The following is a 56,046-nucleotide window of genomic DNA, read 5'->3' on the forward strand; positions in this document are numbered from 1 at the left end:
CCAACGTTCGGAAGGCTTCCAATGGCTGGTGTCGTTTTTCGTGGTGTTTTTCTCGGAGACTGCAGGGAAGCATGCCAATGCGATCCTTCTCCTTGACGAGCCAGGAATGAGTTTGCACGCGCTTAAACAGCGCGATTTCCGCGAGACAATTTCAAAGTTGGCGGAGGCGAACCAGACTGTTTACACCACTCACTCGCCGTTTCTCGTCGGCCCAGATGAGCTTGATCTGGTTCGGGTCATTGAAATGAAAGATCGTCGAACCGGAACCAAGGCCCACACGACGATTACCGCCGCCGACCCCGCTGCACTCCTGCCTCTGCAGGAAGCCTTGGGCTACGATCTCGCACAGAGTCTCTTTGCCCAGCAACGTAACCTCATACTCGAAGGCCTCACCGACTTCTGGTACATTGAGGCGACGGCTGAGATGCTACGGCAGGACAGCATTGCCGATCTGAACTCCAAGATCGCACTCGTACCGGCTAATACGGCCAGTAAAGTGGTTTACTTCGCAACTATCTTGGTCGCCCATAATCTAAAAGTCGCGGCGCTCCTCGACTCTGATAATGCTGGTGATCAAGCCGCTAAACAGGATGTCCTCGTTCATAGATTGGGCGCGAAACGTATCTTGCGCACTACGGACTTCACAGCTCCTCCTGTTCCCAAGGCCGAAATCGAGGACTTGCTCCGCGATACCCTTGTCAAAGTGGCAGCGTCAGACCTCGGGATCGATATTTCGGCGGAGGCTACCGCATCGCCGACCACTCCGGTTGTTGACCTATTAACGAGGAAAGGAGGGGCCAATTTTTCGAAGTATAAACTGGCCAAAGCCTACGTAAAATGGACCAGAGATCACTCATCGACTGATCTAAGCGAAGCCGAGCGGAATGGCTGGTCGAAGCTGATAAACGCGATAAATGCGGCTTTGAAATAGCTTTATCGTTACTAGACCCCGCAAAATCAGCGAAAAGAAAATCCTGTTAAAGGGGTTTGCTCCGCTGCCTCCACCAATCCCGCGTCTTCGCGTTCTGCCGCTCCGTGGCCTCCTTTACCATGCGGTCGAAGACCTCGAGCATGCCCTTTATGGCGGCGACGTAGTCCTCGGTATTGAGATCGAACCAGAACTTGTGCCGCTCGCCGCGGGCGCTCAGGTTGATATGGATTTCCCCGAGGCCCGGATCGAACTGGAAATGCGCCGACAGGCCCCTGTTGGAATTCCAGACGCGCTGGCCCGACGGCGGCAGCTTCGGAGGGAAGATCAGATACGGGCAGGTCTTCGCGGCCTCGGGAACGATGATTTCCCAGAACCGGTCCACCCTGGGGTCTTCCAGAACGGTAGGGTCTGCTTCCAGGCCGTACACCCGCATGACGTCAGCCCGTTTGAAGACTGTATCGACGTGCTTGCCCCCTTTTACGAACTTCACGACGGGTTCGACACCCTCCCGCTTCATCTTCCAGCTAACGGCATGTCCAGAGATGCCCATGCCATGGCCGAAATCCGAAGCCTTGGCGTGACCGGCCGCGAAAGCCTCGACAGCTTTTCTGGAAATCAGCACCTGCCGTGGACTGGCTTCGACCTCGCCGAGGTGGCCATGCTTCACCAGAATCTGGGTCGTCTCGTAGGTCATGTTCAGGAGCGCCTGGGCCTCGCCCATGGTCATCGTATCTTCTGACCTAGTGAACGACTGGCGCTTCCGCTTGGCATCGGTCTGGACCATCAGACGCTTGAAGCCCGGAACGTTGTCCCGCTTCTCGCAGATGACAATCTCGCCCTTGAGGCAGGCAACGGCGACAGTACCGGGCAGCAGATTGTTGCGAACGCGATAAGTGTGCAGCGTCAGTCCGTATGCGGGTGAGCCGGTCACGGGCAATTCGTCGATCAGACGGAGAACGGCATCGATCTGATCCGGCGAGTACCGTCCCCCGTTCCGTCGTCCAGGTTTTAGGTCCGTGAAGACCTTGAGATAGCCGGCATGCACGAGATGACGGATGGCGTCCTGATGGATACCGAGCCGCCGGGCTGCCTCCGAAATCGGGATCAGGGTATCCTTGTACTGGGCAATTGTTTGCACGGCATCCGCAGCTACCGTGCGGCGCGCTCTGTTCCTTTGAAGGATGCCGATCTCGCTTGCGAGCTGCACTACTGCGCGCGGCCCGATGCCGAGATTTTTGGCGATTTCCAGACGCGGCACGAATTCGACGTCGAAGTCCTCATCGCGGACACGGCGATCGTACTCCCCCGTCTCGAAGGCCAAAGCCTCATGAAAAGCTCGGCGAACGGTTGCCCTCAAGCTATCGGGGAGAAAGTTCAGCTTGGGATATCCCCACGAGAAATGGCGCGCTACTCCACGCGCCGTGTGGCCGCGCCTGTGTTTGCGGTGCCATGCCCGAAAAGCCTCGGCGAGATCGCCCCGATCGCCGCGTAGCGCCTCGAAACCAACATCGGCCGACTGCTGTCCGATGGCGGGATGCTTGCGCATGGGCTTGTTTTCAAGGAATCGGCCGACGAACTCGCAATAGTCGATGACATCGGGAATGGGAATGGCATCAAGAAGCGGAGCCGTCGTTGGTTCCAGCCAGCCGAACCGGCCGAGAAGATACCGCGCGAACGGCGCGCCGTCGCTTCGATGTGGCAGCGGGCGGCCGAGGGCGAATCCATCACGCGAGTATCCGAAGCCAAGCCAGGTCCATGGGACGTGCATACCGCCTTCGTCGCGGGTCTCGAGTTCGACGCAATGGATCGGGCAGTGGCGGATGGATTCCACCTCCCACCATCCGCGATGATGAGCTGACTCATGGATGCAGCCTGGACACCAGCGTCGCGGCTCGAACCGGATATGGTGATAGGGCAAGCTATGTCCACGGAGGACATAGCCATCGCCATCGCGGAGCGGAGTGTTGAACCGGAGGCGCTCAAACCACTCGGAGGGCATGGGATGGCGCTCAAGCGTTTCCATGAGCTGGTTTGTGGCGACCCGGTTAACCTCCAGGTCGTTCCAGTTCGCAAAGGTTGTCATGGTAACCGAACCTTCCAGCTCGGCCAACCGCATGAAAAATCCATGGGCGGGTTCGTCAAGCGCCGGAGTGGCATCCCACCTGGAGAATACGAGCGTCTGGATGAACACCATTTCAGGCAGCCTTCTCGAATGGGTAGGTTAGGTCGCCCGTCCGCTTGCGCAGGAAACATGCTTCGCGAAGATGACGCCCCTGGATGCAGGGCGACCCGTCGAAGATTGCCTGCCGTGCCGCATCGATCACGATGTTCATGGTCAGGCCGACGGAACCGTTCGCTGCGAGCCTCCACTCGGTCTGCCATTCCTCGCGGTCGAGGACTGAATCCTCGGCAAACGGAAGCCTGTTGGAAACCCCGATCAAGAATCCGAGATAGTCGTCGATCTCGTCGGCAATCGACATGTTGTGCTCGAGAAGATGGACTGTGGGAAATGATCCGCGGTTGAGATGCTGGGCCTCATTAAGCATCGAGGCCTCAACCGTATACAGACCCGACAGCCAGACCGAGCACGAACCGCTGTCTGCCAACGCCTTGATCAGCGAGAGAATGGAACGCCGTTTCGCAGGCGGGGCTGAGAAAATATAGTGGGAGTCATCGAACACGACGAGTGGCGTTCCATGCGTCGCCACTCGTCGTACGCATTTTGCCTCGAGAGACTTGCCACCGATATACGGGACCGAAGACGCTCCGGTCGCCAGGAAAAGAGCCGAAGCGACATCCGGCGCTCCCCAGCGCTCCATCACCGGGATGTATGCCATCGGGAAGACATAGCCGGAGCTATCGTCAAGCCGATAGGGCTTGTTCTCCCGCAGCAGCGTCTTGAGCATGAAGCTTTTGCCTGCACGGGAGTTACCGAGGAACCCAGCGATCTGACCTACAATCGGAGCCCCCTGCGGACCGGGCCGATGAAGCTTTTGGAGGCGGGCGAAAGTCTGGTTGAAGCGTGGATAGCGGTACAGGAGATTTTCGACCATCCGCTGGCGCGCCGCCGGAGGAAGCGTAAGCATCTCACGGCGGGCCTCGTTATCGTTGGCAAAGGAAATCTCGTGGAAGTCAGGGAGGATGATCATTCATCAAATCCTTTTTTGGCAAGGCGCTCGCGCAGTGCGGCGCGTCTCTCCGCCTCGGTGGTAAGGGGGGCTTCTACAAGGGCTTCTACGGGGGCGATGGCATCGAAAACCGGGCCGGAAGGTTCGGTGCGCGGAGTGCCGCGCCGCTTGTGTTCGGCTACTGCATCCTCAAGGGGATCGCGCTCCACGATCTCGCCATCATCGGTCTGAGAAACCAGGGCCGTAGGCGTCCCGTTGCGGCCCCTGCCCGGGCGGTTGGGAGACTTCGAGCGAGCGGGTGCAGGGCTGAACGGGGCCGCGAAATCCAGATGGTCGGCACTCGCCGCCTCGCTCTCTACCACGTTTACGATGGCCGAACGCTTGAGCTTCCGGGTGACCTGGCTATGGAACTTCGCGAGCGCCTGCGCCGTACGCTGGAGTTTCCTCTTGTCGAGGAGCTTCGAAAGCTCGTCGGGGTAAGTTCCCTTCGCGCGCTCCAAAGACTCGATTGTGATCGGCTGACGCTTAAACATCTTGTTGTGATGCTCGACGACCTTGCGGTGTACGAAAAGCCGAAGTCCGTCCATGTAGCGCGCGCACCGACCGTTCGGCCTCAGCCTGATGGAGCGGTTCCGCCGGTATGGATTGGTGATGAACGCGGTCGAAAGGTCGGCCGTATCCATCGTCAGCTCGTACTTCTTGCCGGGACGGTGTTCAGGGTGGGCGGTGATTTCGAGAAGGTCCTCGGAGTACCAGGTGAGGTGTTGGTGGGTGACGCCGTCGTTCTGGATCGTCACCCATGCCCGGTGGCCGCCAAGGGAAACAAAGATGTTGGGGTCGATGGGGTCACGCGGCGGCATGTTCTTGATGTCGGCGTCCCAGACCTCCTGCGGGATGGCCTTCATGCGAGGCGTGAGACCAATGCCGCGCCGTGGCGTGTTGTGGTACTTCACGATCCACAGAGTGATGAAGTCCTCTAACTGCTGGAGGCTGATAAGCGGAAGACCTAACCCCTTCGACTCATCAAACATCTTCCGGCGCTGGACGTTCGACATCGTCGTCCCAGGAAGGACGTGAAATACCTGTTCGCTCAAGGTGCGGAACATCCGCTCGACCAAACCTTTTCCCGTCGGCTCGCCGGGGATGGTCTCGATGATTTCGAAACCGATTTCCTCGGAGGCACGGGTAATGTCTTCGCCCCTGAGGAATGATGCGTTGTCGGAAGGAATCGCCATCACGTCGCCGTACTGGTTCCATTCGGCTCCTGGGAACCGCGACATGTCCTTGGGGTACAAAGCCATGCGCATCCCGTAGAGGAACGCCTCGTAGCTCTGGTTGTCGAAGTGGACGGCGAAACCGAGAATGCAGCCGCTTTTCTTCGAGACGAAGAAAAGGACGCTGGGGCGGCCGAACAGGCACAGATACTCGGCGTCGTAAACGCAGATATCCGCTTCCGTGTAGTCAACCTCGACGATGCTTAGGCTATGATCGGGCAACTGCCTGTGCGTGAAAAAGCTATGTCGGCTGCGAGCGGCGTCGGGACCAAAACGCCAAAGGTCCTTTGAATAGTCATCCGGAGCCGCCATACGGCGCTCGAGCGTGCGAAACTTCGGCAGATTGTAAGTACCGTCTGGGAGCTTGTTCTGCTCCAGAAGCTTGCGGTGTTCCTTCTTCGCCAGTTCCAGCTTGAACTGCTCTTCCACGTTCAGTGCGCTTCCCTTCGGAAGGGTCCATGCCCACTGCACGCATTCGTCGAGGATTTCCTCAATGCGAGGATCGAACTTCTCGACGGTGTTCCCGGCGGAAGTGTCGGTCACCAGCGCCATGATGCGGTTGAACGGGTTCGCCTCGTATTTCCCGAGCCAATCTCTCAGAGAGTTGTAACAGGGCACCCTCGGATCACCCTTTTCCGCAGCGTGTCGGGCGGCAACCTCCAGCATCAGCTTCTTGGTCAGTTTGACCTTGCCGCCCTGACGTGCCTCGACGAGTTTGCGAGCGTACCACCAGCGGCGGATCGCAGCCGCCCTGTCTTTCTTAGAGATCGAAAGGTAGTTCTTGATCTTGGGCGTCTCAGGTTGCTCGGCCCCTCGCGTCGCGGCGGAATTGAGAGGAACGAATTGGCCTTCGCGCAAAAGAATGCTGATCTGCCAGTCGGAGAGAAACTCCGTCTCGCTCGTATCGGCGTTCTGGATCATGAACCTTTCACCCATCAGCCCGTACTTGCCGCGCGAGAGAATGGCGCAGTATGCGACCTTGGAACGAGCGATGTTGAAGAGTGCGAACTGCGCTCCCTTCGTAAGATTGAAGGCCTGAGCCTTGTGGTTGGCCGCACCGACGGGATGGGGAGGAATCTCAAGTTCCGATAAGCTGGAGGCGGGAACTAGCGATCCGCGCTTCAGAAACTCGCTCTTGTTGTGCATGAACATCAGGCGGCCCTCCCCTGGGAACCCGAGACACCCATGGTTTTCGTCACTGTCGACGAGAGAGCGATCGGTGTGGAGATATCCACCTTCACCTCACCTTGGACGGCAAGCCACATGACCGCGGAGAACGCCCGCTTCACTTCGTGCAGTACCCGCCGCTGCGCGACGCTGCCGTCCTCCTCGTAGAAGACGTGAGCGCGTTCAGACAGCGCGGCGGCGTCGGTGATGGTTTGGATGGTGGTGGTTTCGGGAAGCATTGTCAGCGCCCGCCGAACCTCCGTAACGGCTTCTACGTCGTGACGGTAGGCGTGGTAGCGAATGGTCGCGAGGTTTACCATTCTTGGCTGGATGTGAAGCTCTCGCTCGTCGAGCACGGCATATGTCGCGCGGTATTCTTCCCAGAACACACGCTTCAGCGTGGCCGTCCTACTGGCGATCCATCCCCTTTCTTCCTGGATCGACAGTGGGATGACGTCAAAGAACGACGCTTGCTTCTGCTTACTCCAGACCCCGATCATGGGAATGTGACTGACGGAGGCGATCACGCCGTGCCAGTTCGTAATCTCGTATTCAAGTTTGATCGGGTACGCGCTGATCCTGACGACGTCAGGGTTGGTCTCGAAGTGGATCAGCGCGTCGCGCATGAGCGTAGAGCGCGCCCTGATCGACTTCTGCGCGGCCTTGCGCGTCGGGAAGCTGACCGGGATTTCTTGCCGTTTCTGGCTTTTGGCTACCTTCACCAAAGGAACGTGGTCGTCGCCGAAGCCGAAAAACTTCATGAGCTGTTGTTCGTTCATTTCTTGTCTCCAGACATGGCTCCGCCGACGCCGATCCTCGCAACCGGCGGAGTCGGTTACAGATTGGGCAAAAAGCTCAGCAGTCGGTCGAAGGATCGTCTTCGTACAGATGTCCCTGCCACTCGCGCATCAGCTCGGCGATCGAGTTGCATTCGCCACCGAGTGAATCGAGTTCGGCGGCACGAATGGGACGCGACGTGGAAATGGTAAGTTCGGTAATGAACATGGCGCACTTCTCCTCTCCCGCCGACGCGCAGTCGTGCGGGCTACGATGAACTATGGGGAGAGACACGCACCTCGGAGCGCGTGCCTTTGCGGTCAAAGTTCGGAGAGGTCAATGGGACCGCCGAACTGCGGGCAAACGACTACAAACTGCCAATGGCAGTCATATTCGCTTGTCTATGTGCAGTCCGAAGGCGGTCATGGGATCATCCCGTGTGTGAGGAAACGGCATGGCTCATCGTTTCCGTTCTCGGTTTGTACCGGACGAATTCGGTAAGTCAACCGGGCCCCTGCCCGTCGGACTGCAGATTGTTAGATTAGACGTTTGCCAGAATGGAAAAATCCGTTGACAGGGCAGACCCAGCCGGCAACACTTGCCCGGCTTACTCTTTGCAAGGGGTGGCATACATACCAACGGGCCGACCTGTTCAGAGGTTGGCCCGTTTTTATTTTCTCTGTCATGGGCATCTTCTCCGTTCCCATGGATCACAAGTACGATTGCATTGGGATTGTGCGACGTGGAACTTGCAAGAATTTTCTTGTTCACATCGTTTTGCGGATTTTCGTTTAAAAAATTAAATTTCAGTGCCAACGTCAGCGCATGAAGAAAGATCGAATTGCTGGCGTTTCTTCAGAGGGCATCCTCCGATCCAGAAAAATCCCGGAAGTCTATAATTTCATCGTTCGCACTATTTCCCAATTTCACCGTCGTTTCCGTTTTCACTGAGAAATACCGGCTTGTCGAAAAAAATAGACCTGGGCCCCTAGACATCCCTTATTTTTGTTCTATTTTCGTTCTCCATGAAAACCGACATCCACACACATTCGCGAATACGATGACGTCTTGTCAGCCATGAGGGCTGGCGGTCATCGGCGATATTGTGGAGTCTGTTACATGCGTGTTTCCCGTAAGACCGAAATCCTGGACGTCGCAAAGGCGGTGCAGACGCGGTCCTCCTTCTTCCCGCGAGCCACGATCAAGAGCGAAGGGCCGGTCACGTTCCGGTCCCAGGTCGCGCGGGACATCGCATGCCTGTTCGACGTGGATGCGGAAGTGGAAACTTGGACCTGTGATCCGCCATTCCTCTCCGTTGGCCTGGAATACCATGTCTGTGATTTTCTTGTCTGCCACGTCTCAGGACAACGCATTCTCGTCGATGGTTTCGATCGCACAGAGACAGCCGATACTGCCCTGTTAGAGGCGGCTGCCGCCGAGGCGGGATTCCAGTACAAGCGTCCCCCCAAGATCGAGGTCTATGGCGGCGCAAGGCTCCGCAACGCGAAAGACCTGCTGCGATATGGAAATTACCAGGCCACGCTCGGAGATCGGGTCAGGCTTCTGGCGGCTCTGGAAGAGCATGGGTCGTTGAGCGTCGCCGAATGCCTGACCGCGTTCTCCGAAACCAGGCCTGTAGCCGGTCTGGCATCGATGGTTCTGAATGGCTTCGTGGAAATCGAACTTGACGACGAACTGATCGGTCCCTCGACGGCGGTGAGACGCATAGCGAGCTGACGTCAGCCGTTTCCGCCATCGTTTTCGAGGAATATCACATGCGTAAAATGCCCGACGTCGACGTAACCGACTTCTCGCTTCCCAGACGACGCACGCGCGAGCTGTCGCTTTCGACCCAATTGGCTGCCATCTCCCTGCTGCGGGTGCTTCGGCCGTTAATCCACAGGTCGCGTCGCTTCGTGGCCACGATCGTCGTGCCGGAGGATGCGAACGTCTACGACTATTCTGTCGCCGCCCACTGGATCATGGAAAACCCGCGCGCCGGTGGCATCCCAATGACGGTCCACTACGACATCTTCGCGGTGAACGATAAAGATGACTTCAGGAACTCCGTTAAGCTATCTAGGACCAACGAAGTCCGCAGGGCGATCGTCCTGATGCAGAGTACGGCGACGCTGGATGCAGACGCGCACCTAGCATCCGATTTGGTGGCGGTTCTGCCGAGGACATCTGGTGAAGACATCAAGATCGCCGCCATCCGAATGGGCTTCGGCCGGATCAGCGACAAAGACGCCAAATTCCTCAGCGGCCACAGTTTGGCTAGCCTCACCATGGCCATGCGAGCGGGCAGGCCGATTGGCAACGCGATCGCACGCTTGAAAGCGCACCCCGCCAAAGAGGAAGAGGAGCAGCCGGTATCGGTCGTTCTACCCTTCCCGGATAAGCCGACCTTGCAGGACCTCCCTGCCTATGGGGATGCCAAGACCTGGGGTCTCGAACTGGCCACCGATATTGCAGACTGGAAGGCCGGCAAGCTGTCGTGGGCCGATGTCGATCACGGCATGCTCCTGTCGGGACCTCCGGGAACGGGCAAGACCTCATTCGCCACCGCACTCGCGAATACCTGCGGCATGGTGCTCGTTGCGGCGTCCGCAGCCCGCTGGCAAGCCAAGGGACACTTGGGCGACTTCCTGAGAGGTATGCGCGCGGCGTTTGACAGCGCGAGGGCCTGTGCCCCGTCTATCCTCTTCATCGACGAATTCGACAGCTTCTCGGCTCGCGAAGAGTACAGTGGCGACGGCGCGAGTTACTCTCGCCAGGTCGTGAATGGCCTCCTGGAATGCCTGGACGGCATCGACGACCGCGAAGGCGTTGTGGTGGTCGGCGCGACCAACTTTCCCGATCTTGTAGACCCCGCTCTCCTGCGGCCGGGCAGACTTGACCGTCAGTGTGTCATCCCCCTCCCCGACGCCAAGGGCAGACTCGACATCTTCAGATACCAGCTTGGCAATGACCTGAAGTCCCAGAACCTCGATAGTGTCGTGAAAAACTCGAGAGGCTGGACGGGGGCCGATATCCAGCGCGCTGCTCGCGACGCGAAACGATCGGCCAGGCGCGCCGGACGCGAACTGGAGTTGAAAGACCTTCTGTCAGCGATGCCGGCGCGAGTGATGTTGCCAGCCGAAGTAATCGAGGCGGTGGCAATCCACGAGATGGGCCATGCTCTCGTGAGCGTGAAGCTCCAATCCGATCCCCTTGTGTATGTTTCCATCGAGGACAGCATGGTTCAGGACACTAAGTTCACGCCGCTGGGTGGAACCCATTTCAGGGAGGCTGCTATCCGGCGCAAGACGTCGACCTATTTCGAGAACAGGATCGCAATGCTTTTGGCAGGGATGGCAGCTGAACGCCTCGTGTACGGAGATCACTCCATCGGCTCGGCCGGCGACGAAAAGGCAGACCTCAATATTGCCACTGACCTCGCGACGATGATGGAAATTACGTGGGGCCTTGGCCGATGGATGATCTCCGAGGCTGTCAGCACGCCCGAGGCACTCTCCCTAGCGAGAACTCGCCGCCCGGAATTGGCTGACATCGTGGAGTCTACACTAAGGACGCAATTCAAGCGCGCGACCGACATTTTGGAACCGCGACGAGAACTGCTGGCATCGTTGGCGAGGTCACTGGTCAATAGGAAGACCCTGTCAGCGGAAGAGATCGAAGCTGCGGTTGAGAATCACGAGCGACAGATGGATGGCGGCACGGCGGCCTTGGTGGGATCGAGTTCTTGAAATTGCCTGAGGTCTTTAGTTCAGGCTGAAGACCCCGAGTCTTACTGGAAAAAAGCCAGCGACCAGAACCACTCCTGCTGTAAGTGCGCGCGATCCGTTGCCAACCAACGCGCGCTGATAAGCGCCTGCAATATCGACATGGCGGTCGTCAAGTAGCCGAAGCCGGACACCGCGATTCAAAAATTAATGTGTTTTCTAAATAGTTTAGGCCGAACAGCGCTCTGTTCGGCCTTTTTTCGTTCCCTATCGCGGCTTGCCGCGGCGCATGCAGAGAGTTCAGAGGTAGATGGCGGCCGGATCAGACGTTTGTGGCGCGCCAGAGCAGAAATGGTGGGCCCGGCAGGACTCGAACCTGCAACCAAGCGGTTATGAGCCGCCGGCTCTAACCATTGAGCTACAGGCCCGTCCCGGCGGGTGGCCGGGGGCGTCGGTCAATGGCGGCCGACGCGTAGAGACCGTCTAGACGAATTCGGCGGACCTCACAAGCGTCGCCGTATTCTCTACACAATCACGGGCGAAGAACGGCGCAAGGGACGCAACCATCAGGAGATTTTCTTTATGTTCTACGGAACCCTGGGCCGCCGCACGGGCGCCAGCCTTGTCGCGCTTTCGCTTGCTCTTGCCGCTGCGATGCCGATGGCCGCGCGGGCTGAGGACAGCGCCAAGCCGCGCGAGGCGACCATCGTCGTCACCGGCGAAGGCCGCGCGGAGATGGCGCCCGACATGGCCCTGATCGACCTCGGCGTCGTCAAGGACGCCAAGACGGCCCGCGAGGCGCTCGATGCCAACAACAAGGCGATGGCCGACATCCTTGCCGCACTGAAGGAAGCCGGCATCGAAGATCGCGACCTGCAGACCTCCGGCTTCATGATCAACCCGCAATACCAGTATCCGCAGAGCTCGACCGGCGAGAACCCGCCGCCGGTGCTGATCGGCTTCCAGGTCACCAACACGGTGACGCTGCGCGTGCGCGATCTCTCCAAGCTCGGCGAGATCCTCGACAAGGCCGTGACGCTCGGCGCCAACCAGGGCAACGGCATCCGCTTCGTCAACGACAAGCCGGATGCCGCCGTCAGCGCGGCGCGCAAGAAGGCCGTCGAGAACGCCATGGCCAAGGCCAAGGAACTGACGGATGCCGCCGGCGTCGGCCTCGGCCGCGTGCTGGAAATCTCCGAAACCACCTATCGGGCCGAACCCATGCCGATGATGCGCGCCATGGCCAAGGACTATGCCGAAGGCGGCGCCGTGCCGCTCGCCACCGGCGAGAACAGCTATTCCGTCACCGTCAACGTGACCTTCGCGCTCGGCAACTGAACCGCGCGGAACGACGCGTTCTCGAAAGGGCCGGGCAACCGGCCCTTTTTCGTCCCGGACGATCATCCGTGAAACGGGTGCGGACGATCATCGGCGGGGAAAGGCCTCGCTCCCGTATCCTGCAGCAGGAAGCGCGCGGGTACCCTTCCCCTGCAAGCCCTCTTCGCGGCGCCGCCTTCACCGTGAACAGCATGCTTCCATCCCGCCCAGGGCAATCGCCATCGCACGGTATCGCCGTTCCCTTCCCTACCCGCCGGAAGCGTGGGCAGGCCGCACGCCCTTCGTTCCACGGCCTGCGGTCCTACGGTCCTGCCGGGGATGGTGAGGCGCAAAACGCAAAAACCCTCCCGGCGGAACCGGGAGGGCGGCCGCTCGCCGGCCGGGGGTGACCTTGCGGGCGGCGTTCAGGGAAAGGCCGGCGAACCGATCTTTCCGCTCAGCGCCAGAGCACCGGGCAATAGCGGTCGTTGGCAAAGACGATGCGGCCGTAGCCCTGGTAGCGGAAGCCCTCGACGACGACCTTGCGCGGCGTGACATCGGCGATGCGGGCGCGGCGCAGGCCGAGGTCGTGCGCCTTCACCATGGCCAGGCGAGGATCGCAGCGTCCGCGGCCGCCCCAGTTTCCATGGCGGCGATCGTTCCGGCGATCCCAGCGATCGCGGCGCCCGTCATGGTCGCGGACTTCGAAGAAACCGTTGCGATAGCCGACCTGCTCGATCGACAGCTCGATATTGGCGGCGGAGGCGGCCGGCATCGTAGCCGTCAGCGCGCCGAGGCCGAGAACGGCGGCAAGAAGGGATTTTTTCAGAAAGCGGGTCATCGGGGGATCTCCTGTTCACACCGGCCGGGCCGTTTCGTCCGGCGATTGAGGAGACCTTAGAGGCGCGAGGCTGAACGGAGGCCGAAGCCGTCGTTCAGCCTCCGTTCAACTTCATGAACCGGTGAAGAAGGCAATGCGGGTGATGGCCCCGTCCTCGAGCTCGAGCAGCAGAATCTTCTCCTTCGAATAGGCATCGCCCGCCGCCGACCTGCCGCGCGCCGTCAGGCGGATCGCGACATTGTTGCCGAGCGCATCGCTCATCACCAGCGCGTCGCCATAGCTTTCGTCGAAGGCCTCGAAATGCCGGGCGAGACGATCGCGCAGCGCGGCGCGGCCATTGTCCATGCCCTCTCCGATGCCGGAGATCGAGACATCCTCGTGGACCTTGCCGGCAAGGGCGGCGAAGTCGCGGGCGTTCAACGCCTCGATGACGGCATGGTTGATGCTTTCGGTATTCGCCATGAACATCTCCTTCGAAATCCGCCGCGCGGGCGCCCGCCGGGCGTTCGCGGGCGACAGGCGAGAACAGGACCCGGAACGCAATCGCGACACGCTCCGGGATGGATCGCCGCAGGAACGTTCCATCGTGCCGGCCGGTTCCGTCAAGGGCCGAGATGCAGGACGATTTCGCGCCGGTGCGGCCGGTCGCGGTGCTCGAAGAGATAGAGGCCCTGCCAGGTGCCGAGCGCGAGGCGGCCGCCGACGACCGGAATGCCGATCGAGACGGCTGTCAGCGCCGCCTTGATATGGGCCGGCATGTCGTCCGGCCCCTCCAGCGTGTGCACGATCCAGCGCATGGCAGGATCGTCCGAGGGCGGCACGAGCCGGCGGAAGAACTGGTCGAGATCGCGCCGCACGTCCGGATCGGCATTTTCCTGGATGAGCAGCGAGCAGGAGGTGTGGCGGACGAAGACCGTCAGCAACCCCTCCTCCACGCCCGCGCGCCGCACGAAGGCGGCGGCCTCGCCGGTGAATTCGTAAAGCCCCTGCCCGCGGGTCGGAACCGTCACGATCGTCTGCGGCATGCGGCGTCGCCTCAGCCGATGGCCCAGAACAGGGTGCCGACGACCACGATGAAGGCGAGGATGACGCCCATGAAGCGCGCCAGGCCCATATTCGTGTCCGTCGTGGTTCCGACGATCGCGTAGTAGAGGTTCGTCATGGCGTGTCCTTTCTTCCGGTACCGGATAAGGGTTTAGCCTGCTTCCCCCCGGCTCACAACTCGACCACCGCCTCGAAGCCGCCGTAGATCATGCGCTTGCCGTCGAAGACATCCTTCCATTCGTCGCCCTTCAGGCGCTCGTCCGCCATCACCTTGGCAAGGATCTCGTCGCGCTTCGCGCGCGATTCATAGGTGACCCAGGAAAAGATCACCACCTCGTCGTCCTTCGCCAGAACGGCGCGGGGAAACGAGGTGAGCTCTCCATAGGGCACGTCGTCACCGATGCATTCGACATAATCGATCGCGCCGAGCTCCTTCCAGACATCGCCCGCCGTGCGTGCCATGTCCTTGTACCGCTCCAGATTGGCCTTCGACACGGCCAGCAGGAATCCATCGACATAGGTCATGATCGTCTCCTTCTTGGGTTTGGACATGACAAGGACGTGTGTCGGAAGGCCGATCCGACAAGGGGGCGTAATTTTATGCGATGACGGGCGCGCAGAAGCCTGAACCTACCAGCGCGGCGGAGGAGCGTTGCGGATCGCCGCCTCTATGAAATCCCGCTTTGCAGCGGTGTAGGCATCTCCATCCAGAAAGAACCGTCTGGAAAGTTGCTGCTTCAACGCGCCGTAGGCTTCACGAAGCGCCCCGTCTTGACGCAGCCTGTCACGAAACAACAAGCGCTTGCGATGCGTCTCATTTCCCGGTGGGCACAGATAGACACGGCAGGCAGGCTCCCATTTTGCCAGAAAGGCCCACATATCGTCGTCATAGCGGTTTCCCCGCGCGCCGTAGCCCGCCTGCACAATGCGCTGGCAGGCAGGCTCGATCAGCTCCCGGCCGCAAAGCGTCACATCGATATCGATGATTGGCTTGGCGGCAAGCCCCGGCACGGCGGTGCTTCCGACATGGTCGATTGCATTGACGGCATCGCCGAGCAGCGCCCGAAGAGACTTTGCAATCTCCGCGAACAAATCCGGCCATGCCGCGTCATAACCGACGACGATGACGGGAGTGGGCAAAGCCGATCTCCTTGTCCCGATGGAAGCTGCGCGCGGAAACACCAGCGTGCACGACCGAAACGCTGAACCATCGTAGCGGCAATCCGTCCTGCCTACCATGCCCCGCAATTCTTCAACTGTCGCGAATAGCTGACCGCCATGTTCGACGCGCGCTTCGCGCCGGCCTTGGCCGTGCCGCTCCAGTTGCCGCGCGAATAGCCGGCATGGCCGTGGTAGTAGGCGATGTAGAGGCGGTAGGTGTCGTTGAGGGCGATGCCGTTCCTGCGGTTGCTCTCGGCGTGATACCAGGCGATGAAGCGGATCGCGTCGGAGAAATCCGTGCGGTTGGCGGCCCAGCGGCCGGTCACGCGCTTGTATTGCGCCCAGGTGCCGTCGAGCGCCTGCGAGAAGCCGAGCGCGCTCGATTGCCGCTTCCAGGGGATGAAGCCGAAGAGCTTCGTGCGCGGCGGGCGCGCATTGTGCCGGAAGCCGGACTCCGTGTAGATCGTCGCCATGAGCACGGGAACGGGCACGCCATATTCCCGCTCGGCGCGGTAGGCGGCACGCCGCCAGTTGTCGAACAGGCCGTCACGTTGCTCGAAGATGGCGCAGGCATTCTGCGTCTGCCGCGGAACAGACGCGCATCCGGCAAGCAACAGGAGGACGACGATCAAGACGCAACGCATCGCAGTTCCTCAGAATTTCCCGGATATTTATAAATCGTAAATCTTAACAATCCGTTTTGATTCAATTGCCGCATACCGCCTTCCATTCACGCGGGTGATCCGCCCATCAAATATGCAAATGCATTATTTTGTTGCGCTTTTTCCCCTTCCGGCCTAATCAATCTGCAGCACGCCGGCCTTTCGTGAACGATTGTTCCGGACCGTGAAAGAACCCGCTCCGCATCGGAATCCGGCAAGCGCCGTCCGGACGCGTGAGCATCTGCGACCGGGCCGCCCCATGGCCCCAGTTGAGGAGACTCCCATGAAGAAGCAGATCTTTGCCGGCGCCCTGCTCGCCGCATCCGTCGCCTTTGCCCCGCTCGCCCATGCGGACATCGTCATCGGCCTCGTCGCCCCGCTGACCGGCCCGGTCGCCGCCTATGGCGACCAGGTGAAGAACGGCGCGGAAGCGGCCGTTGCCGAGATCAACAAGAACGGCGGCATTCTCGGCGAACAGGTCGTCCTGAAGCTGGCCGACGATGCGGGCGAGCCCAAGCAGGGCGTTTCGGCCGCCAACCAGATCGTCGGCGAAGGCATCCGCTTCGTCGTCGGCCCGGTGACCTCGGGCGTCGCCATCCCGGCCTCCGACGTCTTTGCTGAAAACGGCGTGCTGATGGTCACCCCGACGGCGACCGCGCCGGACCTGACCGCGCGCAGCCTTGAAAACGTGCTGCGCACCTGCGGGCGCGACGACCAGCAGGCCGAAGTCGCCGCCGCCTATGTGCTGGCGAGCCTGAAGGACAAGAAGGTCGCCGTGATCCATGACAAGGGCGCCTACGGCAAAGGGCTGGCCGATTCCTTCAAGGCCGCGCTCAACAAGGGCGGCGTCACTGAGGCGCTCTACGACTCGGTCACCCCTGGCGACAAGGATTTCAGTGCGCTGATCACCCGCCTCAAGGCCGATGGCGTCGAGGTCATCTATTTCGGCGGCTACCATCCGGAAGGCGGCCTGCTCGCCCGCCAGCTGAAGGATCTCGCGGTCAACGCCACGATCATCGGCGGCGAAGGCTTGTCGAACAGCGAATACTGGGCGATCGGCAACGAAGCGGCTGCCGGCACGCTCTTCACCAATGCCTCCGACGCGCTGAAGAGCCCCGATTCGCAGGCCGCCGTCGCCGTGCTCAACGAAAAGGGCATCCCGCCGGAAGCCTTCACGCTCAATGCCTATGCCGCCGTCGAGGTTCTCAAGGCCGGTATCGAGAAGGCCGGCAGCGCAGAGGATTCGGCCGCCGTCGCGGCAGCGCTGAAGTCCGGCGAAGCCATCCCGACCGCCATCGGCAAGCTGACCTACGGCGAGAACGGCGACCTCACCTCGCAGAGCTTCTCGCTCTTCAAGTGGGAAGACGGCAAGATCGTCGCCGCCGAATAAAGCGAAAGAAGCCAAGAACGGAAAACGCCCCACATGCCGCGTGGCAACTGTGTTCAAGCGAAGTTAGTTTTGTCGCGCTGCATTGCATTGAGGATCGTGATGAGCTTTCTTGCGACGGCGATGATGCCGGCCTTTGCGGAGCCTGTTCTGGCTGAGACGGCCTGATGGAAGGCGCGCAGGCGCGCTGAGGCCTTGATCGCGCCGAGGGCCGCCATGTAGAGGGCCTTTCGCACCCTTGGCCTGCCGCCCTTGATGCGGCGGCGGCCGGATCTCCTGCCGGAATCGTCATTGAAGGGAGCAAGGCCGGCAAGGCTTGCGGCTGTTTTGGGCGAAAGGCTGCCGAGTTCGGGCATATGGGCCAGCAGGGTCAAGGCTGTCACCTTGCCCACGCCGGGCGCGGAGGTAAGGCGGTGCGCCTGCTGAGCGAGATGTCCATTCTTCATCTGCTCGTCGATCGCAGCCTGGATCGAGGCGATCCTCTCGCCGAGGATGGCGATCATGGCCTCGATGTCGGCGCGGACGGCGGGATCGAAGGCATCGCAAAGATGCCGGCGCTCGGTTGCACGGGCATCGACGAGCTGGTCCCGGCGGCGGGCAAGGGCCGCCAGCCGTTCGCGCACCGGGCAAGGCGGCGCCTCGGCCGTCAGGCCGAACATGGTTCCCATCTCGCAAAGCGAGCGGGCATCGATGCGGTCGGTCTTGGCCAGCCGTCCCCGCGCTTCGGCAAAGCGCCGGGCCGTCTTCGGGTTGACGCGGGCAAAGGCGATGCCGGCCTGCGAAAGACACAGGCGCAGCAGCCGGTCGCAATGACCTGTCGCCTCGAAGACGACCAGGTCGGTGGCCGGGTCGAGGCCACGGGCAAAAGCGGACAGCGCGGTCTGCTCGTTGGGAATGCGGCAGAACCTGGCCGTTCTCGGATCGAAGATGTCGATCATGTCCTTGCCGATGTCGCAGCCGATGAAGGTATGGTGTATCGTCATGGCGCCTGCTCCTGTGTGCGGGGTCTGTGGCGACAGCCCCGTGCAACTGTTCAGGTTGATGGGCGAAGCGGGAAGGGACCAAGCCACGCCGCGGCCTGCCGTCACAAACGGCGGCCTGGATCCTCTCGGCCTCCTTCCCGCAACCATCTTACATCAGACCAAACACACAGGATCCTCGGGTCAGGCCCGAGGATGACGGCAGTGGATGGGGCTGGGTTTACCGGCGAATCTGACGCCGGGGCGAGAGCCCCGGCGTTTTTGTTTGGCGACGTCCGCCTCGCCTCTCCTCCGTCATGGTCGGGCTTGACCCGACCATCCATCCAACAAACGCTGCGCTTGCCGCTGGTTGACGGCAGTGGGTTGGGTGGGGTTCACTGGCAAACTTGGCGCCGGGGCGAAAGCCCCGGCGGTCTTGTTTGCCCTCACGCGTCGCCGTCGGAATGGGCCCAGTCGAAATAGAGGTCGCGCGCCTTGGCGGTGACCGGGCCGGGCTGGAGGTCGCGGTCGTCGAGGCGCGTCACCGGAACCACCTTGGAATAGTTGCCCGAGGTGAAGATCTCGTCCGCGCTCTCGAAATCGGCGACCGTCAGCGTCGTCTCGACCACCTCGAAACCGGCTTCCTTCAGCAGGCCGATGACGCGCATGCGCGTGATGCCGGCAAGGAAGGTGCGGTTGGCGGCGGGCGTGAAAACGACGCCGTCCTTGACCATGAAGATGTTGGACGAGGCGGTTTCGGCGACATTGCCCAGCATGTCGCGCACCAGTGCATTGTCGAAGCCGCGCTTGCGGGCCTCCACCAGCATGCGGGCATTGTTCGGATAGAGGCAGCCGGCCTTGGCATCCGTCGGCATGCATTCCACCGTCGGGCGGCGGAAGGGCGAGAGGGTCAGCGAGGATGCGGCCTTCGGGTCGCCCATCGGCGCCTCGAAGAGGCAGAGCGCGAAGCGGGTCGATTCCGCGTCCGGCGCCACCACGCTGAACGCGCCGTGCTCGGCCCAGTACATCGGCTTGACATAGATCGCCGTCTTGCCGTCGAACTTCTTGACGCCTTCCCAGGACAGCGCCTCGATCTCCTCTGCCTTCACCACCGCCTTGAGGCCGAGCGCCTCGGCGGAGCGGTTGACGCGCTGGCAATGCAGGTCGAGGTCGGGCGCGATGCCGTCGAACCAGCGCGCGCCGTCGAAGACGGTCGAGCCGAGCCACATGGCGTGCGAGGTGGGGCCGATGAGCGGCGGGTTGCCTGAAACCCATTCGCCGTCCACGAAGGTCCAGGTCGTCGAGCGTGGTGAGGTATCGACTGGCATTTTGTAAACTCCTTTTTGCCCATCAAGGCCCGGCGGGCCGGACCGGTCAAGTCACAAATGCCTTCCGACAGCCGGTCGCGCTTGTCCATTCAAGATGTTGAATGGGTGCATCAGGCCTTATCATGGGTGGCGCCGTTGAGGGCATTCGGGGCGCATGCGATACAAAGGCGGAAGGGAGATCACCATGCGCGCGATGTATTACGAAGCCTTCGAGGCGACACCCGAGATCCGCACCCTGCCCGACCCGACACCGACACCCGGCGGCGTGGTAATCAAGGTGGAGGCGACCGGGCTCTGCCGCTCCGACTGGCACGGCTGGATGGGCCATGACCCGGATATAAGCCTGCCGCATGTGCCGGGCCACGAGCTCGCCGGCAAGGTGGTGGCCGTCGGCAGGAACGTGCGCCGTTTCCGCGAAGGCGAACGGGTGACGGTGCCCTTCGTCTCCGGCTGCGGCCATTGCGGCGAATGCCGCTCGGGCAACCAACAGGTTTGCGAAGAGCAGTTCCAGCCCGGCTTCACCCATTGGGGCTCCTTCGCCGAACTCGTCGCCATCGATTTCGCCGACCACAATCTCGTGCACCTGCCGGACGCGATCGACTATGCGACGGCCGCCAGCCTCGGCTGCCGCTTCGCCACTTCCTTCCGCGCCGTCGTCGACCAGGCGCGCGTGACGGGCGGCGAATGGGTGGCCGTACACGGCTGCGGCGGGGTGGGCCTCTCCGCGATCATGATCGCCGCCGCGCTCGGCGCCAATCCCATCGCCATCGACATTTCCGCGGAGAAACTGGACTTCGCCAAGAAGATGGGCGCCGTCGCCGCCATCAACGCGCGCGAGGTCGCCGATGTCGCGGAGGCCGTGCGCGAGATCACCGGCGGCGGGGCGCATGCCTCGGTCGACGCCCTCGGCTCGCCCGTCACCTGCTTCAACTCGATAAAAAACCTGCGCCGGCGCGGACGGCACGTGCAGGTCGGCCTGATGCTCGCCGACCATGCGACGCCCCAGATTCCCATGGCTCAGGTCATCGGCCACGAACTGGAAATCTACGGCAGCCACGGCATGCAGGCCTGGCGCTACGACGCCATGCTGGCGATGATGGAAAGCGGCAAGCTCGCCCCGCAACGGCTGATCGGCCGGCATGTCAGCCTGGAGGAGGCCGTGCCCGCCCTGACGGCGATGGACAAGGCAACCGACCTCGGCATCAGCGTCATCACGCGGTTCTGAAGGGGCCATCCGGCCTGGCTTCGCCGCCAGGCCCCTCATCCCGCTGCCGCGACCTTCTCTGCCTGCGGCAAGGCCGTCGCATATGGAGTGCGACGTTGCCCCAACCCCTTCTCCCCCGCGAGGAGAAGGTGGCCCGAAGGGTCGGATGAGGGGGTGAGACAGGCGCGATATTGCAATCATTTAAGCCTTCGGCCTCCCCCTCATCCGCCTGCCGGCACCTTCTCCCCGCGGGGGAGAAGGGGATGGGGGACGGTTTCCTTCCCTGTACGATGGCCCTGCTGCGGACAGAGAGAAGAAAGGGAGGCAAAGTTCCTCCCAACCAATACGCGTTCGGGAAGGGGAAAAGCGTGCCTCCTTCCCTTCTCCCCCGTTTACGGGGGAGAAGGTCGCGGCAGCGGGATGAGGGGCGGGCGCCAAATAATTTGACATTCCCACGTCGATGGCGACCAATCGCCGTCGACAATGCCAGAAGGAATCGCCGCCCATGTCCCATGCCGCCTATGTCTTCGACGCCTATGGCACGCTGTTCGACGTGCACGCGGCGGTGCGCCGCCATGCGGGGGATGTCGGGCCGAACTACCAGATCTTTTCCGAGATCTGGCGGGCCAAGCAGCTCGAATATTCCTGGACGCGGGCGCTGATGGGCGCCTATGCCGATTTCTGGCAGCTCACCGAGCAGGCGCTCGACTATACGTTCAAGCGCATCGGCGGCATCGATCCGACGCTACGCCAGAAGCTGCTCGACGCCTACTGGAAGCTCGACTGCTATCCGGAAGTGCCGGCCGTGCTGAAGGCGCTGAAGCAGCGTGGCGCGCATATCGCCATCCTCTCCAACGGCTCGCCCGCCATGCTGGCCTCGGCGGTGAAGAATGCCGCGCTCGACACCGTCATCGACGACATCTTCTCGGTCGATGCGCTGAAGACCTACAAGACCGCCCCCGCCGTCTACGATCTCGTGACGACGAACTACCGGCTCTATCCGAATGCCGTCTCCTTCCAGTCCTCCAACCGCTGGGACATTGCCGGCGCGACGAAATTCGGCTTCCGCACCGTCTGGATCAACCGCAGCGACATGCCGGACGAGTATTTCGACCTTGGCCCCGCGCTGATCCTGCCGTCGCTCGAAAGCCTCTGAACGGAGCCGCCATGGCCTGGTCCGCCGCGCAATACCTGAAGTTCGAGGACGAGCGCACCCGCCCTGCCCGCGACCTGCTGGCACAGGTGCCGGCCGACCTTGTCGCCGGAACCGTCTACGACCTCGGCTGCGGGCCGGGAAACTCGACGGAGCTGCTGGTGGAGCGCTTTCCCGGCCGGGGCGTGCGCGGCGTGGACAATGCCGGCGACATGCTGAAGGCCGCGCGCCGGCGCCTGCCCGGCGTCGATTTCGTCGAATGTGACCTTCTGAAATGGCGCCCGCACGAGCCGGCTGCCCTGCTCTTCGCCAATGCCGTCTTCCAATGGCTGCCCGATCCGGTGGCGCTGATGGCGCGGCTGGTGGAGGGCTTGCGGCCCGGCGGCGTGCTGGCCGTGCAGATGCCGGACAACCGCAACGAACCCTCCCATCTCCTGATGGAGGAAAGTGCCCTTGCCGGCCCCTGGCGGGGCGCATTTGCCGAGGGCACGCCACGGCGCGGCCCGATGCCCGATCCGGCCGCCTGTTTCGACGCGCTCGGTCCGAAGGCCGCCCGCGTCGATGTCTGGCACACCGTCTACAACCATCCCATGGCGGATGCGGCCGCCATCGTCGACTGGGTGAAGGCGACGGGCCTGCGTCCCTATCTCGACCGCCTGCCGACAGGAGAACACGACGCCTTCCTCGCGGACTACGAGAACCGGATCGCGAACGCCTACCCGCCGATGGCCGACGGGCGCCGGCTGCTGCGCTTCCCGCGGCTCTTCATCATCGCCGTCAAGGGCTGATCACCGCCCCGCGCGGAACCTCTCCTTGAGTCTCGCGATGTCCGCCGCACTCCAGTCCGTCACGTCCGTCACGGCGATCCACGGATCGACATAATGCTCGCCGGCATAGACATGGCCGAGCCCCATCGGCGTCGTGGTCGCCATGGCCATGTCGAGCGTCAACTGCAGGAAGGTGACGACCGGATACCATTCGAAATCCGGCGAGACATCCGGCCCGCGCGGCACGGCCATCCAGGCCGGCTGGCGGTAGAAGGCATAGGGATCGTAGAAGGTGATCGGGTCGCTGGCATACTGCAGGTAGACGATGCGCATCGGCCCCCAATGGTCGCCCGCCGCCGGCAGCGCGTTCTTCTGGCTGGTGAAGCGCACATAGGAGCCGTCACGGAAGCGCGGCAGCCAGGCGGGCGTGCCGGGATTGCGGTCCGCCGTCATCTTGCGCCAGATGCGGCTCGGAAACGGCGGGCCGGCCCACAGCGCCCCCTGGTAGGGATCGCCGATCACCTCGAAGAGTTCGGCCGACTGTTCCGACGACAGCGCGCCGAGGCTGAGGCCGTAGAGATAGAGCTTTGGTCTCCTGTCCTTCGGCAGGCTCGTCCAGTGGCCGTAGACCGCGCGGAAGAGCGCCCGCGCGGCCTCGGCGCCGTAATCCGGCTCGGCGAGCAGCGAAAGCCAGCTGGCGAGATAGGAATACTGGATGGCGACGCTGGCGATGTCGCCATGGTGCAGGTACTCGACCGTGTCGATGCCCTCCGGATCGATCCAGCCGGTGCCGGTCGGCATGACGATGACGAGCGTCGCGCGCTCGAAGCCGCCGACACGGATCAGCTCGTCGAGCGCGACCTTTGCCCGCGCCTCCGGCGTCTCGGCGGCGTTGAGGCCGGCATAGACGCGCAGAGGCTCCATCGCCGGCCTGCCCGTGAAGGCGGCGATGTCCTCTCCCGTCGGTCCGCTCGCCACGAAGGAGCGGCCCATGCGGCCAAGCTCGTCCCAGCGCACCAGCGAGGCGGTGCTGCCGGATTTCCGGGGATCGGAAGGTTCGGCCGTGTCCGGCTCGATCACCTGGTCGAGCCGGCGGAAGGAGGAATCGGCCGTGTGCAGCACGAAGCGCACCAGAATGCCGTCGGCCAGCGTCCAGAACAGCGTCGCGGCCAGCGCCGTGCCGATGACGGAGGAGAGCCGCCGCGGCGCCGCCCGGCGCGAGGTCCTCGCGAACAGCCGGGCGAGAAAAGCAAAGAGCCGCCCGAGGCCGAAGAGCACGAGGAAGACGGCGAGCGCGATGAGCCCGACATAGAAGGGATGCGCCGTCTCGATCGGCGGCAGGTGCATCAGCGTGCGGATGGAGTTCTGCCACTCCGCCGTGCGCCAGAGGAAGACCAGCGCCACGACGCCGCAAAGGCCCCCCGCGCCCGCGGCAAGCCAGAGACGGACCCGGTCCTTCGCCTCCGGCAGCTCGAGCCAGAACCACAGCGCGGCAAGCGCCACGCCGAGCCCGTAGCCGCAGGCCATGGCGACGCCCGAGAGCACGCCCTGCGTGACATAGGTGCGCGGCAGGAGGCTCGGCGTCAGCGAGGCGGCAAAACACAGCGTGCCCAGGATCAGCCCGGTGGCGGAGAAGGAGAGGACGAAGCGCCAGAGCCGATCCCGCATGACTACCCTTCCGTCGTTCCATTCACCTTGCGCGGGCAAGCCTTGCACGGCGGCGGGAGCGAGGCAATCCGCACGTCGGCTCGTGTTCGGCAAAAGCCCCCGCATCCACAGGCCAAGACCGTCGCCCTTGCCGGCCGTTCGCGGTAAGCTCCGGCGGTTTCGGGAGGAGAGCATGATGCGCAAGGAAAAACCGGCGGACAGCCCGGATGCCTATGTCGCGGCCCTCGACGGCTGGCGACGCGAGACCGTCGAGACGCTGCGCGCCGCCGTCCTTGCCGCAGGAGCGCTGGAGGAGCGCATCAAGTGGGGTCACATCGTGTGCTTTTCCAACGGCCCGGTGCTGTTGATCCGCGCCGAGGCGGCCCGCGTGCTCTTCGGCTTCTGGCGCGGCAAGCGGCTGCGCGAGATCGAGCCGCGGCTGAAACCCGGCGGCAAATACGAGCTGGCGACGATGGTCTACGTCGAGGGAGATCCTGTGGATGCGGCGGTCGCCGAACGGCTTGCGAGCGAGGCGGTGCACTTGAACGCCGAGATCGGTGATCCGACGAGGAGTTCCTAGAACAGTTCCAGCCGAAGCGAAATCGCTTCAGCGTCGGATAATGGTTCTAGATGAGTTGTGGGCCGCCCCTCTTCTCCGAGCTGTCTTGTAGCACCGCCATCTCTCCTCCGTCATCCTCGGGCTTGACCCGAGGATCCTGTGTGTTTGGTCTGATGTAAGATGGTTGCGGGAAGGAGGCCGAGAGGATCCAGGCCGCCGTTTGTGACGGCAGGCCGCGACATGGCTTGGTCCCTTCCCGCTTCGCCCATCAACCTGAACAGTTGCACGGGGCTGTCGCCACAGACCCCGCACACAGGAGCAGGCGCCATGACGATACACCATACCTTCATCGGCTGCGACATCGGCAAGGACATGATCGACATCTTCGATCCGAAAACGGCCAGGTTCTGCCGCATCCCCAACGAGCAGACCGCGCTGTCCGCTTTTGCCCGTGGTCTCGACCCGGCCACCGACCTGGTCGTCTTCGAGGCGACAGGTCATTGCGACCGGCTGCTGCGCCTGTGTCTTTCGCAGGCCGGCATCGCCTTTGCCCGCGTCAACCCGAAGACGGCCCGGCGCTTTGCCGAAGCGCGGGGACGGCTGGCCAAGACCGACCGCATCGATGCCCGCTCGCTTTGCGAGATGGGAACCATGTTCGGCCTGACGGCCGAGGCGCCGCCTTGCCCGGTGCGCGAGCGGCTGGCGGCCCTTGCCCGCCGCCGGGACCAGCTCGTCGATGCCCGTGCAACCGAGCGCCGGCATCTTTGCGATGCCTTCGATCCCGCCGTCCGCGCCGACATCGAGGCCATGATCGCCATCCTCGGCGAGAGGATCGCCTCGATCCAGGCTGCGATCGACGAGCAGATGAAGAATGGACATCTCGCTCAGCAGGCGCACCGCCTTACCTCCGCGCCCGGCGTGGGCAAGGTGACAGCCTTGACCCTGCTGGCCCATATGCCCGAACTCGGCAGCCTTTCGCCCAAAACAGCCGCAAGCCTTGCCGGCCTTGCCCCCTTCAATGACGATTCCGGTAGGAGATCCGGCCGCCGCCGCATCAAGGGCGGCAGGCCAAGGGTGCGAAAGGCCCTCTACATGGCGGCCCTCGGCGCCATCAAGGCCTCAGCGCGCCTGCGCGCCTTCCATCAGGCCGTCTCAGCCAGAACAGGCTCCGCAAAGGCCGGCATCATCGCCGTCGCAAGAAAGCTCATCACGATCCTCAATGCAATGCAGCGCGACAAAACTAACTTCGCTTGAACACAGTTGCCATGCTACGAACTCAAGCTATGCCGCGGGACGTGGGGATCCTCGGGTCAAGCCCGAGGATGACGGAGGAGAGGTGTGTGCCCTGATTCCATAAACAAAAAAGCCCCGCGGCCTCTCGGTCGCAGGGCTCGTTTCATCTCACCGTCGCCTCAGCTGTCGAGGAACGAGCGCAGCTTGCGCGAGCGGCTCGGGTGCTTCAGCTTGCGCAGCGCCTTCGCCTCGATCTGGCGGATACGTTCGCGCGTCACCGAGAACTGCTGGCCGACTTCCTCCAGCGTGTGGTCGGTGTTCATGCCGATGCCGAAGCGCATGCGCAGCACGCGTTCCTCGCGCGGCGTCAGCGAGGCCAGCACGCGGGTCGTCGTCTCGCGCAGGTTCGCCTGGATGGCGGCGTCGATCGGCAGCAGCGCGTTCTTGTCCTCGATGAAATCGCCGAGGTGGCTGTCTTCCTCGTCGCCCACGGGCGTTTCAAGCGAGATCGGCTCCTTGGCGATCTTCAGCACCTTGCGCACCTTTTCGAGTGGCATGGCGAGCTTTTCGGCCAGTTCTTCCGGCGTCGGCTCGCGGCCGATCTCGTGCAACATCTGGCGCGAGGTGCGCACGATCTTGTTGATCGTCTCGATCATGTGCACCGGAATGCGGATCGTGCGGGCCTGGTCGGCGATCGAGCGGGTTATCGCCTGGCGGATCCACCACGTCGCGTAGGTCGAGAACTTGTAGCCGCGGCGATACTCGAACTTGTCCACCGCCTTCATCAGGCCGATATTGCCTTCCTGGATGAGGTCCAGGAACTGCAGGCCGCGGTTCGTGTACTTCTTGGCGATCGAGATCACGAGACGGAGGTTGGCTTCCACCATCTCCTTCTTGGCGATGCGCGCCTCGCGCTCGCCCTTCTGCACCATGTGCACGATGCGACGGAATTCCGAGATGGAGATGCCGGTCTCGGTGGCGAGATTCTGGATCTCCTGACGGATGTCGCGGATCGTCGTGTTCTCGCTCTTGGCGAATTCCTTCCAGCCGCGGGCCGCAAGGTTGGCGATCGACTTCATCCAGTTCGGATCGAGCTCCGCGCCGTTATACTGTTCGAGGAACGAGTCGCGCTTGACGCCGTAGCTCTCGGCAAGGCGCAAGAGGCGGCCCTCGTTCTGCACGAGGCGCTTGTTGATGTCGTAGAGCTGCTCGACGAGGCTGTCGACGCGGTTCTGGTTGAGCGACAGCGACTTGACGGCGGTGATCAGCTCGTCCTTGAGCTCCTTGTAGCGGCGCTCCTGGGCGGGCGAGAGCGTGCCGGTCGCCTGCAGACGGGCTTCCACCTGCTGGTCCTGCAGCTTGCGCAGCTTCTTGTAGGTCTCGGCGATCGTGTCGAGGGTCTCCATGACCTGCGGGCGCAGCTCCGCTTCCATGGCGGCGAGCGAGAGGTTCGACTCGTCGTCGTCCTCTTCCTCCTCCTCCGGCGGCAGGCCTTCGCCGCCGACATTGGTGATGTCGTCGTCGTTAGCGGCGCGCGGCTTGCGGGTCTTTTCCTTCTCCTCGGCCGCCTTGCGGTCGGCCTCGATCTTCTCCGGCGACTGGAACTGCGGGGCAGCCTTCGCCTCGGGGCCGGAATAGGTCGTCTCGAGATCGATGATCTCGCGCAGGAGGGTCTGGCCTTCGTTGAGTTCATCCCGCCAGATGATGATGGCCTGGAACGTCAGCGGGCTCTCACAGAGACCGGCGATCATCGTCTCGCGGCCGGCCTCGATGCGCTTGGCGATGGCGATTTCGCCCTCGCGCGACAGAAGCTCGACGGAGCCCATCTCGCGCAGGTACATGCGCACCGGGTCGTCCGTGCGGTCGGTCGGCTCCTTCTTCTTGGCGGTCGCAAGCGCGGTGCCGCCGGAAGCGGCCAGCTCCCCGCCTTCGCCCTCGTTGTCGTCGTCGCCGCCGTCTTCCTCGCCGCCCTGGGCCGCCTCTTCGGCGTCCTCGTCCTCGATGACGTTGATGCCCATGTCGGAGAGCATGGCCATCGTGTCCTCGATCTGCTCCGAGGTCACTTCCTCGGACGGCAGGACCGAATTCAGCTCGTCCATGGTGACATAGCCGCGCTTCTTGGCGGCCTTGATCATCTTCTTGACGGCATCGTCGGAAAGATCGAGAAGAGGGCCGTCGGATGCGCCTTCGCGTTCGTTTTCGACTTCCTCGTTCTCTTTGACCTTTGTCGCCATTTATTTCGTCGCTTTCCTGAGCATCAGTTTCCAAGCGGTTAGGGGCTCCGCGCCGATCGCCTTCCGGCGTCGTTAGCGCGAATCAGCGTCCCTGACCTAACGGATTGACAATTAAATCCCGATTAACCACATCCCGGCCCTCGGGCGTGTGGCGATGTTGCCGAAGCAACACAATTGACATGACTTCCCGATCCGCCGTACCCATTCCTTCTCAGCCAACAATGGTGATTCCCAGAATTTTCGGTTACGTCAAGCTTTTCCGGCAAAAAAGCCGGAAAAGGTTCCGATTCGGGTTCGCGGACAGGAAAGTCGGCGGATCCGGGCGATTATCCCTCATGTAGGCGCCCTTCAGAAAAAGACAAGGGCCGCCAATCGCCCGGAAATCAATGTCTTGCGCCGACCGATTCGCCCTCCCGGTCAAAAAGAGCGCCCGTCGACCTTGTTGATCGTCAGGGCCTCCAGATCGATCGCCGGAATACAGCGCAGATTGACCGCCGCCATCCTGTTTCCTTTCGGGTCGCTTCCCTCGCCATAGGGCGCGATGCCGCACTTGGCGCAGAAATGATGCTGGATGACATGACGGTTGAAGGTGTAGGTCGAGACATCCTCCTTCGGCGTGGTCAGGCGCAGGTTTTCCGCGGGCACGAAGGCGAGCAGGCCGCCGCGCCGGCGGCACATCGAACAATTGCAGTCGAGCCCGCTATCGAACTCGCCCTCCACCTCGAAGGCGACGGCGCCGCAGTGACAGCTTCCCTCGTATTTCATGTCCAGACCTCCTGTTAATTCCAGTCCATGACGACCTTGCCGGAATTGCCCGAGCGCATCGCCTCGAAGCCGTCACGGAATTCATCGATCCTGATGCGATGGGTGATGATCGGCGCAAGATCGAGCCCGCCCTGCACGAAGGCGATCATCTTGTACCAGGTCTCGAACATCTCGCGGCCATAGATGCCCTTCAGCGTCAGCATCTTGAAGATCACCTTGTTCCAGTCGATGCCGAAACCGTCGGGCGCGATGCCGAGGATGGCGATCTTGCCGCCATTGTTCATCGTGTCGATCATCGAGCGGAAGGCCGGCGGCGCGCCGGACATTTCCAGGCCGACATCGAAGCCCTCCGTCATGCCGATCTCGGTCATCACCTGCGAAAGGTCCTCCTTCGAGGCGTCGACGACATGATCGATGCCGACCTTGCGGGCGAGATCGAGGCGGACGGGATTGATATCGGTGATCACGACCTTCCGCGCGCCGGAGCGCTTTGCCACCATCGCCCCCATGATGCCGATCGGCCCGGCACCGGTGACGAGCACGTCCTCGCCGACGAGGTCGAAGGACAGCGCGGTGTGCACGGCGTTGCCGAACGGGTCGAAGATCGCCGCCACCTCGTCGGGAACATCATCCGGGATCGGCACCACATTGTGCTCGGGAATGCAGACGAATTCTCCGAACGAACCCGGCCGGTTGACGCCGACGCCCTTGGTATAGTGGCAGAGGTGCCCCCGGCCGGCGCGGCAATTGCGGCACTTGCCGCAGACGATGTGCCCCTCGCCCGAGACCCGCTCGCCGACATGGTACTTGGTGACGGCCGAGCCGATCTCGGCGATCTCGCCGACGAATTCGTGGCCGACGACCATCGGCACGGGGATCGTCTTCTGCGCCCACTGGTCCCAGTTCCAGATATGCACGTCCGTGCCGCAGATCGCCGATTTCTTCACCCGGATCAGCACGTCGTTCGGGCCGACCTCCGGCACCGGAACATTTTCCATCCACAGGCCGACTTCAGGTTTTGCTTTAACCAGCGCACGCATCATGTTCGACATGACGAAATCTCCGCAAGGGATTCAGACGATTCTCTAAATGACGCCCAGTTCACGCCCGACTTCGGCAAAGACCTCGATCGCCTTGCGAACGTCCGCCTCGCCATGCGCCGCCGACATCTGGGTGCGGATGCGCGCCTGGCCGCGCGGCACGACAGGGAAGGAAAAGCCGATGACGTAGACGCCCTTCGCCAGCATGCGCGAGGCCATTTCCTGCGCGAGGCTCGCATCGCCCAGCATGACCGGGATGATCGGATGCCCCTCGCCCGCAAGCGTGAAGCCGAGCTTCGTCATCTCGGCGCGGAAGAGATCGGCATTGGCATAGAGGCGCTCGCGCAGCGCATCGCCATTGTCGATGAGATCGAACACCTTGAGCGAGGCGGCCGCGATGACCGGCGCCAGCGTGTTGGAGAAGAGGTAGGGCCGCGAGCGCTGGCGCAGCCACTCCACGACCTCCCGCCGGCCGGACGTATAGCCGCCGGAAGCCCCGCCCAGCGCCTTGCCGAGCGTGCCGGTGATGATGTCCACCCGCCCCTCCACGCCGCAATGCTCGGCCGAGCCGCGGCCATGTTTTCCCACGAAGCCGACGGCATGGCTGTCGTCCACCATGACCATCGCGCCGTATTTTTCCGCAAGGTCGCAGACGCCCTGAAGGTTGGCGATGATGCCGTCCATCGAGAAGACGCCGTCCGTGGCGATCATCTTGAAGCGCGCGCCTTCCGCCTTCTTCAGCTCCTCCTCCAGGCTCGCCATGTCGTTGTTGGCATAGCGGAAGCGCTTCGCCTTGGAGAGCCGCACGCCGTCGATGATCGAGGCGTGGTTCAGCGCGTCAGAGATGATGGCGTCCTCCTCGGAGAGCAGGGTCTCGAAGAGGCCGCCATTGGCGTCGAAGCAGGATGAATAGAGGATGGTGTCCTCCAGCCCGAGGAAGGACGAGATGCGCGCCTCCAGCTCTTTGTGCTCCTCCTGCGTGCCGCAGATGAAGCGCACCGAGGCCATGCCGTAGCCGTAGCGGTCGAGCGCCTGCTTGCCGGCCTCGGCCAGGTCCGCGTTGTCGGCAAGGCCGAGATAATTGTTGGCGCAGAAGTTCAGCACGCGCTCGCCCGAGGCGACGGCGATCTCGCCGGCCTGCTTGGAGGTGATCACGCGCTCCGACTTGTAGAGGCCTGCGGATTTGAGGCCGTCGATTTCGGACTGGAGATGGGCGATGAAGGCGGAGGTCATGGGCACGCACTCGCGGAAATGATGGAAAGGTTCAGGCGGCGACGGCTCAGGCCGCGCTCGCCGCATAGGCGCCGATCAGTTTCTCGTAGTCCTCCATCGGCGGGAACTTTTCATAGCTGTGCGCGGCCGGCGTCTGCGCCCAGGCGAGCTTTTCGCTCGTATAGGTCTCGATGAACGGGCTGTACCAGCCGGTCTCGTCCAGCATGGTCGGCCGCACATTGACGAAGAAATCGAACCCGGCGGGCCGGGTGAACATCCAGGTCATGCAATCCGGGCAGAAATGATGGCCGGCCTCCGCGCTCGCCCCGGCGACGACGGGCTCGCCCGCGATGACGGCAAAGCCCTCCGCCGGGATCGCCGCGCTCAACGAATAGGCGCTGCCCGACATGCGCTGGCAGCCGGTGCAATGGCAGGCCATGGTGAGCATCGGCGGCGCGCTGATGCGGATTTTCACGCGCCCGCAGCGGCAGACGCCGTCGAGCGGCAGGCTCGGTCTTTTCATGGGCACGGCTCCCCTTCCGTTAAACGCCGGCTTGTCGTTCTGATCATGGTGCCGGCGAAGTGCTCCACTGCGATAGTTCTAGCGCAGCGGAAAGCGACGTAAAGGGTTGCGCCGCTCTTTTCGCCGTTTCAGGACCGTTCGCAGGCGATCAGCAGGAACATCGGCCGGTTGAGCTCCACCTGCCATTCCGGATGTGCCGCAAGCTGCGCTTCGCTCGGCCGCCATTCCTCGACATGGCGGATGGAAAAGCCGGCGGCGATCAAGGCATTGAGGGTCGTGCCGAGCGTACGGTGGTGCTTGACGACGCCCTTGGCGAGCCAGTCCGTCGTGCGCGGGCCTTCGACGAGATAACCGTCGACCGGCCAGACAGTCCGGCCGTCTATCTCCGACCAATCCGGCCGGGACGGCGCCATGTAGAGCGGATGCTCGATGGTGAAGACGAAGGAGGCGCCCGGCACCAGCGCGGCATGGACGGTGCGCACCAGCCGGTCGAAATCCGCGATATAGTGGAAGGCGAGCGAGCTGTAGGCGAAATCGAAGGCTCCGGCCGGCAATTCCAGCCGGTCGAGATCGGCGATCTCGTAGCGGACGGCGGGAGACGCCGTCTCCGCCCGGGCGCGGGCGATCATGTTCTCCGAGAGGTCGAGGCCGAGCACGCTTTCCGCCCCCGCCTCCGCCGCGTGGCGCGCGAACCAGCCGAAACCGCAGCCGAGATCGACGATGCGCTTGCCCGCCAGGTCCGGCAGCAGCGCGCGCACCGCCTCCCACTCCGCCGCGCCCGCAAGGCCATGCACCGAACGGGGAAGACTGGAATAGCCCTCGAAGAAGGCGGGCTGGTCGTAGATGTTCTGGGCCATGGCGATCCTTTCGCACCGGAGATAGCGCCTTTTTGCGAAAGGACAAAGTCGTGCATTGCCTTAGCCCCGACGGCCGCAGGGTTGACAGGACAGCGCTTGCCCTGTCCGGTGGCGGCGCGAAAGGATTTGGGCCATGACGATACTGGAAAGATTCTCCCAGAAGGGCCGCGTGGCGCTCGTCACCGGCGGCGGCCGAGGCCTGGGTTTCGAGATCGCCAAGGCGCTGGCCGAGGCCGGCGCCCATGTGGTGGTCACGGGCCGCACGGCCGCGACGCTCGACCGGGCGGTCGAGAGGATCGCGGCAGCCGGCGGCAGCGCCGCCGCGGCAGCCTTCGACATCGCCGACCGGACCGCCCAGCGCGCCGTGCTCGCCGGGATCGAACAGGCGCACGGCCGGCTCGACGTGCTCGTCAACAATGTCGGCGCCCGCGACCGCCGGCCGCTGTCGGAGATGGACGACGCAGCGATCGACGAATTGATCCGCACCGACCTTTCCGCCGCCGCGAGCCTCTCGCGGGACGCCGCCGCGCTGATGAAGCGCAACGGCCACGGGCGGCTGATCGCCATCACCTCGATCGGCGGGCATGTGGCCATGCCGAACGACGGCATCTACCCCGCCGCCAAGCACGGCCTCACCGGCCTCATGCGCAGCATGGCCGTCGAATACACCCCGCACGGCATCACCAGCAACGCCATCGCCCCCGGCTGGTTCGCGACGGAAACCAACGCGGCGCTTGCCGCCGACGAGGGCCTGATGCCCTTCGTGCGCCAGCGCATCCCCGTCCAGCGCTGGGCCCGCGCCGACGAGATCGCCGGCGCCGCCCTGTTCCTCGCCAGCGACGCGGCGTCCTTCGTCAACGGCCATGTGCTGGTGGTCGACGGCGGCATGACCGTCCGCATGTAGCGGCCGGGCCTGCGCCTCATCCGGCTTGCCGCGCCGCGGCCGCCTCCAGCGGCGCGATGTCGAGCTTGACCATCTGGAGCATCGCCTCCGTCACGCGCTTGACCTTCGCCTGGTCCGGGTCGCTCATCAGTTCCCCGAGCCGCGTCGGCGCGATCTGCCAGGAGAGGCCCCAGCGGTCCCTCAGCCAGCCGCACTGCTCCACCGAACCGCCGTCCCGCAGCGCATCCCACAGCCGGTCGAGGTCGCCCTGCGTCTCGCATTCGACCATGATGGAGAAGCTGTGGTTGAACGGGTCGAGCGGGCCGGCCTCGATCGCCATGTAGCGCTGGTCGCCGAGCGTGAAGCTGGCGATCTTCACGCTGCCCGGCGGTCCGCTCGGCGTTTCGGCCGGAAGCGACGAGACCCAATGGACCGAGGAACCGGGAACGAGCGACGTGTAGAAGCCGATCGCGGCCTCCATGTCCTTCTCGAACCAGAGATGCTGCGTAACCTTCATCGGACTGTCCTCCTTGCTTGAACCCACACAAGGACGAGGAGGACCGGAACGTTCCGACAGCGGCACTAAAAAATCAGCCGCTGAATTCGTCGATGACGGCGAGGAAGGCATCGCCGAACCGGTCGCGCTTGGAAACGCCGATGCCGGGAATGTCCAGCAGCTCCTCCCGGTCGCGCGGACGTTCCCTGGCAAGCGCGATCAGCGTCGTGTCCGGGAAGACGACATAGGGCGGCACGTCGAGGTCCTTGGCGATGGACAGCCGCTCGGCGCGCAGCAGCTCGAAGAGCTCGCGGTCGGAGCCCGCAAGGTTGGAGCGTTCGCGGGCGGCAGGAGAGCCGCCGGCCTTGCCCTTGCGCCCCGCCTGCGGGCGATCCTTGCGTAGGAGGACCTGCCGCTCGTGGCGGAAGACGGCGCGCGCCTCGGGCTCCAGCTTCAGCGCGCCATAGGCGGCGTGGTCGACGCTGATGAGGCCGGCCGCCAGAAGCTGCCGGAAGATCGACTGCCAGACGCGCCCGGCAATGTCCTTGCCCGCCCCGAAGACCGGCATGGAGGTGTGGCCGAAGCGCTCGGTCTTCTCGTTGACCGCGCCCACCAGGACGTCGATGACATGGGCGGCGCCGAAGCGCTCGCCGGTGCGGTAGACGGCGGCGAGCGCCTTGATCGCCGCCTCCGTGCCGTCCCAGGTCTCGACCGGGTTGCGGCAGGTATCGCAATTGCCGCAATGGCCGGAATGGCTTTCGCCGAAATGCGCCAGGATGGCCTTGCGCCGGCAGCCGGCCGTCTCGCAGATGGCGAGCAGCGCCGTCAGCTTGGCGCGCTCGATGCGCTTGACCTCCTCGGACGCCCCGCCCTCGTCGATCATCTTGCGGCGCTGCACGACGTCGGCCATGCCATAGGCCATCCAGACCTCGGAGGGCAGGCCGTCGCGCCCGGCGCGCCCCGTCTCCTGGTAATAGGCCTCCACCGAGCCCGGCAGGTCGAGATGGGCGACATAGCGCACATCCGGCTTGTCGATGCCCATGCCGAAGGCGACCGTCGCGACGAGGCAGAGGTTCTCCTCCTTCAGGAAGGCATCCTGGTTGGCGTCGCGCACCGCGCGGTCGAACCCGGCATGGTAGGGCAGCGCGCGAACGCCCTGCGCGTTCAGCCAGTCGGCCGTGTCCTCCACCTTGGCGCGCGACAGGCAGTAGACGATGCCGCTCTCGCCCTGGTGGCGCGAGAGGAAGCGCAGCAATTGCTGGCGCGCCTGGTCGCGCTCGGCGATCTCGTAGGAAATGTTCGGCCGGTCGAAGCTGGTCGTGAAGACCGCCGCGTCCTGAAGGCCGAGCCGCTCGATGATGTCGCCGCGGGTGTGCGGATCGGCGGTCGCCGTCAGCGCGACGCGCGGCACGCCGGGATAGCGCTCGCCGAGAACGCCGAGCGCCCGGTATTCCGGCCGGAAATCATGACCCCATTGCGAGACGCAATGCGCCTCGTCGATGGCGAAGAGCGCGATGCGCGCATCGGCGACGAGCTCGGCAAAGCCTTCCGTGACGATGCGTTCGGGCGTGACGTAGAGGAGATCGAGCTCGCCCGCGCGCATGGCATCGCGCACGGCGAAGAATTCCTCGCGCGTCAGGGAAGAATTCAGCGCGGCGGCCCTGACGCCGAGTTGCTTCAGCGCCTCCACCTGGTCGCGCATCAGCGCGATCAGCGGCGAGATGACGATGCCGACGCCCTCGCGGCAGAGCGCCGGGATCTGGAAGCAGAGCGACTTGCCGGCACCGGTCGGGAACAGCACGACGGCGTCCCCGCCGCCGACCACATGCTCGACCACCGCCTGCTGCTTGCCGCGGAAGGCATCATAGCCGTAGACGCGCTTGAGCACGTCGAGCGGATCGTCCGTCGGCGCATCGAACAGGGCGGCAAGGGGGGCGGAAGGTCGGGCTTCGATCATCATCTGCACTTTCGTTCCCCCCATTCTGACCAAGCGGGCGTGGTTCGGCAACCGCCCGCGCGCCGACGTCCACCGCTCAATAATGTTCTTGATTTGTTCCGATTTCAAGATAAGGTTGCAAAAAACCGACATGGGAGAGGCAGGAATGGATGTCTATGCAACCCTCGGCACATCGGACGCCGCGGCCACCACGCCCTTTTACGATGCCGTCCTCGCGACGATCGGCTGGGCCGTGCGGGCGGATTATCCGGGATTGCGCGGCTACACCAGAGGCGGCGGCGCCGACGGCTTCATCCTCTGGCTGTGCACGCCCTTCGACGGCGCGCCGGCAAGCCCCGGCAACGGCACCATGATCGGCTTTCCCGCCGCCTCGCATGACGAGGTGGGGGCCTTCCATGCGGCCGCCCTCGCCCATGGCGGAACGGACGAAGGCGCGCCCGGCCCGCGCCCGCATTACGGCCCCAACTGGTATTCCGCCTATGTCCGCGATCCGGTCGGCAACAAGCTTGCCATCGTCTACGACGAATGAAGGCCGGGGCGGCGGCTACTTGCCCGCCGGCCCCTTCACGCGGCCGGAGAGCACGCCGAAGCCCTCGATGATGGCTTCCTGGTTCTCCAGGCGCACGGTCTCCATCTGCACCTCCTGCAGCGCGCGCAGGATTTGGGGAACCCGTTCGCCGTCGCCCTCCTCGGTCGCAACGGCAAGCTCGCGCTCCAGCTCGCGGCGCTGCCAGAGCAGGGCGCGGGTGCGCTTGTGCAGGGCGAGCGCCTGGAGGAAGCCCTCGCGGGCATCCTCGGGCGCGGCCTCCGCCGTCGCGGTCCACAGGCGGGAGTTGCGGATCTGCTGGTCGAGCCCGCGCAGCAGCGTGTCGAAGCCTGCCGCCTCCAGTTCCTCGACCAGCCGGTCGCGTTCCAGCCGGGCGCCGACGGAGCCGGCAATGCCGAGCAGCGCCGACCAGAGCCGCTGCAGGTCGCGGTTCTCGTATTCGATGATGGCGATCTCGTCATAATCGCTGAAGAGGAGGCCCGGATGGTTGACGACGGTGAGCGCCAGCACGCTTTCGCGCAGCGCCGGCAGCTCCTGCGCGCCACGCACCAGCGCCGAGCGCGCCAGCCGGTCGGAAATGCCCGAGGAGACGGACGTGCCCTGCGGCGCGCCGCTTCCGAGGCGTTGCCCCGCACGGCCTCTGCCGGCGACAAAGCCGCCCTGCCGTTGCGCGGGGCGGAAGAAGGCGTTCAGCCGGTCGCGCATGTTCTGCTGGTAGTGGCGGCGCACATCCTCGTCGGCGATCACGCCGGTGACCTGGCGCAGGCGCGCCTCGAGCGCCGCCCGGCTTTCCGGCGTCTCGAAACTCACACCCTGCACCTCGCGGCTCCAGATCATCTCGGCGAGCGGCCGGGCGCCTGCCATCACCTTGTCGAAGGGCGCGCGGCCCTCCTGGCGCACGAGGTCGTCCGGGTCCTTGCCGTCGGGCAGCAGCGCGAAGCGCACGGTGCGCTCCGGCTTGATGAAGGGCAGCGCGAGGTCGGCGGCGCGGTTCGCCGCGCGAATGCCCGCGCCATCGCCATCGAAGCACAGCACCGGCTCCGGCGTCATCTTCCACAACAGGTCGAGCTGGTTTTCCGTGAGCGCCGTGCCGAGCGGCGCGACGGCATTCTCGATGCCGGCCTGGTGAAGCGCGATCACGTCCATATAGCCTTCGACGGCGATCACCGTGCCGGCGGTCTTCTCGTCCTGTCCGGCCCGGCTCGCGCCCTGCGCGGCCTTGCGGGCGCGGGCATGGTTGTAGAGTACGTTGCCCTTGTGGAAGAGCTCGGTCTCGTTGGAATTGAGGTATTTTGCCGGCGCATCCGGCGACATGGCGCGCCCGCCGAAGGCGATGACCTTCTCGCGCACCGAGAGGATCGGGAACATGATGCGGTCGCGGAAGCGGTCGTAGGAGACCGGGATGTCCGGCCCGTGCACGACGAGGCCGCAAGCCTCGATCGCCTCCTTCGGCACGCCCTTGCCGGCAAGGAACTCCTTCAGCGCATTGCGGCTTTCCGGCGCATAGCCGAGCCGGAAGGTCTCGATGGTGCGCCCCGTCAGGCCGCGGTCGCGCAGGTAGGCGCGGGCCTTCGCACCGGCCGGCGTCTGGAGCTGGTCCTCGAAGAAGCGGGCGGCCATCTCCATGACCTCGACGAGGCCGGTGCGCTCCTTCTCGCGCTGCTCGGCCTCGCGGTCGGGCTGCGGCATGGCGACGCCCGCCATGTCGGCGATCTGCTGCACGGCCTCCGGGAAGGACAGGCCGTCGAGATCGGTGAGGAAGCGGAAATGGTCGCCGGAGACGCCGCAGCCGAAACAATGGTAGCGGCCCTTGCGGTCCTCGCAGTGGAAGCTCGGCGACTTCTCGCCATGGAACGGGCAGCAGGCCCAGTAGTCGCCGCGCGACACATTGGTCTTGCGACGATCCCAGGTCACGCGTTTGCCGATCACCTCCGAAATGGAGACGCGGTCGCGGATCTCGTCTAGGAAGGCATTGGAAAAGCGCATGGGTCCCTCGGTCGAGGTCCATATAACCATGCGCGGCGCCTACCGCCAGCGATAGTCGCCTGCCCACAGCAATTCACAGGCACCGTCAGAAACCCATGTCCGGCGCATAGAAGCAGCGCGGCGTATCCTCGGTCGGGTATAGACAGAGATGGTACTCGCCGTCCTGCGAGCGGCGCGTCATGTCCTGCGGCATGAGGAAGATATGGCTGCGGGTGGCGAGGCGATGGTCGCCGGGCGCCAGCGTCACCCGGTAGCCGCCGGCGATGATGCGCACGGTGGTGGCGGGAATCATCTGGCAGTCACCGTTATGGCTGTTGCCGTTGCAGCAGAAGGCCTAGTACTGCCAGCCGCTCGCCGCGTCATGCGCAACGGCCGGCCCCGCAACAAGGAGCGGCGCGAGGGAAAGAAGGAACGTCAGACGCATCGGCTCGGCCTCCTTGGACGGCCACCGGGGCATTCAACGCAAAACATATCCGGCGGCATCGCATGCACTTCGCCGGGGCGAGCCGATGGGCGGTCACCGCCGCATCGTCGGGCTCCTGTTGACCGATACAACGGCATTCGGCGCGTTTGGTTCCCGCCGATTGCCCGGCATGCGTGCCGCGACGAAACCCACCCGCCGAACAGAAAGGGCGGCCGAAGCCGCCCCTCGTCCGGATAATGTCGTTGCCGGCCTACTTCAGGAGGTCCTTCACCACGCCGGAAGCCTTGGCGAAATCCATCTGGCCGGGATAGCGCTCCTTGAGCACGGCCATGACCTTGCCCATGTCGCGCAGGCCCTGCGCGCCGATTTCGGCGATGGCCGCGGCGATGAGGTCCTTCATCTTGTCCTCGGCGATCTGCTCGGGCAGGAAGCTCTCGATGACCTTGATTTCCTCGCGCTCCTGCGCGGCGAGTTCCGGCCGGCCGTTCTCGGAGAAGATCTTGGCCGATTCCTCGCGCTGCTTGATCATCTTGGCGAGGATCTGCAGCAGTTCGTCGTTCTCGACCGGCCCCTTGCCGACACCGCGGTTGGCGATGTCGCAGTCCTTCAGCTTGGCCTGGATCAGGCGCAGCGTGGACACACGGCAGGCATCCTTGGCCTTGAGTGCATCCTTGAGGGCATTTGCGATCGTATCGCGCATCATTTTCTCCATTGGAAGCCGCCGGCGCCGGATGCGCGGCTGGGCTTCGATCATCGTTCGATTGTGCATGCTCATAGACCGGCAAAGGGCCTGCCGGCAAACGGATTGCGCAAGCGATTGAATCTCAACGCTTTATAATTCCACGCAATCCACAGGCAACGGTTGACCCCGTCATCCGCTTTGTCTATTTTCCGGCACCTGCACGAAAATCGGCAATCAGGGCGAACCAACGCGGGCTTCCGCGCGCCTTTGCCTGCGATCTTAAATGGTGCCCGGTCCATCGGCTTTCAAGCCCGGGGCCAGGCGCCGGAAACGGGATGAACATGACCTCGACCCCCGCATGGACCACTGAAAAGCCGACCGCCCTGCTCGTTCTCGCCGACGGCACCGTCATCGAAGGCAAGGGTATCGGCGCCACCGGCAAGGTGACCGCAGAAGTCTGCTTCAACACGGCGCTGACCGGCTACCAGGAAATCCTGACCGACCCGTCCTATCTCGGCCAGATCGTCACCTTCACCTTCCCGCATATCGGCAATATCGGCGCCAATGACGAGGACATCGAGGACCTGACGCCCGCCGCCCGCCACGGCGCCGTCGGCACGATCTTCAAGGCCGACATCACCGATCCTTCCAACTACCGCGCCGCCAGGCATCTCGACGGCTGGCTGAAGGCCCGCGGCATCATCGGCCTTTCCGGCATCGACACGCGCGCGCTCACCGCGTGGATCCGCGAGAACGGCGCACCGAACGCGGTGATCGCCCACGACCCGAACGGCGTCTTCGACATCGAGACGCTGAAGGCGGAGGCGAAGGCCTGGAGCGGCCTCGTCGGCCTCGATCTCGCCAAGGTCGCCTCCTCCGGCCAGTCCTCGCGCTGGAGCGAGAAGCCCTGGGTGTGGAACGAAGGCTACGAGGACCTCGCCGAGGGCGACGTGAAGTACCACATCGTTGCGCTCGACTACGGCGTCAAGCGCAACATCCTGCGCCTCTTCAGCGGCCTTGGCTGCAAGGTCACCGTCATGCCGGCAACCTCCAGCGCCGACGACGTGCTGGCGCTGAAGCCGGACGGCATCTTCCTCTCCAACGGCCCGGGCGATCCGGCGGCGACCGGCGAATATGCCGTGCCGGTCATCAAGACGCTGATCGACACGGGCATCCCGATCTTCGGCATCTGCCTCGGCCACCAGATGCTGGGCCTTGCCGTCGGCGCCACGACCGAGAAGATGCACCAGGGCCATCACGGCGCCAACCACCCGGTGAAGGACCACACGACCGGCAAGGTGGAGATCGTCTCGATGAACCACGGCTTTGCCGTCGCCTCCGCCTCCCTGCCCGACGGCGTGGAAGAGACCCACATCTCGCTGTTCGACGGCACGAATTGCGGCCTGCGCCTTGCCGGCAAGCCGGTTTTCTCCGTACAGCACCATCCGGAGGCCTCGCCAGGCCCGCAGGACAGCCACTACCTCTTCCGCCGCTTCATCAACCTGGTGCGCGAGAAGAAGGGCGAAGAGGCCATCCCCGAACGGGTGTAAGCCGTCGCCGATACCTCTCCCCCGTCATGGTCGGGCTTGACTCGGCCATCCACGCCCCACCCGTGACTTGGTTCATCGGGTCGAGCCCGAGGATGATGGAGTGCTTGGAGCGATGTTTGCCGCCAAACTGAAGCCCCGGATATGGTCCGGGGCTTTTCTTTTTCCGAATGAAGCCATTCCGTCGGGGAAGCATCCTGTGCGCAGTAGAGCAGCAGGTCGTCATAATCGTTTCAATCCACGCTCCCGGAAGCAAGCGACCAAGAGGCTCAGGCGAGCCGATCGCCGCCGCGCTGCTTCACCAGCCGGTAGAATCGCCAGTTGAGCAGCACGGACGCCGCCGCGAGGCCGGCGAGGAAGCCGAACCAGACGCCGATGCCGCCGAAGCCGGCCGGGAAGGCGAAGAACCAGGCGGCAAGGAAACCGATCGGCCAGTAGGAGATGACGGCCATGATCATCGGGATGCGCGTGTCCTTGAGGCCGCGCAGCAGGCCGGCGGCGATCGCCTGCAGGCCGTCGACGAGCTGGAAGATGCCGGCGATCACCACGAAGGGGCCGGCGATCGCCAGAACGGCAGCGGAATCCTTGCCGGCCTTGTCGAGGAAGATCGAGGCGAGCGTCGTCGGGACGAGGGCGAAGAGGATGCCGCCGGCGACCGCGATGATCGCGGCGATGATCAGCACCGCCCAGGCGGCGCGCACGACGCCGAGATGATCGCCGCGCCCATGCGCCACGCCGACGCGCACCGTGCCGGCCTGCGCCAGGCCGAGCGGGATCATGAAGGCGATGGAGGCAAGCTGCAGCGCGATGCCGTGGGCGGCCAGCTCCAGCGTGCCGATATTGCCCATCAACAGCGAGGCGCCGGTGAAGAGGCTGACTTCCGCCAGCATGGTCAGGCCGATCGGCAGGCCGAGATGGACGACCTCGCGGAAGGCCGGCCAGTCCGGCCGCCAGAAGCGCACGAAGAGCTCGTAGCGGCGCATTTCCGGGCGGGACTGGATATAGGCCGTCAGCAGCACGAAGCTCAGCAGGTTGACGCCGAGCGAGACGATGGCCGCCCCCTCGATGCCCATGGCCGGGAAGCCGAAACGGCCCAGCACCAGCGCATAGGCGAAGAAGGCGTTGACGGTCAGGATGACGATCGTGACGTAAAGCACGATGCCGGCCCGGCCATGCGCGCTGACGAGGCCGCGCAGCGTCATGAAGAGCAGCCCCGGCGCCATGCCCCATTGGGCGATCTTCAGGTAGCTGCCGGCCAGCGCCGCCACTTCCGGCTTCTGGCCGGCATAGAGCAGGATGCTTTCGGCATTGTAGAAGAGCGGCACCATCAGCATGGAATAGAGCAGCACCACCCACATGCCCATGCGCACCGCACGGCGCACGGAAACCGCATCGCCGCGGCCATAGGCCTGCGCCACCATGGGCATGACGGCATTGGCAAAACCCGAGCCGAGGATGAAGATCGTGAAGAAGAACTGGCTCGACAGAACGATCGCCGCCAGATGCGCGGCGCCGAGGCGGCCGAGGATGACCACGTCCGTCGTGTGAATGCCGAGCTGGGCGAGCTGCGCGCCGATCAACGGCACGCCGAGGGTGAAGGTCGCCCGGAAATGGGCGCCCCAGCGGTTGTCCTCGCGGTGCGGTGCCATGTGCATGATACTTCTCACTTTCGCATCGCTTCGGATCACAAGTTCCCGCCGCGATCAATCGAATAGATTTGATGCTTTCATCAAAAACGCCGGAATCCGGCTCCGTGCGGCGCTCGCGGGCGGAATTTTCGTCCGGATTTCCCGTTTTGAAAGCGCTTCAGGCCCTTTCCGCCGCCAGATTCCCGCTCGGACCCGCTCCGGCACCACGCAGCTTCACGACGAAGATCACGAGGCCGATGAAGAGCATCACGGCCGCGAGCGCGAAAGGCGCGCCGGCAAAGACGACCGGCGCGGCCGGCCCCGTGAAATGGCTGAATACCTGGGTGAAGATCAACGGACCGATGATCGTCGTGATGCTGGAAACGCTCGTCAGCGCCCCCTGCAATTCGCCCTGCGCGGAAGGCGGAACGCGGGCCGAGGCGATGGAGCGCAGCGGCGGATCGGCCAGGCTTTCGAGCGCCGTCAGCACGATCACCGCATAGATCATCCAGCCGTGGACGGAGGCGGCGTAACCGGCAAGGCCGAGCACGGCGAAGGCGAGGCCGACGACGGCCGTGCGGAACTCGCCGAGCCTCGGCACGACGCGCGGCAGCACGAAGGCCATGACGATCGCCCCGCCGACCCCGAAGACGCCGAGCGACAGGCCGATCTGCCCCTCACTCCAGCCGTAGCGCAGCGCCGAGACGAAGGACCAGACGGAAGGATAGACGGCATGCGCCAGCCAGTAACAGAAGAAGACGAGGCCGACCCACAGGACGCCCGGATAGTTGCGCATCTGGAGGAGCGCGCCGAGCGGATTGGCACGGGCAAGCTCGAAGCGGCGGCGGTGGGCCGTCTCCAGGCTTTCCGGCAGGAGGAAACAGGCCGCGACGAAATTGAGGAAGGCGAGCACCGCCGCCCCGTAGAACGGGATGCGCGGGCCGAACTCGCCGAGCAGCCCGCCGATGACGGGGCCGAGCGCGAAGCCGGTGCCGAAGGCGATGCCCATCAGCCCGAAATTCTTCGCCCGCGTCTCGTCCGTGGAGACATCGGCGATATAGGCGGCGGCCGTGCCGAAGCTGGCGCCGCTGATGCCCGCCAGCACCCGGCCGACGAACAGCATCCAGTAGCTGGTCGCCAGCGCGCAGATGAGGTTGTCGATGGCGAAGGTGAGGATGCAGGCGAGCAGCACCGGCCGCCGGCCGAAGCGATCGGAGAGATTGCCGATGAAGGGCGCGAAGAGGAACTGCATGCCGGCATAGACGAGCAGCAGCCAGCCGCCGTCGATCGCCGCCTGGCTGATATCGTCACCCGTCAGCTCGCGCAGATAGGTCGGCAGCACCGGCATGATGATGGCGATGCCGATCACGTCGAGGAACATGATCATGAAGACGAGAAGGAGCCCGCGCCGGGTGGACCTGGCATCGATCATGGCTTCACCCCTGGTAAGGATAGCGCCCGGCACGCGTGGGCGAAATGTCAGGCGAAGACTTCTATTTCACTTTTTACCGTGAAACAATCCGTGAACATTGCAATTTTTTTGATGAATTAGTCGCGATCCGCTGATGAAAGGCCTCATTCCGGCCAGGGATGCGCCTTCACGAAATCGACGAAGGCCCGCAGCGGCGCGGGCATCAGGGTGCGGCTCGGATAGTAGAGGAAGGGGCCGGAGAAGGTCTGGATCCAGTCGGGCATGACGACCTGCAGCGCACCGGAGGCAAGGGCCGGCGCCAGGAATTCCTCGAAGGTGCAAACGATGCCGAGGCCCGCCGCGGCGGCATGCTGCTCCACCTCGTTCGATTCGGAGATCAGGCAGGCCGGCGGCATCAGCGAAACCTTCTCCTCGCCCCGCTCGAAGGCCCAGGGCAGCACATGGCCGCTGGCGAAACGGTGCAGGATGCAGCGGTGCCGCATCAGGTCGCGCGGATGTTCCGGCGCCCCGTGCGCCTCGATATAGGCGGGCGCCGCGGCCACGACGAAGCGCTGCCGGCGCGGGCCGATCGGCACGGCGATCATGTCCTGGTGCAGCGCCTCCTCATAGCGGATGCCGGCGTCGAAACCCTCCGCCAGCACATCCACCAGCGCATCGTTGGACGCGACCTCCAGCGTGATGCCGGGATAGGCCTTGAGGAAGGGCGTGGCGATCGGCGGCAGCACGAAGCGCGCGACGATGCCGGGCACGTTTAGCCGGAGGCGGCCGACCGGCCGGTCGCGCAGGCTGTTCACCCCGTCGATCGCCGCCTCGACCTCGGCCAGCGCCGGCGCCAGCCGCTCCAGGAGGCGCGCACCGGCATCCGTCAGCGTCACGCTGCGCGTCGTGCGGTTGAAAAGGCGAAGATCGAGCCGCCCCTCCAGCCGCCGCATCGCCTCCGACAGCGCCGAGGCGGAGACGCCGCGCAGCTTGGCGGCGGCGCGGAAGCTCTTCACCCGGGCGATGGTGACGAAGGCATCGAGATCGGCAAGGGGAATCTGGCTCATTGTTCGAAAAACCGCACGGCTTGTTCGGGATGGATCGGATTATCGCACAACGGCGATGGCGGTAAAAGAGCATCGACCGAAAGGCAGCGAACAGGAGAAACCCCATGAAGACCATCACCCTCGGCAAGACCGGCCCCGTCGTTTCCACCATCGGGCTCGGCTGCATGGGCATGTCCGGCATGTATGGCCCCGCCGACCGGGCGGAAAGCATCGCCACCATCCATGCCGCGCTCGACGCCGGCATCACCCTTCTCGATACCGGCGATTTCTACGGCATGGGCCACAACGAGATGCTGATCGCCGAAGCGCTGAAGGAGCGCCGCCGCGAGGACCTGCTGCTCAGCGTGAAGTTCGGCGCGCTGCGCGGGCCGGACGGCGCCTGGAGCGGCTACGATTCCCGCCCCGCGGCGATCCGCAACTTCCTCGCCTACTCCCTGCAAAGGCTCGGCACCGACCATATCGACATCTACCGCCCCTCCCGTCTCGACCCGGCTGTGCCGATCGAGGAGACGATCGGCGCGCTCGCCGACCTCGTGAAGGCCGGCTACATCCGCCATATCGGGCTTTCCGAAGTGGGCTCGGAAACGATCCGCCGGGCGGCGGCCGTCCATCCGATCGTCGATCTCCAGATCGAATATTCGCTGATCTCGCGCGGCATCGAGGACGATATCCTGCCGACCTGCCGGGCGCTCGGCATCGCGGTCACCGCCTATGGCGTGCTGTCGCGCGGCCTGATCAGCGGTCATTGGCAGAAGGGCGAAACGGCAGGCGGCGATTTCCGCACGCTGAGCCCGCGGTTCCAGGAGGGCAACATCGACCGGAACCTGGCGCTCGTCGAGGCCCTGCGCCGTGTCGCGGAGGAGAAGGGCGCCACCGTCGCCCAGCTCGCCATCGCCTGGGTCGCCGCGCAGGGCGCCGATATCGTGCCGCTTGTCGGCGCCCGGCGGCGCGATCGCCTGGCCGAGGCGCTGGCTGCGCAGCAGGTCGTGCTCACCGAGGCCGATCTCGCCGCGATCGAAGCCGCCATGCCGAAGGATGCCGCCGCGGGCGAGCGCTACCCGGCCGCCATGCTGGCGCATATGGACAGTGAAAAGCGGGCCTGAGGCCATGGGACGGGCTGCGGCTGCGGCCGGCAGCCCGTTCCCGCTCCAATCCTGCCCGCTTCGGGCGCGACGGGCGGGAGCCGTCAGCGAATTGTCAGCTTCCTCATGAGAGAAATGCGCGAGATGGGGGCCGCTTGTCATTCGCCGGTAACGGCGCAGGGCGAGATATGTCCTCCGCATGTCAGCGTTCGAGGACCGGCAATGTCATTCCGCTCAGTTCAGGGCCGCTCAGCTCAGCGCCGCTTTCCCGCCGCAAGGCCCGCCTTCGGCAGCCTGACGGTCAGCCTTGCGACCGGCCTCTATCTCTTCCTTGTCACCAGCCGCGATTTCTGGATGGAGAGCTGGGCCCTGCTCGGCGCCCGCCCCGGCACGCTCGCGCTGGTGACGGGCGGCTTCCTTTGCCTCTTCATCGTCACCTGCGTCGCCGTCTCCTGGAAACGGGTGATGAAGCCGCTCTTCGCGGCGCTCCTTCTTCTCGCGGCCGCGGCGGCCTGGTTCATGGACGAGGACGGCGTCTTCCGGCCGCAAGCCTCCGTCCAGCCGCTCTCCCTTGCCGTCCACATGCTGGTCTTCGGCGGCCTGCCGGCTGCCCTACTCCTCTGGGTGAAGGTGGTGCACCGGCCGTTCTTCTGGCAGCTGCGCGGTAACCTGGCGATCGCCGTGCCGATGCTCGCGGTCGCGCTCGCCATCGCCCTGACGCACGCGACCAAATATGCCCTAATCGTCGAGGAAGACCTGAAGCTCGCCGACGGCGGCAATGCCGCCGGCGCTTCGATCATACGTCGCCCTTGAACGTGTCGCAGGCATCGACCCGGCCGGTGTCGAAGCCGCGCTTGAACCAGCGGCGACGCTGCTCGGACGTGCCGTGGTTGAAGCTTTCCGGCACGACATAGCCCTGCATGCGCTTCTGCAGCGTGTCGTCGCCGATCTGGGTGGCGGCATTCAGCGCCTCCTCCAGGTCGCCGCGCTCCAGAAGGCCCTTCTGCTCGGTGTACTTGCCCCAGATGCCGGCATAGCAATCGGCCTGAAGCTCGACGCGGATCGACATCTGGTTGGCCTCCACCTCGCTCATGCGCTGGCGCTGCTGGTTGAAGCGCGGCAGCACGCCGGTGAGGTTCTGCACATGGTGGCCGACCTCATGGGCGACGACATAGGCCTGCGCGAAGTCGCCGGACGCGTCGAACTTGCCTGCCAGCTCGTCGAAGAAGCTCATGTCGAGATAGACCTTGCGGTCGCCCGGGCAGTAGAACGGGCCGGAGGCCGCCGATGCAAAGCCGCAGGCCGACTGCACGGAGCCCGAGAAGAGCACCATCTTCGGCTCCTCGTAGCGCTCGCCGGCCGACTGGAAGATGCCGTTCCAGGTATCCTCCGTCTCGGCGAGAACGGTCGCCATGAAGGCCTTGGTCTCCTCCTCCTGCGGGGAGGTGCGGCGGCTTGCGCTTTCGGTCTGCTCGAAGCCCGGCATGCTGACCTGCCCGCCGCCCTCGCCCATCACCTGCAGGAGATCGATGCCCATCGCCTTGAAGACGAAATAGATGACGACGAGGAAGATGATGGTGCCGATGCTCATGCCGCCGCCGGCGCGGCGTCCCGTGCCCATCGGGATGCGGAAGCCGCCATTGCCGCGGCCGAACGGGTTGCTGCCTCCCGCCGAGCGACCGGCTCCGCGCTGGTCCTCGATATTGCTCGACTGGCGACGACCTTTCCATTCCATGGCGCATTTCCCCGAATTGATTGCCGACGAACGCTCACCGCATGAATTCGTTCCTCAGCAACGACTTATAGGGCCTGCCGCGCCGCCATGCAAAACGAAAAGCGGAGCCTCAGCGCCGCCGGAAAACCGCCTCGAAACGCTCCGTCCAGCCGGCCTGGCGCGCCGCAAGGGCCCCGGCCGCAACGAAAAGCGCGCTGACGACGGCCGCCGCAAGCACGCTCGCAAAGCCCGAGGCGCCGTCGAAGATCATCGCGCCCATCACCCGGTTCGGCACCAGCGTGAAAAGCCCGGCAACGACGATGCCGCCGAAATACATGCCGGCGACATGGGCGCGGTGCGCGCGGATATCGCGGCGGCGCGCGGCGCGGATCGCAAGGGCGCTGCCGGCGATGACATAGACGGAGAGCAGGTGGATCGGGCTGAAATCGCCGACCGTCTTCAGGTCGTGGATGAAGAAGGTCGAAAAACTCGTCAGCACCATCAGGAGCAGCCAGACCTTGCCGAGGCGGCGATGGGCAGGCGTGCCCTTGGGGCGGGCGAGCAGCACGGCCCCCAGCACCGCCGCCGGCAGGACGGTGGCGACATGGAACTTTACGGCAAAGGGGGCGGCGAGAAGCGGCTCGAGGGTCATGGCGGGCTCCGGGACGGTTGAATTCGCCATCGTCTTCCGCCATTGATCGGGCCGCCTCAAACGCTTTGGCCCGAACGGACGGAAAACTTCGTGGAACGCCCCCTCCTGCAATCCGCGCTTCGTGAACTGCAGGTCTTCCTCAGTGCCCCGCGCTTCTGGGCGACCTTCGGCGCGGTCGTGCTGATCTTCTGGGTGACCGGTCCCTATGGCACGGCGGAACGGCTGGCGAGCGTGCCGCGGCTCGGCTTCTGGCTCGTGGTGCACGCCGTCGCCTGGGCCATCGCCGTTCTCGCCATCGTCACCGTCAACACGCTTTTCCGGCAGAGGGTGCCGGGCCTCCTCGCCCGCATGGCGCTCGGCACGCTGGTGGCCGGCGTGCCGGTGGGGCTGGCCACGGAGGCGATCAGCCTGATGACCTTCGGCGGCACGCCCACCCCGGCAAGGATCGCCGAAAGCATCGCCACGGGGCTTCTCCTCTCGGCGCTGTTCTGCGCGCTCACCTTCATGACGATGGGCAGCAAGCAGGCCGAGGTGCTGTCCACCGCGCCGTCGCCGGCCGCGGCTTCGGAAAACCGGGCCGAAATCCCCCTGCTGAGCCGTCTCAGGCCGGAGAACCGCGGCCCCATCCTGCACATGACGGTCGCCGACCACTATACGCAGGTGACGACGAGCCGCGGCCGCGAGCTGATTCTGCTGCGCTTTTCCGATGCGCTGGCCGAATGCGGCGATACGCCGGGCCTCAGGGTGCACCGCTCGCATTTCGTGGCCGACGCCCATGTCGACAAGCTGCTGCGCACGGAGGGCCGGCTGGCGATCCTCCTGAAGGACGGGCAGGAAGTGCCGGTCAGCCGCAGCCGCGTCGAAGCGGTGCGCGCCCGCTGGGGGTAAATTTTCGCGTGTCTGTCGGATCGCCGTCCCGTCCTGCGTCTCTAGATATCAGGCCATCAAACCATCGGGAGAAGATCCATGCGAAAGATCATTGTCGGCGCCTTCGTCAGCCTCGACGGCGTCATGCAGGCGCCGGGCGGACCGGAGGAGGACCCGGTCGGCGGCTTCAGGTTCGGCGGCTGGGTCGCCCCGTTCTTCGACGAGACGGCCGGTGCGACGATCGATGAACTTTTCGCAAAACCCTTCGACCTTCTGCTCGGCCGCAAGACCTACGACATCTTTGCCGCTCACTGGCCCTATGCCGGTGCCGATGATCCGATCGGGCCGCTCTTCGATCGCATCAACAAATATGTCGCGACCCGAAACCCGGCCTTCAGGACCACCTGGCAAAACAGCCATGTGCTCGGCCCGGACGCACTTGCCGCCGTCAAGGCGCTGAAGAGCGAGGACGGGCCGGACCTCCTGACGCAGGGGTCGACCGACTTTCTCAAGGCGCTGTTCGAGAATGATCTCGTCGACGAGATCAACGTCTTCACCTTCCCGGTCATTCTCGGCAAGGGCAAGCGGCTGTTCGGCGACGCATCCTTCCCGCGGGCCCTGACGCTGGTGAATTCGCGCGCCAGCGAGAACGGCATCGTCATCAGCAAATATGCCCGCGCCGGCGAGGTGACGACGGGCTCCTTCGAGTTCGACACGCCGACGGATGCCGAGCTGGAGCGTCGCCGCAACCTGACGTAAAGACGGAGCGGCCTTGACCGGCCGCGCCGTTGCGGCTCCTATCTCTCCGAGGAAAACGGGAGGACGGGATGAAAGCAGCGCGGCTGGAGGCGATCGGCGAATTCTTCGTACGCACGGTGGAAAAGCCGGAGCCCGGCCCGGACGATCTTCTGGTCCGGATCGAGGCGGCCGGCATCTGCGGCACGGACCGCCACCTCTTCCACGGCGAGTTTCCCTGCCGGCCGCCGGTGACGCTCGGCCATGAATTCTCCGGCATCGTCGAGGCCGTCGGCAAGGCCGTCATCGATGTCCGCCCCGGCATGCGCATCACCGGCGATCCGAACATCCATTGCGGCCGCTGCGCGCAATGCCGGCGCGGCCGCGTCAATCTGTGCGAGAACCTGCAGGCGATCGGCATCCACCGCGACGGCGGCTTTGCCGACTATGTGCTGGTGCCGCAGAAGCAGGCCTATCAACTGCCGCTCTTTCTGCCGCCGGAGCACGGCGCCTTCTGCGAACCGCTCGCCTGCTGCCTGCACGGCACCGACATGGCCGGCATCAAACCCGGCAGCACCGTCGTGGTGCTGGGCGGCGGGGTGATCGGCATGCTGGTCGTGCAGCTCGCCCGCCTTGCCGGCGCGACCACGGTCATCCTCGTCACCCGCCAGGCCGTGCGCCGGAAACTCGCCGAGGAGATCGGCGCCACCCATTCCTTCGATCCGGGCAGTGGCGACACCATCGAGGGCATAGCCGGCAAGGCTGGCCTGCTGCCCGGCGGCGCCGATGTCGTCATCGAATGCGCGGGCGTTGCCGAGACCGTGGCCGAGGCGCCGAAGCTTGCCCGCAACGGCGGCACGGTCGTCATCCTCGGCGTGCTGCCGCAGGGCGAAACGGTGGAATTCGAGCCCTTCGACCTGCTCTTCCGCGAGGTGAAAATCCTCACCTCCTTCCTCAACCCCTTCACCCATGGCCGCGCCGCGGCGCTGATCGCCTCCGGCACGATCAAGGTCGATCGCCTTATCTCCCGCCGCATCGGCCTCGACGACCTGCCGGACGCCGTCGCCAACCCGCCGCGGCCGGGCGAGGTGAAGGTCCTGGTCATGCCGGGCCTGAAGACCTAGCCCAGCCCCTCCTGCGCCACCGCCTCGGCCAGCCAGGCCGAAAAGGCGGCCATGGCGGGGGTGAGGCTGCGCGATTGCAGACGGGTCAGCCAGTAGCTTCCGAGCGCAAGGCTCGTCTCGAACGGCTGGACGACGGCACCGGCCGCCAGAAGGCGCGAGAACATCAGCGGCGGGGCAAGGCCAACGCCGGCGCCCTGCAGCACGGCCTCCATCATGGCGAGCGAGGTGTCGAAGACGATGGCATTCTGCGGCGGCGGCGTGCGCGGCAGGCCGGCGGCCTCGAACCAGCGGGTCCACTCGTCGCGGCGGTAGGAGCGCAGCAGCGTCAGGCCGAGCAGGTCCGCCGGCTCCCTGAGATCGCGCGCGACAGCGGGGATGGCAAGCACGGAGAGCGGCGCATCGAAAAGGCGCACCGCATCCGTGCCGTGCCAGGCGCCGGCGCCGAAGCGGATGGCGAAATCGAGCCCCTCGGCGGCAAGGTCGACGCGGTTGTTGTTGGTGGACAGCCGCACCTCCACGAAGGGATGGCGCTCGCGGAAGGCGGCAAGCCGCGGCAGCAGCCAGCCGACGGCGAAGGTGCCGACGGCGCCGACCGTCAGGATTTCCCGCACATGGCCGCCGCGAAAGCGCTCCACCGCATCGGCCATGCGGTCGAAACTGTCGCGCAGCACCGGCAGCAGGCTTTCCCCCTCCGCCGTGATCATCAGCCCGCGCGGCAGGCGCTTGAAGAGCACGACGTTCAGCTGCTCCTCCAGGCTCTTGACCTGGTGGCTGACGGCCGCCTGCGTGACATTCAGCTCGATCGCCGCCCGCGTGAAGCTGAGATGGCGGGCGGAGGCCTCGAAAGCGCGGAAGGCGTTCAGCGGCAGATATGGCCGAACCATGGCAAAGCCCCAATTTTCCTAATGGCTGAGACCAGTATTGATCTTTTGCCAGCGCATCAAAGCACTGCTATCCAGAATGCACAAGCCATTCAAATTTCGAGGAAAACGTGATGGACATGCGTCTTTTCGCGGTCGGCATCCTGCTGGCCGCAGGCTTCAATGCGCCGGCAGAAGCCCGCATTATTTGTACGATCGTCGCCGATGCGGCGAGTGACGAGGTCATCCTGGAAAAGGGAGACTGCGAGAGCCGCGTGACGCCCGCCTCCACCTTCAAGGTGCCGCTCGCCGTGATGGGCTACGATTCCGGCTTCCTGGAAGACGCGGACGAACCGGTCCTGCCCTTCATGAAGGGCGATCCGGACTGGGGCGGCGATGCCTGGCGCCAGCCGGCGACGCCGAAGCGCTGGATGGAGTTTTCCATCGTCTGGTATTCGCAGCGCATCACCGCATTCCTCGGCTACGAGCAGCTGCGCGACTATGCCGATGCCTTCGGTTACGGCAATGCCGACATGGCGGGCGACCCGGGCAAGGACAACGGGCTGGAGCGCGCCTGGATCGCCTCCTCGCTGAAGATCTCGCCGCGCGAGCAGGTGGCCTTCCTGAAGAAGCTGGTGAACCACGAACTGCCGGTCTCCGCCGATGCGATGGACCGGGCGATGGAAATCCTCGAGCGGCGCGACCTTGCCGACGGCTGGGGCGCGCAGGGCAAGACCGGCATGGCCTATCCCCGCAAGGCCGACGGCAATTTCGACTATGCCCGGCCGTGGGGCTGGTATGTCGGCTGGGCCCGCCGCGACGACCGCACCGTCGTCTTCGCCCGCCTCATCCAGGACGAGAAGAAGCAGGAGCCGCGCACGGGCCTGCGCGCGCGGGACGGCATCCTGAAGGAGCTGCCGGGGCTTCTGGCGACGGAGTGAATGGGCAGGCGCAGCAGCGCACGGCCCCTCACCTGCCTGCCGGCATCCTCTCCCCGCAAGCGGGGAGAAGAGCGATGGGCTCGCCGTTTTCCCCCTTCTCCCCGCCTGCGGGGAGAAGGTCCCGGCAGGGGGATGAGGGGCAAGCACGCAGCCTAGCGTCGGGGAACCATCCCGAGCCCCTTGCGGGCGAGGCCGGAGAGGTTGAGCGCCAGCTTGCGGCGGAAGACCGGCGATGCACCGAGAAGGCGCAGGACGAGGTTGCGCAGGATACGGCCGGCAAGGCTGCGCATGGTCGCGATCCGCGTCAGGCGGTCGGCGAGCGCCAGCACCTCCGCCGCGGCGGGACGGCGTTTCTCCTCATAGAGGTCGAGCGTCGTGTCCGGCGCCCTGCCGGCGATGACGTCCGCCAGCAACTGTCCCAGCACGACGGCATCGACAAGCCCCGTATTCATGCCCTGCCCGCCGGCCGGGCTGTGCACATGGGCGGCATCGCCCATGACGAAGAACGGGCCTGACCGATAGCGCGCAGCGACGCGGTGATGCACGCGGAAGCGCGAACTCCAGAGGACCTCGCGCACGCGGCCCGGTGACTTGCGCGGGCCGCGGGCATCGAGCAGCGCCTGCACGAAAGCCGCGTCCGGCGCTTCGGGGGCATCCTCGACGGGCGCCACGATGCGGTAGCGATTTGCCGGCAGCGGCGCGACGACGCCCATGCCTTCCGGCGAGAAGAACAGCGTCACCTCCGTGCTCAGGGCCCAGTCCATATGGACATCGGCAAGGACGAAGGAACCGGCAGCGCTCTCCCCGTCGAAGGCGATGCCCGCGGCCTCGCGCACGACGCTGTGCATGCCGTCGCCGCCGACGACATAACGGGCGCGGATGGCCTGCGGCCCCTCCGACGTCTCGACATGGACCACCGCCCCCGCCGCATCGCGCTCGATCCGCGTCGCCGTGACGCCCCGCGCGACGGCGCCGCCGAGGCTTGCCAACCGGTCGGCAAGGATCGCCTCGGTCTCGTCCTGCGGGATCATCAGGATCTGGGCATAGCGCGACGGCAATGTGGAGAAATCGAGCTCCAGCAGCGCCCGGTCATGGTCGCGCAAGGCAAAGCGGGTGAGCGGCAAGCCGCGGCGCTCCAGGTCGTCCGTGACGCCGAGCCGTTCCAGCACCTCCAGCGTATGGGCATGGATGACCGCGGCGCGCGAGGTGTTCTGGCCGGCCGCAAGGCGGTCGACGATGACGGGCCGCACGCCCGCCTGTTGCAGGGTGACGGCGAGCGCAAGGCCGGTCGGCCCTGCCCCGACGATCAGCACATCGGTTTCCTGCGGCAGCATGGTTCGCACTCCAAAGAAATCAACATGTGTTGACTTTTATGCGGAGCGCTTGAATTTGTCAACACGCGTTGGCATTTTCTGACCATGACCGATTCTCCCGCGAAGAAAACCAAGTCCGACCGTACCCGCGAGGCCATTCTCGAAGCCGCGCGGCTGCTCTTTGCGCAAAAGGGTTATGACGGCACGACGGTGCGCGACATCGCCGCCGCCGCCGCGATCGATCCGGCCATGGTGATCCGCTACTTCGGCGGCAAGGACGCGCTGTTCGCCCGCGCGGCGGATCTCGATCTGCGGCTGCCCGACCTCACCATCCTTCCCCGCAACGCGGTGGGCGAGGCGCTGGTGCGGCACTTCCTCACGGTCTGGGAAGGCGACGGCGGCACCACCGCGTTGCCGATCGCCCTGCGCTCGGCCGCCTCGAACGATCTTGCCGCCGCGCGGCTGCGGGAGATCTTCGCGACCCAGGTCGCCCCCGCCATCGCGCGACTTGCCGGGCCGGATGCGCCCGCCGTCGCCGGCCTCGTGGCGACGCAGATCCTCGGCCTTGCCTTCACCCGCTACGTGCTCAAGCTGCCGCCCGTCGTGGCGCTGCCGCGCGAGCGCCTCGTCGCGGAAGTCGGCCGCTCGATCCAGGCCTATATCGACGGCGCGCGGCCCTGAGGCAACCGGCGCGGAGGGCCGGCATATTTCCTGTCGATTGGTCCATTTTCGGGGTTCCGCTCGCCTCCGCATTTGCCTATAAGCCGCTTCTAGCCTTGAAAGACCTTTTTTGCGCGCCCGGCCGGTGAACCCATCACCATGCCGGTTTTTTCGCGCACGCGGCCGAAGCGAAGAGAACGGATAGAGAGATGCCCAAGCGCCAAGATTTGAAATCGATCCTCATCATCGGCGCGGGGCCGATTGTCATCGGGCAGGCCTGCGAATTCGACTATTCCGGCACCCAGGCCTGCAAGGCGCTGAAGGAGGAAGGCTACCGCGTCATCCTCGTCAACTCCAACCCGGCGACGATCATGACCGATCCGGGCCTCGCCGACGCCACTTACGTCGAGCCGATCACCCCCGAGGTCGTTGCCAAGATCATCGCCAAGGAGCGCCCCGACGCCCTGCTGCCCACCATGGGCGGCCAGACGGCGCTCAACACCGCCCTCTCCCTGAAGCGCATGGGCGTGCTCGACCGCTACAATGTCGAGATGATCGGCGCCAAGCCGGAAGCC

Annotated in this window: 53 protein-coding genes, 1 tRNA gene and 1 pseudogene (2 of these 55 running past the window's edge); 21 read left to right on the forward strand and 34 right to left on the reverse strand. The window is 64.6% G+C overall.

The window, feature by feature from the left end; all coding sequences use genetic code 11:
• Positions 1-931, forward strand: the end of a protein-coding gene (locus WMC41_RS13540; RefSeq protein ID WP_432343911.1) for an AAA family ATPase. Its footprint begins 1,082 nt before the window's first position; 931 of the gene's 2,013 nt are visible here — the last part of the coding sequence; its start codon lies off the left edge, out of view; it ends in the stop codon at positions 929-931.
• Positions 932-977: 46 nt separating this feature from the next.
• Here the strand turns inward: WMC41_RS13540 and WMC41_RS13545 are convergent, their stop codons facing one another.
• The 5 genes from WMC41_RS13545 to WMC41_RS13565 form a co-directional block, all read right to left on the reverse strand.
• The gene (locus tag WMC41_RS13545) at positions 978-3,125 is read right to left on the reverse strand and encodes a TniQ family protein (protein WP_432343913.1); all 2,148 of its coding nucleotides are present in this window, start codon (positions 3,123-3,125) and stop codon (positions 978-980) included.
• Between the two features lies 1 nt (position 3,126).
• Complete coding sequence (locus tag WMC41_RS13550) at positions 3,127-4,080, reverse strand: TniB family NTP-binding protein (protein ID WP_432343916.1); 954 nt, start codon at positions 4,078-4,080, stop codon at positions 3,127-3,129.
• Positions 4,077-6,485, reverse strand: a complete 2,409-nt coding sequence (locus WMC41_RS13555; protein ID WP_432343919.1) for a hypothetical protein — start codon at positions 6,483-6,485, stop codon at positions 4,077-4,079. Before WMC41_RS13555 ends, WMC41_RS13550 begins: the two co-directional genes overlap by 4 nt.
• Positions 6,485-7,279, reverse strand: a complete 795-nt coding sequence (locus WMC41_RS13560; protein WP_432343921.1) for a hypothetical protein — start codon at positions 7,277-7,279, stop codon at positions 6,485-6,487. Before WMC41_RS13560 ends, WMC41_RS13555 begins: the two co-directional genes overlap by 1 nt.
• Before the next feature lie 76 nt (positions 7,280-7,355).
• A complete protein-coding gene (locus WMC41_RS13565; protein ID WP_432343924.1) occupies positions 7,356-7,505 on the reverse strand; it encodes a hypothetical protein in 150 nt (49 codons plus the stop codon).
• An 891-nt stretch (positions 7,506-8,396) separates the two neighbouring features.
• On the opposite strand from WMC41_RS13565, the gene WMC41_RS13570 reads away from it, so the two are divergent.
• Complete coding sequence (locus WMC41_RS13570; protein WP_432343926.1) at positions 8,397-9,014, forward strand: hypothetical protein; 618 nt, start codon at positions 8,397-8,399, stop codon at positions 9,012-9,014.
• A gap of 38 nt (positions 9,015-9,052) precedes the next feature.
• A complete protein-coding gene (locus tag WMC41_RS13575) occupies positions 9,053-11,026 on the forward strand; it encodes an AAA family ATPase (protein WP_432343928.1) in 1,974 nt (657 codons plus the stop codon).
• 328 nt (positions 11,027-11,354) lie between these two features.
• Here the strand turns inward: WMC41_RS13575 and WMC41_RS13580 are convergent.
• Positions 11,355-11,430, reverse strand: a tRNA-Ile gene (locus tag WMC41_RS13580).
• 154 nt (positions 11,431-11,584) lie between these two features.
• Between WMC41_RS13580 and WMC41_RS13585 the strand changes: the two genes are divergently transcribed.
• Positions 11,585-12,340, forward strand: a complete 756-nt coding sequence (locus WMC41_RS13585) for an SIMPL domain-containing protein (RefSeq protein WP_432343930.1) — start codon at positions 11,585-11,587, stop codon at positions 12,338-12,340.
• 436 nt (positions 12,341-12,776) lie between these two features.
• Here WMC41_RS13585 and WMC41_RS13590 read toward each other — a convergent pair whose 3' ends face one another.
• The 7 genes from WMC41_RS13590 to WMC41_RS13620 all read right to left on the reverse strand — a co-directional run bounded on the left by WMC41_RS13590 (position 12,777) and on the right by WMC41_RS13620 (position 16,009).
• Positions 12,777-13,160, reverse strand: coding sequence for a hypothetical protein (locus WMC41_RS13590; protein WP_432343932.1), 384 nt, complete (start codon positions 13,158-13,160; stop codon positions 12,777-12,779).
• Positions 13,161-13,271: 111 nt separating this feature from the next.
• Positions 13,272-13,622 carry a nuclear transport factor 2 family protein gene (locus WMC41_RS13595; protein ID WP_244766938.1) on the reverse strand — a complete coding sequence of 117 codons (351 nt, stop codon included), beginning with the start codon at positions 13,620-13,622 and terminating at the stop codon, positions 13,272-13,274.
• Positions 13,623-13,762: 140 nt separating this feature from the next.
• Positions 13,763-14,185: a secondary thiamine-phosphate synthase enzyme YjbQ gene (locus WMC41_RS13600; protein ID WP_432343935.1), complete on the reverse strand. Its 423-nt coding sequence runs from the start codon at positions 14,183-14,185 to the stop codon at positions 13,763-13,765.
• 11 nt (positions 14,186-14,196) lie between these two features.
• The gene (locus tag WMC41_RS13605; RefSeq protein ID WP_367830846.1) at positions 14,197-14,322 is read right to left on the reverse strand and encodes a hypothetical protein; all 126 of its coding nucleotides are present in this window, start codon (positions 14,320-14,322) and stop codon (positions 14,197-14,199) included.
• 53 nt (positions 14,323-14,375) lie between these two features.
• On the reverse strand, positions 14,376-14,729 hold the full coding sequence (locus WMC41_RS13610) for a DUF1428 domain-containing protein (RefSeq protein ID WP_288081358.1): 354 nt from the start codon (positions 14,727-14,729) through the stop codon (positions 14,376-14,378).
• Between the two features lie 105 nt (positions 14,730-14,834).
• On the reverse strand, positions 14,835-15,344 hold the full coding sequence (locus tag WMC41_RS13615) for a GrpB family protein (RefSeq protein WP_432343938.1): 510 nt from the start codon (positions 15,342-15,344) through the stop codon (positions 14,835-14,837).
• 92 nt (positions 15,345-15,436) lie between these two features.
• Positions 15,437-16,009 carry a transglycosylase SLT domain-containing protein gene (locus tag WMC41_RS13620; protein WP_244766942.1) on the reverse strand — a complete coding sequence of 191 codons (573 nt, stop codon included), beginning with the start codon at positions 16,007-16,009 and terminating at the stop codon, positions 15,437-15,439.
• A gap of 301 nt (positions 16,010-16,310) precedes the next feature.
• Between WMC41_RS13620 and WMC41_RS13625 the strand changes: the two genes are divergently transcribed.
• Positions 16,311-17,417, forward strand: a complete 1,107-nt coding sequence (locus WMC41_RS13625) for an ABC transporter substrate-binding protein (protein WP_244766943.1) — start codon at positions 16,311-16,313, stop codon at positions 17,415-17,417.
• Positions 17,418-17,470: 53 nt separating this feature from the next.
• Here WMC41_RS13625 and WMC41_RS13630 read toward each other — a convergent pair whose 3' ends face one another.
• Both WMC41_RS13630 and WMC41_RS13635 read right to left on the reverse strand, forming a co-directional pair.
• The gene (locus WMC41_RS13630) at positions 17,471-18,397 is read right to left on the reverse strand and encodes an IS110 family transposase (RefSeq protein WP_432343942.1); all 927 of its coding nucleotides are present in this window, start codon (positions 18,395-18,397) and stop codon (positions 17,471-17,473) included.
• Positions 18,398-18,819: 422 nt separating this feature from the next.
• Entirely contained in the window at positions 18,820-19,701 is an 882-nt protein-coding gene (locus tag WMC41_RS13635) for a branched-chain amino acid aminotransferase (RefSeq protein ID WP_432343944.1), read from the reverse strand.
• A gap of 184 nt (positions 19,702-19,885) precedes the next feature.
• Here WMC41_RS13635 and WMC41_RS13640 point away from each other — a divergent pair, with 184 nt between their 5' ends.
• The 3 genes from WMC41_RS13640 to tam all read left to right on the forward strand — a co-directional run bounded on the left by WMC41_RS13640 (position 19,886) and on the right by tam (position 22,846).
• Positions 19,886-20,926, forward strand: a complete 1,041-nt coding sequence (locus WMC41_RS13640) for a zinc-dependent alcohol dehydrogenase family protein (RefSeq protein ID WP_432343946.1) — start codon at positions 19,886-19,888, stop codon at positions 20,924-20,926.
• Between the two features lie 484 nt (positions 20,927-21,410).
• Entirely contained in the window at positions 21,411-22,061 is a 651-nt protein-coding gene (locus tag WMC41_RS13645; RefSeq protein ID WP_432343948.1) for a haloacid dehalogenase type II, read from the forward strand.
• 11 nt (positions 22,062-22,072) lie between these two features.
• On the forward strand, positions 22,073-22,846 hold the full coding sequence (gene tam / locus WMC41_RS13650; RefSeq protein ID WP_432343951.1) for a trans-aconitate 2-methyltransferase: 774 nt from the start codon (positions 22,073-22,075) through the stop codon (positions 22,844-22,846).
• Here tam and WMC41_RS13655 read toward each other — a convergent pair whose 3' ends face one another.
• Positions 22,847-24,493, reverse strand: coding sequence for an alpha/beta hydrolase (locus WMC41_RS13655; protein WP_432343954.1), 1,647 nt, complete (start codon positions 24,491-24,493; stop codon positions 22,847-22,849).
• Between the two features lie 175 nt (positions 24,494-24,668).
• Between WMC41_RS13655 and WMC41_RS13660 the strand changes: the two genes are divergently transcribed.
• Both WMC41_RS13660 and WMC41_RS13665 read left to right on the forward strand, forming a co-directional pair.
• Positions 24,669-25,052: a DUF1801 domain-containing protein gene (locus tag WMC41_RS13660; RefSeq protein ID WP_432343956.1), complete on the forward strand. Its 384-nt coding sequence runs from the start codon at positions 24,669-24,671 to the stop codon at positions 25,050-25,052.
• Between the two features lie 306 nt (positions 25,053-25,358).
• On the forward strand, positions 25,359-26,285 hold the full coding sequence (locus WMC41_RS13665) for an IS110 family transposase (protein WP_432343682.1): 927 nt from the start codon (positions 25,359-25,361) through the stop codon (positions 26,283-26,285).
• Between the two features lie 158 nt (positions 26,286-26,443).
• On the opposite strand, the gene rpoD is transcribed toward WMC41_RS13665, so the two are convergent.
• From rpoD to WMC41_RS13695, 6 genes are all read right to left on the reverse strand, one after another.
• Entirely contained in the window at positions 26,444-28,498 is a 2,055-nt protein-coding gene (gene rpoD, locus WMC41_RS13670; protein ID WP_244766950.1) for an RNA polymerase sigma factor RpoD, read from the reverse strand.
• Between the two features lie 417 nt (positions 28,499-28,915).
• The gene (locus WMC41_RS13675; RefSeq protein WP_272806026.1) at positions 28,916-29,263 is read right to left on the reverse strand and encodes a GFA family protein; all 348 of its coding nucleotides are present in this window, start codon (positions 29,261-29,263) and stop codon (positions 28,916-28,918) included.
• Between the two features lie 14 nt (positions 29,264-29,277).
• Positions 29,278-30,315, reverse strand: coding sequence for an L-threonine 3-dehydrogenase (gene tdh, locus WMC41_RS13680; protein WP_432343960.1), 1,038 nt, complete (start codon positions 30,313-30,315; stop codon positions 29,278-29,280).
• A gap of 33 nt (positions 30,316-30,348) precedes the next feature.
• Positions 30,349-31,536 (reverse strand): glycine C-acetyltransferase, encoded by a 1,188-nt coding sequence (locus WMC41_RS13685; protein WP_272806028.1) that lies wholly within the window; start codon positions 31,534-31,536, stop codon positions 30,349-30,351.
• A gap of 46 nt (positions 31,537-31,582) precedes the next feature.
• On the reverse strand, positions 31,583-32,038 hold the full coding sequence (locus WMC41_RS13690) for a GFA family protein (protein ID WP_432343963.1): 456 nt from the start codon (positions 32,036-32,038) through the stop codon (positions 31,583-31,585).
• 128 nt (positions 32,039-32,166) lie between these two features.
• Positions 32,167-32,895 (reverse strand): class I SAM-dependent methyltransferase, encoded by a 729-nt coding sequence (locus WMC41_RS13695; protein WP_432343966.1) that lies wholly within the window; start codon positions 32,893-32,895, stop codon positions 32,167-32,169.
• 133 nt (positions 32,896-33,028) lie between these two features.
• Between WMC41_RS13695 and WMC41_RS13700 the strand changes: the two genes are divergently transcribed.
• Positions 33,029-33,799: an SDR family oxidoreductase gene (locus WMC41_RS13700; protein WP_432343969.1), complete on the forward strand. Its 771-nt coding sequence runs from the start codon at positions 33,029-33,031 to the stop codon at positions 33,797-33,799.
• A gap of 16 nt (positions 33,800-33,815) precedes the next feature.
• Here WMC41_RS13700 and WMC41_RS13705 read toward each other — a convergent pair whose 3' ends face one another.
• A complete protein-coding gene (locus WMC41_RS13705) occupies positions 33,816-34,295 on the reverse strand; it encodes a VOC family protein (protein ID WP_244766957.1) in 480 nt (159 codons plus the stop codon).
• Between the two features lie 73 nt (positions 34,296-34,368).
• Positions 34,369-36,231 (reverse strand): DNA helicase RecQ, encoded by a 1,863-nt coding sequence (gene recQ, locus WMC41_RS13710; protein ID WP_432348340.1) that lies wholly within the window; start codon positions 36,229-36,231, stop codon positions 34,369-34,371.
• Between the two features lie 145 nt (positions 36,232-36,376).
• Between recQ and WMC41_RS13715 the strand changes: the two genes are divergently transcribed.
• Positions 36,377-36,760, forward strand: coding sequence for a VOC family protein (locus tag WMC41_RS13715; protein WP_432343972.1), 384 nt, complete (start codon positions 36,377-36,379; stop codon positions 36,758-36,760).
• A 15-nt stretch (positions 36,761-36,775) separates the two neighbouring features.
• On the opposite strand, the gene dnaG is transcribed toward WMC41_RS13715, so the two are convergent.
• The 3 genes and pseudogenes from dnaG to WMC41_RS13730 form a co-directional block, all read right to left on the reverse strand.
• Positions 36,776-38,764, reverse strand: a complete 1,989-nt coding sequence (gene dnaG / locus WMC41_RS13720; protein WP_272806033.1) for a DNA primase — start codon at positions 38,762-38,764, stop codon at positions 36,776-36,778.
• A gap of 85 nt (positions 38,765-38,849) precedes the next feature.
• Positions 38,850-39,188: pseudogene (locus tag WMC41_RS13725) on the reverse strand (hypothetical protein).
• Between the two features lie 250 nt (positions 39,189-39,438).
• Entirely contained in the window at positions 39,439-39,888 is a 450-nt protein-coding gene (locus WMC41_RS13730; RefSeq protein ID WP_244766961.1) for a GatB/YqeY domain-containing protein, read from the reverse strand.
• 323 nt (positions 39,889-40,211) lie between these two features.
• Between WMC41_RS13730 and carA the strand changes: the two genes are divergently transcribed.
• Positions 40,212-41,420, forward strand: a complete 1,209-nt coding sequence (gene carA / locus WMC41_RS13735) for a glutamine-hydrolyzing carbamoyl-phosphate synthase small subunit (RefSeq protein WP_432343976.1) — start codon at positions 40,212-40,214, stop codon at positions 41,418-41,420.
• Between the two features lie 266 nt (positions 41,421-41,686).
• Here carA and WMC41_RS13740 read toward each other — a convergent pair whose 3' ends face one another.
• The 3 genes from WMC41_RS13740 to WMC41_RS13750 form a co-directional block, all read right to left on the reverse strand.
• On the reverse strand, positions 41,687-43,072 hold the full coding sequence (locus tag WMC41_RS13740; RefSeq protein WP_272806035.1) for an MATE family efflux transporter: 1,386 nt from the start codon (positions 43,070-43,072) through the stop codon (positions 41,687-41,689).
• A 151-nt stretch (positions 43,073-43,223) separates the two neighbouring features.
• On the reverse strand, positions 43,224-44,477 hold the full coding sequence (locus WMC41_RS13745) for a TCR/Tet family MFS transporter (RefSeq protein WP_244766964.1): 1,254 nt from the start codon (positions 44,475-44,477) through the stop codon (positions 43,224-43,226).
• Positions 44,478-44,620: 143 nt separating this feature from the next.
• Entirely contained in the window at positions 44,621-45,523 is a 903-nt protein-coding gene (locus WMC41_RS13750; protein WP_244766965.1) for a LysR family transcriptional regulator, read from the reverse strand.
• A gap of 104 nt (positions 45,524-45,627) precedes the next feature.
• Here WMC41_RS13750 and WMC41_RS13755 point away from each other — a divergent pair, with 104 nt between their 5' ends.
• Complete coding sequence (locus WMC41_RS13755; RefSeq protein WP_432343981.1) at positions 45,628-46,626, forward strand: aldo/keto reductase; 999 nt, start codon at positions 45,628-45,630, stop codon at positions 46,624-46,626.
• Positions 46,627-46,827: 201 nt separating this feature from the next.
• Positions 46,828-47,418 carry a phosphoethanolamine transferase domain-containing protein gene (locus tag WMC41_RS13760; protein ID WP_432343984.1) on the forward strand — a complete coding sequence of 197 codons (591 nt, stop codon included), beginning with the start codon at positions 46,828-46,830 and terminating at the stop codon, positions 47,416-47,418.
• Here the strand turns inward: WMC41_RS13760 and ypfJ are convergent.
• Positions 47,402-48,340: a KPN_02809 family neutral zinc metallopeptidase gene (gene ypfJ, locus WMC41_RS13765; RefSeq protein WP_244766968.1), complete on the reverse strand. Its 939-nt coding sequence runs from the start codon at positions 48,338-48,340 to the stop codon at positions 47,402-47,404. The genes WMC41_RS13760 and ypfJ overlap by 17 nt on opposite strands.
• A 109-nt stretch (positions 48,341-48,449) precedes the next feature.
• Positions 48,450-48,971, reverse strand: a complete 522-nt coding sequence (locus tag WMC41_RS13770) for a DUF2306 domain-containing protein (protein WP_288081399.1) — start codon at positions 48,969-48,971, stop codon at positions 48,450-48,452.
• A 90-nt stretch (positions 48,972-49,061) separates the two neighbouring features.
• Between WMC41_RS13770 and WMC41_RS13775 the strand changes: the two genes are divergently transcribed.
• The 3 genes from WMC41_RS13775 to WMC41_RS13785 all read left to right on the forward strand — a co-directional run bounded on the left by WMC41_RS13775 (position 49,062) and on the right by WMC41_RS13785 (position 51,697).
• Complete coding sequence (locus WMC41_RS13775) at positions 49,062-49,859, forward strand: LytTR family DNA-binding domain-containing protein (RefSeq protein WP_432343989.1); 798 nt, start codon at positions 49,062-49,064, stop codon at positions 49,857-49,859.
• A gap of 78 nt (positions 49,860-49,937) precedes the next feature.
• Positions 49,938-50,597, forward strand: coding sequence for a dihydrofolate reductase family protein (locus WMC41_RS13780; RefSeq protein WP_244766971.1), 660 nt, complete (start codon positions 49,938-49,940; stop codon positions 50,595-50,597).
• Between the two features lie 68 nt (positions 50,598-50,665).
• Complete coding sequence (locus WMC41_RS13785) at positions 50,666-51,697, forward strand: zinc-dependent alcohol dehydrogenase family protein (protein WP_432343992.1); 1,032 nt, start codon at positions 50,666-50,668, stop codon at positions 51,695-51,697.
• On the opposite strand, the gene WMC41_RS13790 is transcribed toward WMC41_RS13785, so the two are convergent.
• Positions 51,694-52,581: a LysR family transcriptional regulator gene (locus WMC41_RS13790; protein ID WP_064330716.1), complete on the reverse strand. Its 888-nt coding sequence runs from the start codon at positions 52,579-52,581 to the stop codon at positions 51,694-51,696. The two genes, WMC41_RS13785 and WMC41_RS13790, sit on opposite strands and share 4 nt — an antisense overlap.
• Positions 52,582-52,691: 110 nt before the next feature.
• Between WMC41_RS13790 and blaOXA the strand changes: the two genes are divergently transcribed.
• Entirely contained in the window at positions 52,692-53,498 is an 807-nt protein-coding gene (blaOXA, locus tag WMC41_RS13795) for a class D beta-lactamase (protein ID WP_432343996.1), read from the forward strand.
• Positions 53,499-53,650: 152 nt separating this feature from the next.
• Here blaOXA and WMC41_RS13800 read toward each other — a convergent pair whose 3' ends face one another.
• Positions 53,651-54,832 (reverse strand): FAD-dependent oxidoreductase, encoded by a 1,182-nt coding sequence (locus WMC41_RS13800; RefSeq protein ID WP_432343999.1) that lies wholly within the window; start codon positions 54,830-54,832, stop codon positions 53,651-53,653.
• 84 nt (positions 54,833-54,916) lie between these two features.
• On the opposite strand from WMC41_RS13800, the gene WMC41_RS13805 reads away from it, so the two are divergent.
• Together WMC41_RS13805 and carB are read left to right on the forward strand one after the other, a co-directional pair.
• Positions 54,917-55,492 carry a TetR family transcriptional regulator gene (locus tag WMC41_RS13805; protein ID WP_432344002.1) on the forward strand — a complete coding sequence of 192 codons (576 nt, stop codon included), beginning with the start codon at positions 54,917-54,919 and terminating at the stop codon, positions 55,490-55,492.
• A gap of 188 nt (positions 55,493-55,680) precedes the next feature.
• Positions 55,681-56,046, forward strand: partial view of a carbamoyl-phosphate synthase large subunit gene (gene carB / locus WMC41_RS13810; protein WP_432344005.1) — the beginning only. 3,117 nt of this gene lie beyond the right edge of the window; the window shows 366 of its 3,483 coding nt (coding positions 1-366); the start codon lies at positions 55,681-55,683; the stop codon falls past the right edge of the window.

The sequence above is a fragment of the Shinella yambaruensis genome, assembly GCF_050859155.1.
GTDB classification, from domain to species: Bacteria; Pseudomonadota; Alphaproteobacteria; order Rhizobiales; family Rhizobiaceae; genus Shinella; species Shinella yambaruensis.

Coding starts and splice junctions, on each gene's coding strand:
- WMC41_RS13545 (WP_432343913.1), bottom strand. CDS start 3,125: ATGGTGTTCATCCAGACGCTCGTATTCTCCAGGTGGGATGCCACTCCG.
- WMC41_RS13550 (WP_432343916.1), bottom strand. CDS start 4,080: ATGATCATCCTCCCTGACTTCCACGAGATTTCCTTTGCCAACGATAAC.
- WMC41_RS13555 (WP_432343919.1), bottom strand. CDS start 6,485: ATGTTCATGCACAACAAGAGCGAGTTTCTGAAGCGCGGATCGCTAGTT.
- WMC41_RS13560 (WP_432343921.1), bottom strand. CDS start 7,279: ATGAACGAACAACAGCTCATGAAGTTTTTCGGCTTCGGCGACGACCAC.
- WMC41_RS13565 (WP_432343924.1), bottom strand. CDS start 7,505: ATGTTCATTACCGAACTTACCATTTCCACGTCGCGTCCCATTCGTGCC.
- WMC41_RS13570 (WP_432343926.1), top strand. CDS start 8,397: ATGCGTGTTTCCCGTAAGACCGAAATCCTGGACGTCGCAAAGGCGGTG.
- WMC41_RS13575 (WP_432343928.1), top strand. CDS start 9,053: ATGCGTAAAATGCCCGACGTCGACGTAACCGACTTCTCGCTTCCCAGA.
- WMC41_RS13585 (WP_432343930.1), top strand. CDS start 11,585: ATGTTCTACGGAACCCTGGGCCGCCGCACGGGCGCCAGCCTTGTCGCG.
- WMC41_RS13590 (WP_432343932.1), bottom strand. CDS start 13,160: ATGACCCGCTTTCTGAAAAAATCCCTTCTTGCCGCCGTTCTCGGCCTC.
- WMC41_RS13595 (WP_244766938.1), bottom strand. CDS start 13,622: ATGGCGAATACCGAAAGCATCAACCATGCCGTCATCGAGGCGTTGAAC.
- WMC41_RS13600 (WP_432343935.1), bottom strand. CDS start 14,185: ATGCCGCAGACGATCGTGACGGTTCCGACCCGCGGGCAGGGGCTTTAC.
- WMC41_RS13605 (WP_367830846.1), bottom strand. CDS start 14,322: ATGACGAACCTCTACTACGCGATCGTCGGAACCACGACGGACACGAAT.
- WMC41_RS13610 (WP_288081358.1), bottom strand. CDS start 14,729: ATGACCTATGTCGATGGATTCCTGCTGGCCGTGTCGAAGGCCAATCTG.
- WMC41_RS13620 (WP_244766942.1), bottom strand. CDS start 16,009: ATGCGTTGCGTCTTGATCGTCGTCCTCCTGTTGCTTGCCGGATGCGCG.
- WMC41_RS13625 (WP_244766943.1), top strand. CDS start 16,311: ATGAAGAAGCAGATCTTTGCCGGCGCCCTGCTCGCCGCATCCGTCGCC.
- WMC41_RS13630 (WP_432343942.1), bottom strand. CDS start 18,397: ATGACGATACACCATACCTTCATCGGCTGCGACATCGGCAAGGACATG.
- WMC41_RS13635 (WP_432343944.1), bottom strand. CDS start 19,701: ATGCCAGTCGATACCTCACCACGCTCGACGACCTGGACCTTCGTGGAC.
- WMC41_RS13640 (WP_432343946.1), top strand. CDS start 19,886: ATGCGCGCGATGTATTACGAAGCCTTCGAGGCGACACCCGAGATCCGC.
- WMC41_RS13645 (WP_432343948.1), top strand. CDS start 21,411: ATGTCCCATGCCGCCTATGTCTTCGACGCCTATGGCACGCTGTTCGAC.
- tam (WP_432343951.1), top strand. CDS start 22,073: ATGGCCTGGTCCGCCGCGCAATACCTGAAGTTCGAGGACGAGCGCACC.
- WMC41_RS13655 (WP_432343954.1), bottom strand. CDS start 24,493: ATGCGGGATCGGCTCTGGCGCTTCGTCCTCTCCTTCTCCGCCACCGGG.
- WMC41_RS13660 (WP_432343956.1), top strand. CDS start 24,669: ATGCGCAAGGAAAAACCGGCGGACAGCCCGGATGCCTATGTCGCGGCC.
- WMC41_RS13665 (WP_432343682.1), top strand. CDS start 25,359: ATGACGATACACCATACCTTCATCGGCTGCGACATCGGCAAGGACATG.
- rpoD (WP_244766950.1), bottom strand. CDS start 28,498: ATGGCGACAAAGGTCAAAGAGAACGAGGAAGTCGAAAACGAACGCGAA.
- WMC41_RS13675 (WP_272806026.1), bottom strand. CDS start 29,263: ATGAAATACGAGGGAAGCTGTCACTGCGGCGCCGTCGCCTTCGAGGTG.
- tdh (WP_432343960.1), bottom strand. CDS start 30,315: ATGTCGAACATGATGCGTGCGCTGGTTAAAGCAAAACCTGAAGTCGGC.
- WMC41_RS13685 (WP_272806028.1), bottom strand. CDS start 31,536: ATGACCTCCGCCTTCATCGCCCATCTCCAGTCCGAAATCGACGGCCTC.
- WMC41_RS13690 (WP_432343963.1), bottom strand. CDS start 32,038: ATGAAAAGACCGAGCCTGCCGCTCGACGGCGTCTGCCGCTGCGGGCGC.
- WMC41_RS13695 (WP_432343966.1), bottom strand. CDS start 32,895: ATGGCCCAGAACATCTACGACCAGCCCGCCTTCTTCGAGGGCTATTCC.
- WMC41_RS13700 (WP_432343969.1), top strand. CDS start 33,029: ATGACGATACTGGAAAGATTCTCCCAGAAGGGCCGCGTGGCGCTCGTC.
- WMC41_RS13705 (WP_244766957.1), bottom strand. CDS start 34,295: ATGAAGGTTACGCAGCATCTCTGGTTCGAGAAGGACATGGAGGCCGCG.
- recQ (WP_432348340.1), bottom strand. CDS start 36,231: ATGATCGAAGCCCGACCTTCCGCCCCCCTTGCCGCCCTGTTCGATGCG.
- WMC41_RS13715 (WP_432343972.1), top strand. CDS start 36,377: ATGGATGTCTATGCAACCCTCGGCACATCGGACGCCGCGGCCACCACG.
- dnaG (WP_272806033.1), bottom strand. CDS start 38,764: ATGCGCTTTTCCAATGCCTTCCTAGACGAGATCCGCGACCGCGTCTCC.
- WMC41_RS13730 (WP_244766961.1), bottom strand. CDS start 39,888: ATGCGCGATACGATCGCAAATGCCCTCAAGGATGCACTCAAGGCCAAG.
- carA (WP_432343976.1), top strand. CDS start 40,212: ATGACCTCGACCCCCGCATGGACCACTGAAAAGCCGACCGCCCTGCTC.
- WMC41_RS13740 (WP_272806035.1), bottom strand. CDS start 43,072: ATGCACATGGCACCGCACCGCGAGGACAACCGCTGGGGCGCCCATTTC.
- WMC41_RS13745 (WP_244766964.1), bottom strand. CDS start 44,477: ATGATCGATGCCAGGTCCACCCGGCGCGGGCTCCTTCTCGTCTTCATG.
- WMC41_RS13750 (WP_244766965.1), bottom strand. CDS start 45,523: ATGAGCCAGATTCCCCTTGCCGATCTCGATGCCTTCGTCACCATCGCC.
- WMC41_RS13755 (WP_432343981.1), top strand. CDS start 45,628: ATGAAGACCATCACCCTCGGCAAGACCGGCCCCGTCGTTTCCACCATC.
- WMC41_RS13760 (WP_432343984.1), top strand. CDS start 46,828: ATGTCATTCCGCTCAGTTCAGGGCCGCTCAGCTCAGCGCCGCTTTCCC.
- ypfJ (WP_244766968.1), bottom strand. CDS start 48,340: ATGGAATGGAAAGGTCGTCGCCAGTCGAGCAATATCGAGGACCAGCGC.
- WMC41_RS13770 (WP_288081399.1), bottom strand. CDS start 48,971: ATGACCCTCGAGCCGCTTCTCGCCGCCCCCTTTGCCGTAAAGTTCCAT.
- WMC41_RS13780 (WP_244766971.1), top strand. CDS start 49,938: ATGCGAAAGATCATTGTCGGCGCCTTCGTCAGCCTCGACGGCGTCATG.
- WMC41_RS13785 (WP_432343992.1), top strand. CDS start 50,666: ATGAAAGCAGCGCGGCTGGAGGCGATCGGCGAATTCTTCGTACGCACG.
- WMC41_RS13790 (WP_064330716.1), bottom strand. CDS start 52,581: ATGGTTCGGCCATATCTGCCGCTGAACGCCTTCCGCGCTTTCGAGGCC.
- blaOXA (WP_432343996.1), top strand. CDS start 52,692: ATGGACATGCGTCTTTTCGCGGTCGGCATCCTGCTGGCCGCAGGCTTC.
- WMC41_RS13800 (WP_432343999.1), bottom strand. CDS start 54,832: ATGCTGCCGCAGGAAACCGATGTGCTGATCGTCGGGGCAGGGCCGACC.
- WMC41_RS13805 (WP_432344002.1), top strand. CDS start 54,917: ATGACCGATTCTCCCGCGAAGAAAACCAAGTCCGACCGTACCCGCGAG.